This window comes from Paraburkholderia sp. BR14374 (assembly GCF_040948685.1).
In the GTDB taxonomy this organism is placed as follows: domain Bacteria; phylum Pseudomonadota; class Gammaproteobacteria; order Burkholderiales; family Burkholderiaceae; genus Paraburkholderia; species Paraburkholderia youngii.
Genome location: NZ_JBFPKF010000014.1, coordinates 57,672 through 115,342, shown reverse-complemented (window position 1 = coordinate 115,342; position 57,671 = coordinate 57,672). Strand labels below are relative to the sequence as shown.

At 62.0% G+C, this 57,671-nt stretch carries 50 protein-coding genes (2 of these 50 cut by a window edge); 24 read left to right on the top strand and 26 right to left on the bottom strand.

All coding sequences use genetic code 11. The features are described from left to right. Together AB3X86_RS27020 and AB3X86_RS27015 are read left to right on the top strand one after the other, a co-directional pair. Nucleotides 1-463, top strand: the 3' end of a protein-coding gene (locus tag AB3X86_RS27020; RefSeq protein ID WP_368598371.1) for an alpha/beta hydrolase. The gene continues 554 nt to the left of window position 1, outside the view; 463 of the gene's 1,017 nt are visible here — the last part of the coding sequence; its start codon lies beyond the left edge, outside the window; its stop codon occupies nt 461-463. Between the two features lie 69 nt (nt 464-532). Continuing rightward, nucleotides 533-1,963 carry a winged helix-turn-helix domain-containing protein gene (locus tag AB3X86_RS27015; protein WP_368598370.1) on the top strand — a complete coding sequence of 477 codons (1,431 nt, stop codon included), beginning with the start codon at nt 533-535 and terminating at the stop codon, nt 1,961-1,963. A 117-nt stretch (nt 1,964-2,080) separates the two neighbouring features. Here AB3X86_RS27015 and AB3X86_RS27010 read toward each other — a convergent pair whose 3' ends face one another. The 7 genes from AB3X86_RS27010 to AB3X86_RS26980 all read right to left on the bottom strand — a co-directional run bounded on the left by AB3X86_RS27010 (nt 2,081) and on the right by AB3X86_RS26980 (nt 8,706). After that, nucleotides 2,081-3,595, bottom strand: coding sequence for an alginate export family protein (locus AB3X86_RS27010; RefSeq protein ID WP_368598369.1), 1,515 nt, complete (start codon nt 3,593-3,595; stop codon nt 2,081-2,083). Nucleotides 3,596-3,675: 80 nt separating this feature from the next. Beyond that, nucleotides 3,676-4,371, bottom strand: coding sequence for a YoaK family protein (locus AB3X86_RS27005; RefSeq protein WP_368598368.1), 696 nt, complete (start codon nt 4,369-4,371; stop codon nt 3,676-3,678). Then, the gene (locus AB3X86_RS27000; protein ID WP_368598367.1) at nt 4,368-5,282 is read right to left on the bottom strand and encodes a glyoxalase; all 915 of its coding nucleotides are present in this window, start codon (nt 5,280-5,282) and stop codon (nt 4,368-4,370) included. Before AB3X86_RS27000 ends, AB3X86_RS27005 begins: the two co-directional genes overlap by 4 nt. 40 nt (nt 5,283-5,322) lie before the next feature. Continuing rightward, nucleotides 5,323-5,769, bottom strand: a complete 447-nt coding sequence (locus AB3X86_RS26995; protein ID WP_368598366.1) for a DoxX family protein — start codon at nt 5,767-5,769, stop codon at nt 5,323-5,325. A gap of 1 nt (nt 5,770) precedes the next feature. Further along, nucleotides 5,771-7,657, bottom strand: coding sequence for an amidohydrolase (locus AB3X86_RS26990; RefSeq protein ID WP_368598365.1), 1,887 nt, complete (start codon nt 7,655-7,657; stop codon nt 5,771-5,773). A gap of 28 nt (nt 7,658-7,685) precedes the next feature. After that, nucleotides 7,686-7,853: a DUF1427 family protein gene (locus tag AB3X86_RS26985; RefSeq protein ID WP_013092658.1), complete on the bottom strand. Its 168-nt coding sequence runs from the start codon at nt 7,851-7,853 to the stop codon at nt 7,686-7,688. 166 nt (nt 7,854-8,019) lie between these two features. Beyond that, a complete protein-coding gene (locus tag AB3X86_RS26980) occupies nt 8,020-8,706 on the bottom strand; it encodes a hydrolase (RefSeq protein WP_368598364.1) in 687 nt (228 codons plus the stop codon). A 285-nt stretch (nt 8,707-8,991) separates the two neighbouring features. Here AB3X86_RS26980 and AB3X86_RS26975 point away from each other — a divergent pair, with 285 nt between their 5' ends. Next, nucleotides 8,992-9,273: a XapX domain-containing protein gene (locus AB3X86_RS26975; protein WP_176126488.1), complete on the top strand. Its 282-nt coding sequence runs from the start codon at nt 8,992-8,994 to the stop codon at nt 9,271-9,273. 83 nt (nt 9,274-9,356) lie between these two features. On the opposite strand, the gene AB3X86_RS26970 is transcribed toward AB3X86_RS26975, so the two are convergent. Beyond that, a complete protein-coding gene (locus AB3X86_RS26970; protein WP_368598363.1) occupies nt 9,357-9,683 on the bottom strand; it encodes a hypothetical protein in 327 nt (108 codons plus the stop codon). 374 nt (nt 9,684-10,057) lie between these two features. Next, on the bottom strand, nt 10,058-11,053 hold the full coding sequence (locus AB3X86_RS26965; protein ID WP_368598362.1) for an alpha/beta fold hydrolase: 996 nt from the start codon (nt 11,051-11,053) through the stop codon (nt 10,058-10,060). Between the two features lie 500 nt (nt 11,054-11,553). Here AB3X86_RS26965 and AB3X86_RS26960 point away from each other — a divergent pair, with 500 nt between their 5' ends. After that, nucleotides 11,554-13,134: a cation:proton antiporter gene (locus AB3X86_RS26960; RefSeq protein ID WP_368598361.1), complete on the top strand. Its 1,581-nt coding sequence runs from the start codon at nt 11,554-11,556 to the stop codon at nt 13,132-13,134. 41 nt (nt 13,135-13,175) lie between these two features. Further along, nucleotides 13,176-14,060 (top strand): pirin family protein, encoded by an 885-nt coding sequence (locus tag AB3X86_RS26955; protein ID WP_368598360.1) that lies wholly within the window; start codon nt 13,176-13,178, stop codon nt 14,058-14,060. Nucleotides 14,061-14,112: 52 nt separating this feature from the next. Here AB3X86_RS26955 and AB3X86_RS26950 read toward each other — a convergent pair whose 3' ends face one another. Together AB3X86_RS26950 and AB3X86_RS26945 are read right to left on the bottom strand one after the other, a co-directional pair. After that, a complete protein-coding gene (locus AB3X86_RS26950; protein ID WP_368598359.1) occupies nt 14,113-15,819 on the bottom strand; it encodes an FAD-dependent oxidoreductase in 1,707 nt (568 codons plus the stop codon). Between the two features lie 360 nt (nt 15,820-16,179). Beyond that, a complete protein-coding gene (locus AB3X86_RS26945) occupies nt 16,180-17,082 on the bottom strand; it encodes a LysR substrate-binding domain-containing protein (protein ID WP_368598358.1) in 903 nt (300 codons plus the stop codon). A gap of 298 nt (nt 17,083-17,380) precedes the next feature. Between AB3X86_RS26945 and AB3X86_RS26940 the strand changes: the two genes are divergently transcribed. From AB3X86_RS26940 to folD, 13 genes are all read left to right on the top strand, one after another. Further along, nucleotides 17,381-19,930 (top strand): winged helix-turn-helix domain-containing protein, encoded by a 2,550-nt coding sequence (locus AB3X86_RS26940; RefSeq protein WP_368598357.1) that lies wholly within the window; start codon nt 17,381-17,383, stop codon nt 19,928-19,930. A gap of 285 nt (nt 19,931-20,215) precedes the next feature. Then, the gene (locus AB3X86_RS26935) at nt 20,216-21,370 is read left to right on the top strand and encodes an IS30 family transposase (protein ID WP_368598356.1); all 1,155 of its coding nucleotides are present in this window, start codon (nt 20,216-20,218) and stop codon (nt 21,368-21,370) included. A 183-nt stretch (nt 21,371-21,553) separates the two neighbouring features. Next, on the top strand, nt 21,554-22,198 hold the full coding sequence (locus AB3X86_RS26930) for a helix-turn-helix domain-containing protein (RefSeq protein WP_368598355.1): 645 nt from the start codon (nt 21,554-21,556) through the stop codon (nt 22,196-22,198). Between the two features lie 474 nt (nt 22,199-22,672). Further along, on the top strand, nt 22,673-23,524 hold the full coding sequence (gene purU, locus AB3X86_RS26925; RefSeq protein ID WP_368598427.1) for a formyltetrahydrofolate deformylase: 852 nt from the start codon (nt 22,673-22,675) through the stop codon (nt 23,522-23,524). A 128-nt stretch (nt 23,525-23,652) separates the two neighbouring features. Then, nucleotides 23,653-24,840, top strand: a complete 1,188-nt coding sequence (locus AB3X86_RS26920; RefSeq protein WP_255208991.1) for an FAD-dependent oxidoreductase — start codon at nt 23,653-23,655, stop codon at nt 24,838-24,840. Between the two features lie 14 nt (nt 24,841-24,854). Continuing rightward, on the top strand, nt 24,855-25,112 hold the full coding sequence (locus tag AB3X86_RS26915) for a sarcosine oxidase subunit delta (RefSeq protein ID WP_176110953.1): 258 nt from the start codon (nt 24,855-24,857) through the stop codon (nt 25,110-25,112). Further along, complete coding sequence (locus AB3X86_RS26910) at nt 25,113-28,076, top strand: glycine cleavage T C-terminal barrel domain-containing protein (RefSeq protein WP_368598354.1); 2,964 nt, start codon at nt 25,113-25,115, stop codon at nt 28,074-28,076. Then, nucleotides 28,073-28,747, top strand: a complete 675-nt coding sequence (locus AB3X86_RS26905; protein ID WP_368598353.1) for a hypothetical protein — start codon at nt 28,073-28,075, stop codon at nt 28,745-28,747. Before AB3X86_RS26910 ends, AB3X86_RS26905 begins: the two co-directional genes overlap by 4 nt. 81 nt (nt 28,748-28,828) lie before the next feature. Next, the gene (glnT, locus tag AB3X86_RS26900; protein ID WP_184226723.1) at nt 28,829-30,157 is read left to right on the top strand and encodes a type III glutamate--ammonia ligase; all 1,329 of its coding nucleotides are present in this window, start codon (nt 28,829-28,831) and stop codon (nt 30,155-30,157) included. Between the two features lie 50 nt (nt 30,158-30,207). Beyond that, nucleotides 30,208-31,116 (top strand): amidophosphoribosyltransferase, encoded by a 909-nt coding sequence (locus AB3X86_RS26895; protein WP_176368160.1) that lies wholly within the window; start codon nt 30,208-30,210, stop codon nt 31,114-31,116. Continuing rightward, nucleotides 31,104-31,802: a protein glxC gene (locus AB3X86_RS26890; protein ID WP_368598352.1), complete on the top strand. Its 699-nt coding sequence runs from the start codon at nt 31,104-31,106 to the stop codon at nt 31,800-31,802. Before AB3X86_RS26895 ends, AB3X86_RS26890 begins: the two co-directional genes overlap by 13 nt. Nucleotides 31,803-31,817: 15 nt before the next feature. Further along, a complete protein-coding gene (locus tag AB3X86_RS26885; RefSeq protein WP_176110947.1) occupies nt 31,818-33,185 on the top strand; it encodes an FMN-binding glutamate synthase family protein in 1,368 nt (455 codons plus the stop codon). Beyond that, the gene (gene folD, locus AB3X86_RS26880) at nt 33,182-34,081 is read left to right on the top strand and encodes a bifunctional methylenetetrahydrofolate dehydrogenase/methenyltetrahydrofolate cyclohydrolase FolD (protein ID WP_368598351.1); all 900 of its coding nucleotides are present in this window, start codon (nt 33,182-33,184) and stop codon (nt 34,079-34,081) included. The genes AB3X86_RS26885 and folD overlap by 4 nt, the downstream gene beginning before the upstream one ends. 86 nt (nt 34,082-34,167) lie before the next feature. Here folD and AB3X86_RS26875 read toward each other — a convergent pair whose 3' ends face one another. The 7 genes from AB3X86_RS26875 to glyA all read right to left on the bottom strand — a co-directional run bounded on the left by AB3X86_RS26875 (nt 34,168) and on the right by glyA (nt 43,915). Then, the gene (locus AB3X86_RS26875; protein ID WP_176368162.1) at nt 34,168-35,151 is read right to left on the bottom strand and encodes a CoA ester lyase; all 984 of its coding nucleotides are present in this window, start codon (nt 35,149-35,151) and stop codon (nt 34,168-34,170) included. 54 nt (nt 35,152-35,205) lie between these two features. Next, a complete protein-coding gene (locus tag AB3X86_RS26870) occupies nt 35,206-38,118 on the bottom strand; it encodes a phosphoenolpyruvate carboxylase (RefSeq protein WP_368598350.1) in 2,913 nt (970 codons plus the stop codon). Then, nucleotides 38,096-39,001, bottom strand: coding sequence for a succinate--CoA ligase subunit alpha (gene sucD / locus AB3X86_RS26865; protein ID WP_368598349.1), 906 nt, complete (start codon nt 38,999-39,001; stop codon nt 38,096-38,098). Before sucD ends, AB3X86_RS26870 begins: the two co-directional genes overlap by 23 nt. Before the next feature lie 11 nt (nt 39,002-39,012). Beyond that, nucleotides 39,013-40,200, bottom strand: coding sequence for a malate--CoA ligase subunit beta (locus AB3X86_RS26860; RefSeq protein ID WP_368598348.1), 1,188 nt, complete (start codon nt 40,198-40,200; stop codon nt 39,013-39,015). Between the two features lie 61 nt (nt 40,201-40,261). Further along, nucleotides 40,262-41,218 (bottom strand): D-2-hydroxyacid dehydrogenase, encoded by a 957-nt coding sequence (locus tag AB3X86_RS26855; RefSeq protein ID WP_368598347.1) that lies wholly within the window; start codon nt 41,216-41,218, stop codon nt 40,262-40,264. Between the two features lie 82 nt (nt 41,219-41,300). Beyond that, a complete protein-coding gene (locus AB3X86_RS26850) occupies nt 41,301-42,548 on the bottom strand; it encodes an aminotransferase class V-fold PLP-dependent enzyme (protein WP_368598346.1) in 1,248 nt (415 codons plus the stop codon). A gap of 44 nt (nt 42,549-42,592) precedes the next feature. Further along, nucleotides 42,593-43,915 (bottom strand): serine hydroxymethyltransferase, encoded by a 1,323-nt coding sequence (gene glyA, locus AB3X86_RS26845; RefSeq protein WP_368598345.1) that lies wholly within the window; start codon nt 43,913-43,915, stop codon nt 42,593-42,595. Nucleotides 43,916-44,216: 301 nt separating this feature from the next. Here glyA and AB3X86_RS26840 point away from each other — a divergent pair, with 301 nt between their 5' ends. Further along, the gene (locus AB3X86_RS26840) at nt 44,217-45,140 is read left to right on the top strand and encodes a LysR family transcriptional regulator (RefSeq protein WP_368598344.1); all 924 of its coding nucleotides are present in this window, start codon (nt 44,217-44,219) and stop codon (nt 45,138-45,140) included. 39 nt (nt 45,141-45,179) lie between these two features. Continuing rightward, nucleotides 45,180-45,593 (top strand): dihydroneopterin aldolase, encoded by a 414-nt coding sequence (locus tag AB3X86_RS26835; protein WP_176383687.1) that lies wholly within the window; start codon nt 45,180-45,182, stop codon nt 45,591-45,593. Nucleotides 45,594-45,622: 29 nt separating this feature from the next. On the opposite strand, the gene AB3X86_RS26830 is transcribed toward AB3X86_RS26835, so the two are convergent. Further along, entirely contained in the window at nt 45,623-46,594 is a 972-nt protein-coding gene (locus tag AB3X86_RS26830) for a LysR substrate-binding domain-containing protein (RefSeq protein WP_368598343.1), read from the bottom strand. Between the two features lie 133 nt (nt 46,595-46,727). On the opposite strand from AB3X86_RS26830, the gene AB3X86_RS26825 reads away from it, so the two are divergent. From AB3X86_RS26825 to AB3X86_RS26815, 3 genes are read left to right on the top strand one after another with little or no spacing between them, the layout of a single operon-like run. After that, a complete protein-coding gene (locus AB3X86_RS26825; protein WP_368598342.1) occupies nt 46,728-47,879 on the top strand; it encodes a fructose-1,6-bisphosphatase in 1,152 nt (383 codons plus the stop codon). Between the two features lie 15 nt (nt 47,880-47,894). Next, nucleotides 47,895-48,767, top strand: a complete 873-nt coding sequence (locus AB3X86_RS26820) for a phosphoribulokinase (protein ID WP_176125233.1) — start codon at nt 47,895-47,897, stop codon at nt 48,765-48,767. A gap of 44 nt (nt 48,768-48,811) precedes the next feature. After that, entirely contained in the window at nt 48,812-49,579 is a 768-nt protein-coding gene (locus AB3X86_RS26815; protein ID WP_368598341.1) for an HAD-IA family hydrolase, read from the top strand. Between the two features lie 60 nt (nt 49,580-49,639). Here the strand turns inward: AB3X86_RS26815 and narL are convergent, their stop codons facing one another. Together narL and AB3X86_RS26805 are read right to left on the bottom strand one after the other, a co-directional pair. Beyond that, entirely contained in the window at nt 49,640-50,293 is a 654-nt protein-coding gene (gene narL / locus AB3X86_RS26810) for a two-component system response regulator NarL (protein WP_176383683.1), read from the bottom strand. Between the two features lie 361 nt (nt 50,294-50,654). Further along, nucleotides 50,655-52,037: a histidine kinase gene (locus AB3X86_RS26805; protein WP_368598340.1), complete on the bottom strand. Its 1,383-nt coding sequence runs from the start codon at nt 52,035-52,037 to the stop codon at nt 50,655-50,657. A 498-nt stretch (nt 52,038-52,535) separates the two neighbouring features. Here AB3X86_RS26805 and AB3X86_RS26800 point away from each other — a divergent pair, with 498 nt between their 5' ends. Further along, nucleotides 52,536-54,416 (top strand): PAS domain-containing protein, encoded by a 1,881-nt coding sequence (locus AB3X86_RS26800; RefSeq protein ID WP_368598339.1) that lies wholly within the window; start codon nt 52,536-52,538, stop codon nt 54,414-54,416. A 28-nt stretch (nt 54,417-54,444) separates the two neighbouring features. Here the strand turns inward: AB3X86_RS26800 and AB3X86_RS26795 are convergent, their stop codons facing one another. From AB3X86_RS26795 to AB3X86_RS26775, 5 genes are all read right to left on the bottom strand, one after another. Further along, on the bottom strand, nt 54,445-54,741 hold the full coding sequence (locus tag AB3X86_RS26795; protein ID WP_176125228.1) for a hypothetical protein: 297 nt from the start codon (nt 54,739-54,741) through the stop codon (nt 54,445-54,447). After that, nucleotides 54,728-55,459, bottom strand: a complete 732-nt coding sequence (locus AB3X86_RS26790; protein WP_368598338.1) for a hypothetical protein — start codon at nt 55,457-55,459, stop codon at nt 54,728-54,730. The genes AB3X86_RS26795 and AB3X86_RS26790 overlap by 14 nt, the downstream gene beginning before the upstream one ends. Then, complete coding sequence (locus AB3X86_RS26785) at nt 55,456-56,850, bottom strand: APC family permease (protein ID WP_176125227.1); 1,395 nt, start codon at nt 56,848-56,850, stop codon at nt 55,456-55,458. The genes AB3X86_RS26790 and AB3X86_RS26785 overlap by 4 nt, the downstream gene beginning before the upstream one ends. Before the next feature lie 181 nt (nt 56,851-57,031). After that, nucleotides 57,032-57,412 carry a hypothetical protein gene (locus AB3X86_RS26780; protein ID WP_368592561.1) on the bottom strand — a complete coding sequence of 127 codons (381 nt, stop codon included), beginning with the start codon at nt 57,410-57,412 and terminating at the stop codon, nt 57,032-57,034. A 123-nt stretch (nt 57,413-57,535) separates the two neighbouring features. Further along, nucleotides 57,536-57,671 carry the end of a hypothetical protein gene (locus tag AB3X86_RS26775; protein WP_368598337.1) on the bottom strand. It continues 200 nt past the right edge of the window, so 136 of the gene's 336 nt are visible here — the last part of the coding sequence; its start codon lies beyond the right edge, outside the window; its stop codon occupies nt 57,536-57,538.

Here is a 57,671-nt window from a genome sequence, read left to right as displayed (position 1 = left end):
CATCGCTGCAGTCGTGGCGCGATGGGCGAGAGACCGGCATGGCCCGAGTCTGCGCCTGCAAGTGCTGTTTTGCCCCATCCTGTCGGCAGACGCCACCACGCAGTCATATCGTCAGTTTGCGACGGGGCCCGGTATGACGGCCAGGGCGCTGGAGCGCTTCATCGAGTCACAGTTTCCTGAGAGAGCGCGGTCACTCGCGGCGGCGATGCCGATAAAGTCGAAACCCGCCGAACTCGAAGACCTGCCCGCCGCACTCGTCATCACGGCAGAGAACGACATTACGCGAGACGACGCCGAAGAATATGCCCGCAAGCTCATGCGCGCAGGCGTCAGAGTGAACGCCGCTCGTTATATCGGCACGATTCATGACTTCATGGTTTTCGACGGGTTGGCTGACACCTGCCCGACAGACGCTGCGTTCAGACACGCCAGCAGCGTTATAAAGCGCGCACTCCGTCGGTAGCCGACAAAACTTCAACACTCACCGCTGGGGAAGACACGCGTGTCTATTTCCCTTGCTGGAGGCGACCTTATGAAAATCGGCCGGATCGAACTCGACATGAACGCGCGATGTTTGCGGCGCGATGGCCAGGACCTGCGACTGGGCTCGCGCGCCTTCGACTTGCTGGCGACGCTCGCCTCGGCAAACGGTCGAGTGGTGTCGAGGTCCGAGCTGATGCAGACGGTCTGGCCCGGCACCGTCGTCGAAGACTGTAATATCGACGTCAACATCTCTGCGCTGCGCAAGGCGCTGGGCGATGACCGGGACCTCATAGTCACGGTCGCGCGCCGTGGCTACCGGTTGGCCCCGTCTCGGGACGTACAGCCGAAACTCCGTACTGCCGCCAGTCCGCGGCCCCTCCCGCGCCGTGTCGGGAATCTCGTCGGGAGAGACGTGGCGGTGGCCAAGACAGCCGAGGCATTGGTCGACTCCCAGGTGCTTACCTTGACGGGAGCAGGTGGTGTCGGAAAATCGAGTCTTGCACTTGAACTCGCCTATCGGATAGCGCCGTCATGCCCGGCGACGGTGGCCTTTGTCGATCTTTCATCCGCAGCCACGATCGACGAGGTGCTGAGTGCGATCGCGTACGGTTGCGGTATCGACATGCCGGAGGACGTCGTCTGTTCCGAGCGTCTGGGCGCAGCGCTGTCGAATGCGCCGTGGTTGTTGATACTCGATGGTGCGGAGCACGTCATCTCAGTGGTTGCACAAATCGTGGAAGCATTGTTGGCGGCAAGCCTGAATATCCAGTTGCTGGTGACGAGCCGGGAGCCGCTGAAGATTCGCAACGAGACGGTTTTCCGGGTGAACCCGCTTGGCGTTCCTAAACTTACGGACCGTTGCGACGAGATGTTGGACAGCCCGGCTGTCCAGCTCTTTGTCCACCGTGCGCAGCAGATGCATCCGAGGTTTGTCCCTAGCATCGGCGAGATAGCGAGCATCGCAAACATTTGTCAGCGCCTGGATGGTATTCCACTCGCAATCGAGTTGGCCGCCGGCAGGGCGGAATTGTTGGGCGTCGAAGGCGTGCAGCGCCTGCTGAGCGATGGACTGTCGTTCCTATCCGGGGGATACCGCACTGCGACGGCGCGGCATCGCTGTCTACGGGCGGCCTTCGATGTCAGCTTCGACCTGTTGAGCGACTCGGCCCAGTCCCTGCTCGTTCAACTTTGCCGGTTCGTCGGACCATTTAGCTTCGATTCGCTGCGTGGAGTCGTCAACGATATGGCAGTGACGACAGGCAGCTTGATTGAAAACATCGATGAGCTTGTCTCGAAGTCGCTTGTCAATGTCTGTATCGACGGGCCAGAGGCGATGTACAGCCTGTTCGAATGCACCCGGACGTACGTCGCAGAGAAATTCCAGTGCGCGTCGAATGAGCACGCCGCCAGCAGGGCAGTTCAAAAGCCTCTCGAAGGCGATGTAAGCTTTCCCGGCGAGTTGTTAGCCTTGAGCGCCTGAACAACGAGCCCGTTCGTCCATCGGGCCAGCCGGAGTCGAAGCCCGAGCGACGTAGACACATGGCGCGGTCCCGGCAACGCTCCTGACGCCGCCGGGATCGGCGATAGGTGGCAAGTCCTACCACCCGTACTTGAGTTCGACGCCCGCGTAATCGGCATTGCGGCCGCCCGCCTTACGAATCGAGTCTCCCACCTGGAAGTGCACGGCTTCGACCGAACCTACCAGGTTCGCCGCAATCGTCCAGTCCGCGCGCAATTGCACGTACATACCTGTCCACAGGCTGCCTTTTCCCGCCGTGCCCGGCACAGGCTGATTCGGCTGCTGGTATACGGCGTCGCCGGTCGTCTCGCGCCACTGGAAGCCCAACGCGCCAAGCAGCGTGAGACTGGCCGAAGGCTTGAGCGTAATCGACGGTTTGATATGGATCAGGTTCGCGTAGCCGGTATAGCCCGCCAGCGTGAAGTAATAGCCGTTCGGAAACAGCGGATTGAAGGTCTCGAGCCGACCATCATGCGGGTGCCGGTCGCCGGACGCCGCGTCGATCTGCAGTGCGACGCGCGGCGTCCACGGCATGTCGAATTTGTAACCTGCGAGCGAGCCAACCGCCCACGCGAGAACCGTACTATTGCCGACCGTTCCCGTCTGCAGCATCGCCTCCGCATCCCAATCGACGCCGCCACGCGTGCCGAAATAGTGCAGGTCCCAGACGTCGCGGTGCTCAGAACCCTGAGCGTCGAGGTATCGCGCATTGGCGTTGTTATAGCGGGACCAGTACCCGGACATGTCACCCGGCCCGACGGATTGCCGCTCGAAACGCACGCCGCTGAAAGTGAGATTGCGGTTCGATACATCGTCGAACACGGTCGCGTTGCGGTACTGCACGGGCTGCGTTGCGTAGGCGATAAAGCGCCACTTCTGGTATTCGTAGTCTGCCCAGATGGCATCGAAGGCCTGTCGTACGTTCGGGCCATCGCGTACGGCAATGAAACGCTGCAAGTCGAATGCCATTTCCTGGCGGCCAACGCGAAACTTGAACGTACCGCCGCCGACCGCTCCAGTGTATGCCGCGAATGCCTGCTCGAGATCGAGCGGATTCTTGTCCACCGGCGTGACCACGTTTTTGCCAAATGCTCGCGCATCCTCAAGTTGGACGAAAAACTGCCAGTGCTCGGCGAGATGTGCGTCGGCATGCACTTCGATGCGCTGAAGCAGATAGGTATCCGACTGCGCAGAGCCGACACCGAACAGCGGGGCGTCATTGGTTTCGATACGCTCACGCAGGTTCGCACCAAGCGACAGATATGACGCGGGGTCGCCGCCGAGCGGAATGTACTTGAGGCTGTCGAGCGGCTTGCGCGGAACGCAGGGGTTCGAAAGCACCGACCAGTCCTCCTGCCAGCGGTTGAACATCACGGCAGGACGTTTGACGTTACACGCGTCGCTCGATGCGGCGTCGTTCACTGCCGTGCCTGCGGTCGCGCCAACCGGGTCAGCCGCGAGGCTCGCATCTGCAACCGGTTGCGCAGCCGTTCGCGCGAACCCCGCGTCGGCGCCCGCCAGCAGCAGCCCGGCGATGGCCGTCAAGCGCGCGGCCTGCGCGCATCGGCGCGCGCGCATCGTACTCGATACCATGGATTTCCTTGCCTTTGTCGGCTTATGTTTGTGTTGGCCCGTCCCACTCTGCGCAGGATGATTCACTGCACCACCTGGATTCATGAGTGCCCCGGTGCAATCGCGCGCTCATGTTCTCCCGTGGTCGCCGCGAGCCCGACGAGGGCACACGCCGGCGCAAGCAGCGCCCAGAAGCCCATGTAGACCACCCCTAGTGCCCCGGCCACCGCGCCGACTGCGAACGCGACGATGGCCGGCATCATCGAGCCGAAGCGCGTGCGCGCCGCGGTGCGCACGCTGTCGGGCGTGCCCGGCGACAGCATGTCGATCACATCCAGAACGGCTTGCGTGACATTGCCCGTCATGACGGTGTTGGGCACACCAGGGCGTTGGACCAGGCGCGGATGCGCATTCTGCACACCCATCGCGAACGCCCCCACGACGCCCGCCAGGATGACAGGCAGGCTATCTGGCTGGTTGATCGGCGTCGCCCATACGCCGGCGAGGCAAAACCCGAATATCAGCACGGCCTGCACCGCATAGAGCAGGCGTGCGCCCTGACGTGCCTGCCCCTGCGGGAGCCGACGCACGAGCAGGCTGCTGAGAACGACCCCGCCGATAAACGCGGGGAACACGATCAGCTTGAGCAGAACGCCCTGCCCGGAGCCGGCGATGCCGGCGCCTATCAATACGAAGTTGCCCGTCACGTGCGCGGTGAACAAACCGAACAGTGCAACGAAGCTCAGCGTGTCGACGAAGCCAGCGATCGCGGCAAGGATCGAGTCCTCGGACTTCATTGCGCCGCGACCGTGTGAATTTCGGCGATATAGCCGCCCGGGAACTGCACGAGCGCGGCATCACGGCCGGCCGAGGTGAACGGCGGCACCAGCACATTGACGCCAGCGGCCTTCGCCTTCTGAAGCGTATCGGCCAGATTCGATACTTCGTAGCCGGTCATTTCGCGCCCGAACGGGTAAGGCAGATGACCGTCCGTCACGAGCACGGTCATCTTGCCGAACGGCGATTCGATACGAATGCGGCGATAAGTGTCTGCAGGTCTGCCGATCTCGACACCCGGCGCCTTCAGATCATCGGACACCACCTTGCCGTGCGAGAACTTGACGAAATCGTGGACCAGCTTGTGCACGCTTTGCGGCGACACGTAGACCCGATTGTCGGGAATGGTTTGCAGGTTGTCGTAATGCGGAGCCTGGGTGTGCCAGTACAGCTGCATGTTGGCGCCACCCGGCCACGTGATGATCGCATCGCGGCCGATCGGGTCGGGGAACGTATCGACGATCACATCCGCACCGAGTGCGCGCGCCGACTTCACCGCCGCGTCCATGTCCGTCACGAGGTAGCCCGTGCGCTCCGCGCCGAACGGATACGGCATGGGCGTCTTGAAGCCGAACACGGAGATCGTGCCTGCCGGGGTAAAGACGAGCTGCGACATCGTCTGGCTCGGTGTCGGCGTGACCTGGAACACGCCCTGCTTCGACTTGCTGCCGCCAAACGTCGCCACGAAGCTGTCGGTGAAGCGGTCGAAGTCCTCTGGTGCCACGTACACGTGCGTCGTGTCGTACTGCGGACCAACGGCGACCGACGGCGATTCCATCGGCATCACCGGCGGCTTCGCTAAAGCAACGGGCGCGGCAACGAGACCGCCCGCGATCATCAGGGCAACTAAGGCAGTGCGAATGGCTTTCATAGCGGAATTTCCTTGATATTTCATCGTACTGATCAATCGGTCAGGCGCGGCTCTCGCCGGCCGGACGCTGCGTATCGTCGAGCAGGGTCGCGAGCACGAGCCCTGCGATCAGTCCCAGATGCTCGAAAAAACTGTTGAGCGCGATGAAGCGCTCGACGCCGGCATGGTTCCAGAAGTCGTTGGCAACCAGCATCGCAACGACGGTCAGCATGCCGAGGCCGCCTGCGCCGATCCACGTGAAGCGGCGCAATACCACGCACAGCGAGCCGACGATCTCGACCGCCACCGCGAGAGCGGCCCACAGGGCGGCCGGGTGCAGGCCGAAATGCGCCTGCTCTGCAATCGCGCCCTCGAAGTTCAGCGCTTTGCTGATACCGCCGATAAGGTAGGCGGACACGAGCGCAAGACGCACGAGCGGCCCAACCCAAGCCTGCGATAGCACCGCGCGAACCCATGCGGGGTTGCCGCGGCCGTTCCATATCGTCATGTCAGATCGCCCAGCAGGAACAGCCGAATGCGCCCCAGAAGCCCTTTGCATCCGAAGTCGGCAATGCACTGGCCCACGCGCTCGCGTGCGCATGGCCGTGCAAACCGCAGGCGCTCGCGCAGGCGCACATCGCGGCGGCGGCACCTGCGAGCGGAGCGCCGTCGCGCTGCGTCGCGCCCCAGCCGCCATAGCCGCCGTATTGGCGCACCGGCGACCAGTCAGGCATGGCAGGCGGGATCGGCCGATCGTGTTGCGAGAACGGGCCCGCACCCCAGACGATCTTTCCGCCGACCACCGTGAGCAACGCGGTGGTACCGGCAATGTCGTCCTCCGCGCACGAGAAGAAGTCACGGTCGGGAACCATCAGGTCGGCGAGCTGCCCGGCCACGATGCGCCCCTTCTTGCCCTCTTCGTTCGAGAACCAAGTCACGTACTCGGTCCACATGCGCAGCGCCGTATGGCGATCGAGCAGGTTACGTTGCGGATACATCCGCAGACCGCCAACCGTCTTGCCGCTCACGAGCCATGCGAGCGACACCCACGGGTTGTACGACGCGACGCGCGTCGCATCGGTGCCAGCCGAAACCTTGAGGCCCTTCTCCAGCATTCTCGCGACGGGCGGGGTGGCTTGCGCCGCTTGCGCGCCGTAGCGCTCGACGAAATACTCGCCCTGGTAGGCCATCCGATGCTGAACCGCGATGCCGCCACCGAGCGCTGCAATGCGATCCATCGAACGCTCCGAAACGGTTTCCGCGTGGTCGAAGAACCAGTTGATGCCGTCGAGCGGAATGTCCTTGTTGACCTTCTCGAACACATCGAGCGCACGGCTGATGGTTTCGTCGTAGGTCGCATGCAGGCGCCACGGCCAGCGGTTCTGTGCGAGTATCCGCACCACGCCTTCGAGTTCGCCTTCCATTCCGGGCGGCAGTTCCGGGCGCGCCACGCGGAAGTCCTCGAAGTCGGCCGCCGAAAACACCAGCATTTCACCCGCGCCGTTGTGGCGGAAGTAGTCCGAACCATCGTGATACTTGACCGAGCCGGTCCAGTTCACGAAGTCTTCCTTTTCGGCCTGCGGCTTTTGCGTGAACAGGTTGTACGCGATGCGCACCGTCATTTCGCCGGCATCATGGAGCTTGCGGATGACTTCGTAGTCGTCCGGATAGTTCTGCGAGCCGCCGCCGGCATCGATCGCGCCGGTCACGCCAAGGCGGTTGAGTTCGCGCATGAAATGGCGCGTCGAATTGTATTGATACTCCAGCGGCAGCTTCGGGCCTTTCGCGAGTGTCGCGTAGAGGATCGACGCATTGGGGTTCGCCAGCAGCAGCCCGGTGGGGTTGCCCGCGCTGTCGCGCATGATCGTGCCGCCCGGCGGCTCCGGCGTGTCCTTCGTATAGCCGACGACGCGCAATGCGGCGGCATTGAGCAGCGCCCGGTCGTACAGATGCAGGATGAACACGGGCGTATCGGGCGCGACGGCATTCAGCTCGTCGAGCGTCGGCAGCCGCTTCTCTTCGAATTGGTGCTCGGTGAAGCCGCCGACCACGCGCACCCATTGCGGCGCGGGCGTGACCGCAACCTGCTGCTTGAGCATCTCCATCGCAACGGCGAGCGAACGCACGCCGTCCCAGCGCAGCTCCATGTTGTAGTTCAGACCGCCGCGGATCAGATGCAGGTGATTGTCGATCAGGCCAGGCAGCACCGGCCGGCCACCGAGATCGATAACTTTGGTCGCGCGGCCCGCGAGCGGCATGACCTCCGCCTCGCTGCCGACCGCGACGAAGCGGCCGTCGGCAATCGCCACGGCACTGGCGACCGGGTTCGAACGATCCAGTGTCGTGAACCGTCCGTTATGCAAAATCAGATCGGGATGGGTAGCGGTTGCGCCCATTTGCGTTTCCTCGTTTCTATCAGTTCGATTAAAAGCCCAACAACTGCCTCAGGGATGGCACGGCCTGCGCGCCGATCAACATGCCAAGCAGGCCGATGAGGGCAACGAGCGGAGGCGCGGGTGAGCGGACCTTGATCACGCTGTAGATCACGCCTATCAGCATCCCTGCAGCGAGGGACAGCAGATAAGATTCCATTCGATCAGTCTCTCTGTGAGGTTGGAATGCTGATGCGAGACCTCGCGGTTCAACCCGAGTACCTCGCGGGAGATGCACTGCAGCGCAGAGATTGGTAGATCGCATGCGCTGCCGCCGCCTTCACGCGGAGCGCATCGCCCCGGTTTCGGCGATCGCGACGAGGCGATCAGCGTGCCGGTACAGCCGGCAGCACCTCGTGCGGCGTAGCCGTGCGCTGTGCTGCCTTGTGGACCATCGTGTAGGCGTAGTCGACGCCCATGCCGTACGCGCCCGAGTGTTCCTTCGCGATCGCCATCACAGCGTCGTAGGTCGCGCGGTGGGCCCAGTCGCGCTGCCATTCGAGCAGGACCTGCTGCCACGTGACGGGCACGGCGCCCGCCTGGACCATGCGCTGCATCGCGAAATCGTGCGCGTCTTTCGACGTGCCGCCCGATGCATCGGCCACCATGTAGATCTCGTAGTCGCCTTCGAGCATCGCGCACAGCGCGAATGTGGTGTTGCAGACCTCGGTCCACAGACCCGCCACGACTACCTTCTTGCGGCGATTCGCCGCGAGCGCGTCGCGCACCTTCTGGTCGTCCCACGAATTCATCGACGTACGTTCGAGCACCTTGTGCTCGGGGAACACGTCGAGCAGTTCCGGATACGTGTAACCCGAAAAGCTTTGCGACTCGACCGTAGTGATCGTGGTCGGAATGTCGAACACCTTGGCCGCCTTGGCCAGACCGACGACGTTGTTCTTCAACACCTGGCGGTCGATCGACTGCACGCCGAACGCCATTTGCGGTTGGTGATCGATGACGATCAGTTGGCTGTTCTGCGGAGTGAGTACTTCGAGCTTCGAATTGTTCATGACGGGTATTTCCTTTGAACCGGAAAGAGGAGGGAGTCGCCGTGCCGGCATGGCCGGTGGGCGTCCGATGTGCGTTGGCGCTGGGCGATTCGGCATCCAGCTGCGGTGATTTGACACGCGAAGACCGGACAGCAACAACTAAAAATGGATTAAATTTTATTTCTCAAATGATTAATCTTAAAAACGCTTAATTGGGATTTTCTTAATGCAGAGTAGCCGGTAGTCTTTTCACGAATTCGCTGGGTAAATCCTGTAATGGGACAGGTCTTTAATGAGACTCGCACTATGAAACCGTATATCTTTTCCATGTTGGCCGGCATCCTTGCCGGGGTCGTCTACGGTGTGATCGGCGTGCAGTCGCCGGCGCCGCCCACCATTGCGCTGATGGGCCTGCTAGGCATGCTTGCCGGTGAGCAGATACTTCCGCTCGCGCGCAGAGTACTGTCCGGTTCCAGGTTGGGTGCCGCATGGCGCGAGGCGAAATGCAGCCAGCATATGTTCGGCTCGCTGCCGGGTGCTCACGGCTCCAACGCAGCTGCAAAGGACCCGCAGTCATCCTCATTCTGATCGGCATCTCTCGGGCATCGGCCTCGAATGCCCGAGAGAACCCCTGGGTTACCTCGCCCGATCCCTCAAGTCACCTCGCCGCTTCACCTAAGCTGCGGCAAACTCGAGTCGATCGTCTTCACAGTGGTGTTGCCGCGGCGGAGCAGCTTGACCTGAGACTGCGCGATGTCACTCCATGTCTGCTCCGCTCGACGCACGGCGCAATCGAACGACTCGTCTTCCACCGTGCAGCGACCGTCTACAGTAATCAGCCATCCCTTGCGCGTACGCGTGCAACTCACGCGCCCGTCTTCCATGAGGTCGGCGTACCAGCGCCAGACACGCGCATCGTCCGCGTTCGCGCGAACGGCGGCAGCCAGACGCGTGATCTCGAGGCTATGCGGGTGCGAGCCTTGCAGTTTCAAACCCATTTCATTCCCTTTTCGAAGCCACTCAAAACCGGGCGCCAGGCGCAAAAGGCCTGTTTCGCGTTCGTTCAAAACGCGAAGCGACTACAGCCGGGAGCGCCCCAAGCAAACCGTTCAGGTCCGACGCAGGCACGTCACTGCGCCATGCCAAGCCGTGCGCGTGCCGGCGTATGCCGGACAGGGTCGCGCGCGGCAGTGCGCGCGTGAACCGCAGCGGGGCGAACTCACGCATGCCCCGCCGCACGGCGGAGCATGGTGGCCGCGATTGGCATCGAGCTTAGGCGGCGCGCGGCTGATGGTCCTTGTGACAGGCCGAACAGTTCCGAACGGACGCGCGTTGCCTCGCAAGCGTGTCACGCAGATCTCGTCGTGGCGCCTCAGGACTTGAGGAACTCGAGCAGGTCGGTATTGACCTGATCGACGTGCGTGCTGCACATGCCGTGCGGCGCGCCTTTGTAGACCTTGAGCGTCGCGTTCCTGACGATCTTCGCCGAGAGCTTCGCCGAATCGTCGATCGGCACGATCTGGTCGTCGTCGCCGTGCAGAATCAGAGTGGGCACACTGATCTTCTTGAGGTCGTCGGTGTAGTCGACTTCAGAGAACTGCTTGATGCACTCGTACTGGCCTTTGATCGAACCGGCCATGCCCTGGCGCCAGAAGTCCTGCACGAGGCCCTGCGAGACTTTTGCGTCGGGGCGGTTGAAGCCGTAGAACGGTGTGGTTAGGTCCAGATAGAACTGCGAGCGGTTCGCCGCCACGCCGGCGCGGATGTTGTCGAACACCGACATCGGCAGACCGTTCGGATTGTTCGCGGACTTGACCATTTGCGGCGGCACTGCGCCGATCAGCACGGCCTTCGCCACGCGCTTTTCGCCATGGCGGCCGATGTAATGCGCGACCTCGCCTCCGCCCGTGGAATGGCCCACGAGCATCGCGCCCTTCACGTCGAGCGCGTCGAGCACAGCGGCGAGATCGTCGGCGTAGGTGTTCATGTCGTTGCCCTCGGACGGCTGGCCCGAGCGGCCATGGCCGCGACGGTCGTGCGCGATCACCCGGTAGCCCTGGTTCACGAGGAAGAGCATCTGCGCGTCCCACGCGTCAGCCGAGAGCGGCCAGCCGTGCGAGAAGACGACCGGCACGCCGGTGCCCCAGTCCTTGAAGAAGATTTGCGTGCCGTCCTTCGCGCTCACGTAGTTGCCGCCGTGATGATGCGAGGTGCCGTGCGTATGCACCGAGCCGCCCGTCACGGACGCCGCTGCATTCGCGGACAGGCTCGACATGGCGGCCACGGCGCCGGCCATGCCCGCACCTGCCGAAAGCAGCTTGCGGCGCGATGCCGAAGGTCTGGTCGAATCGATTTGCTGCGTGTTCATGCTGGATCTCCGTCGTTGCATCGCCGCGCGCGGGCGTGGCGACGACCTTGCGTGTTGAGTTGGACAGCGATGCGGCGACGAGCGAGAACTCGCTGAATAGCGCCACATGCCGGCTGGCACTCTAATAACGCAAGCGGCCGAAGTCCTTGGCGCAAACTGAAAAGTCCTGAAATGAAGCCGTCATTCCTTTTGCGCCCAGAGAGACCTAAAAGCTTTGCGCTACGATTCGGCGCCGTCTTCGCGCTTACGCACGTCCCCAAGATCGATCGAACGGATATGCGGCATGTGCCAGAGATTAAATGTTCTCAATCCGACTCTTGGTGATCCAGACGAACCTATACTCTTTCCGCGAGCCTTTTCGCGTAGTTCCTGCTCCTGTCATGCCACGCTCACCAACCAAGACCCGCATCATGAGACTGTCCATCCTTTCGCTGTTCGCCGGTGTTCTCGCCGGCGTCGTCCACGGTGTGATCGATGCGCCATCCCCGGGGCTCTAGCGGATGAACAACGTCGAGTTTTTTCATTACCTGCTGCTGTTGATCTGCGGCGCGGGCGCCCTGACCTGGCTCGCCGAGCGCATCGCGATCCCGCCTGCCGTCGTTCTGCTGCTCGGCGGCTGTGTGATCGCGGTCGCCGGCAGGCGCGTACCCGACGTGGACCCGAACCTGCTGCTCGCGGCCGTGCTGCCACCGCTGCTGATGTCGAGTTCGTTCTATACGGCCTGGAAGGAATTTCAACGCGGCATCGGCACGATCGTTTCGCTCGTGCTCGGGGCCGTGACGTTCACCACCGTCGCGGTCGCTGTCGCCGTGCATGCCTTCAACCCGAACCTGCCGTGGGCGGCGTGCTTCACGCTCGGTGCGATCGTCTCGCCGCCCGACGCGGTCGCCGCCAAGGCGATCCTTCAGCGCCACCCACTGCCCGCCAGGCTCGTGGCGGTGCTGGAAGGCGAAAGCCTCGTGAACGACGCGTCGGGCCTGCTGCTCTATCAGATGGCGGTCTCGGCAGCTCTAGCCGCGACGATTACCGTCACGAGCGGAACCGTGCTGTTTTTCACGCTTACGCTGATCGGCGTCGCGGTCGGTATCGTGTGCGGCCAGGCCATGTGTTGGGTGTTGCCGCGTCTGCGCGATCCGATGCTCGGCATCGTCGTGACCTTCGTGATGGCGTGGGCCAGCTACGGTATCGCCGAGGCCGTCGGCGGATCGGGTGTGCTGTCCGTCGTGACTTGCGGTCTCGTGCTCGGCATCCGCCAGCATCGGGTATTCGACGCCGGTATGCGCATAAAAGCCAAGGCGACCTGGGAAGCGGTCGTGTTCGTGCTCGAGGCGCTGGTGTTCATCCTGATCGGCCTCACACTGCATGCGCTGCTGTCACGGGTGAATCACGAATCGGGCGTGTTGACGGCCGGGCTGCGTGTCGCGTTGCCGGCAACTGCCGCAGCCATCGTTGCGCGCCTCGCATGGGTGTTCGCTGCGATCTGGCTGCCCGACCAGTTGCGCACGAAACGCTCGGGTCGCCAGCCGTGGACCTTCAAGGAAGCGGTCGTGCTCGGCTGGGCGGGTATGCGCGGCGTCGTCAGTCTGGCGGCCGCGATCGCGCTGCCCGCTAATTTCCCTGGCCGCGACCTCATCGTTTTCAGCACATTTCTGCTGATCATCGCGACGCTTGTGGTGCAGGGCGGCAGTCTCGCGCCGCTGATCCGGCTGCTGAAACTGCGCCCGACGGCCCGTCACACCATGTCCGAGCACGAGGCTCGCGCCCGTACGTTCGGCGCCTCGCTGGCCGCGCTCGAGGAAATCGACCAGCGTTCGTCCGGCATCGAACGCGCGACCTTCGAACGGCTGCTCGCCGAATACCGGATTCGCGTCACCGCGAACGAAGGCGCATACCAGTCGGGTGCGGACCGAATCGAACACCGTGCGCATTTCCTGCGTGTCGAACTCGAACTCGTCGGCGTGTCGCGCGAGGCCTTGCTCGGCCTGCACCGCGACGGCAAGCTGGACGACGCGGTCCTGCATCGCATCGAATCCGAGCTTGATTTCGAGGAACTGCGGCTGTTGCGGCTGCTCGAACCGTAACGGCTCGCGTCCACGTCGGCCCGTAACGAAAGGTATTCATCATGCCCGCTACGATCAAGGCTCTGCTCACGCCGCGCGAAAGCGACATCGGCAACCTGATCGTGCGTCGCGTGCTTCCCGCACGTGCCGCGCGCCTCATCGGTCCATTCATTTTCTTCGACCAGATGGGCCCGGCAGTGCTGCCCGCTGGCCGCGGCGTGGACGTGCTTCCGCATCCGCATATCGGCCTCGCGACCGTCACGTACCTGTTCGAAGGCTCGTTCATGCATCACGACAGCCTCGGCTGCCGGCAGAAAATCGTACCCGGCGACGTGAACTGGATGACGGCCGGGCGCGGCATCGTCCATTCAGAACGCACGCCGCTCGAGGACCGGCCGGTTGCTCAGGCCATCCACGGCATTCAGACCTGGGTCGCGCTGCCGCTCGAACGCGAAGACGTCGCGCCCGCGTTCATTCATCACCCGGCCAATACGCTGCCGACGTTCACGCGCGACGGGACCACCGTACACGTGATCGCAGGCACGGCTTTCGGCAAGACCTCGCCGGTCGAAGTCTTTTCACCCACGCTCTACGTCCACGCCGAATTCGCGGCTGCCGGCCGCCTCGCACTCGATGCCGAGCACGAGGAGCGCGGCGCCTATCTCGTCGATGGAGATCTGAGCATCGACGGGACGCCATTGTCGCCAACCACGATGGCCGTGCTCGAGCCGCATGCAACGGCCGAACTCGCCAGCGCGCATGGCGCGCGCGTAATGCTCGTCGGCGGCGCGCATCTGCCGGGCGAACGCTTCATCGAGTGGAATTTCGTGTCCGCTTCGCGCGAGAAGATTGTGGCTGCGCGGCAAGCCTGGGCTGCGCAGACCTTCGGCAAAGTGCCTGGCGAAGAGCATGAATGGACACCCCAGCCCGAGCGTGGCGCACATTGAGCAGGGGCTGGGAAGCGACTGCGTTTTCCGCGTAACGCCACTCGTTGCGGCCTCAAGCAGCCTTGACGCGCGCCTGTTCTCGGCTGAGCCACTGATGAATCTGGCTGACAACCGCTGCGCCGTCTCCTACCGCGGCGGCCACCCGCTTCGGCGCGCCTGAACGAACGTCGCCGATGGCGAAGAGCCCCGGCACATTCGTCTCGAGCGGGAGGCGCCGAGTGCCTGCGCTCGCATCGGACGATCCCGTTTCGACAAAGCCGCGCTCGTCCAGCCCAACGCCCAACGATGTCAACCAGTCCGTTTTTGGATCCGCGCCGATGAACAGGAAAAGATGCCGCGCCTCTATGAGCTCGCTGCCCTTGTCGTGATGAAAGACGCGAATTCGCTCAAGACCGCCGTCGCTCGCTTCCAGTGATTCGAGCGTGCATTTTGCGCAAATCGACACGTTTGGCAGAGCGCCGAGCCGGTCTATCAGGTAGCGAGACATGGTCGCTTCGAGACCATGTCCACGTATCAGAACGCGGATGCTTTTGGCAAAGTTGGCGAGAAAGACGACAGCCTGCCCAGCCGAATTACCCCCACCAATCAGCACAACGTCTTTCCCGCTGACGAGACGCGCCTCGATGGGCGACGCCCAATAGTAGATCCCTCTGCCCTCGAAGCGTTCAAAGCCCGTCACCGAAGGCTTTCGATACACCGCTCCGCTCGCGACCACGACTGTCCGCGCACGAACGCACTGTCGATCGGAAAGCGCGAGCATGAAGTTGCCCGCCGCGCCCTCGACCCGATCGACCGCAGCGGGAATGGCCACGTGAACACCAAATTTCAATGCCTGCTGAAACGCGCGCGCTGCAAGGGCTTGCCCCGATATGCCAGTCGGAAAGCCAAGATAGTTCTCGATACGTGCGCTCGCACCGGCCTGACCACCTGGCGCGCGTCGATCGAAAACGACGACCGAAAGGCCTTCCGAGGCTGCGTAAACGGCCGCCGCGAGGCCCGCCGGACCCGCGCCGATGATTGCGATGTCGTAACGCTGCGACGCACTGAACGTCGGCACGAGGCCGAGCCGGGTGGCGAGTTCGACTTCGTCGGGCGCCCTTAGGACCGACCCGTCCGGGCAGAAAACAAGGGGAAAATCCTCAGCCTTCGAGGTGAGGCCGGCAAGCAGTTGCACGGCGTCCGAATCCTTGTGTGCATCGATCACCGCAGCCGGATAGGCATTGCGCCGCAAAAAGCCTTGCAGGCGGACCACCCTCGCGTCGTCACCCTTGCCGACGATAATCGGACCGAGCCCCTGCTCGATGAGCCCGAGACGCCTCAGGATCAACGCGCGCATGATGTGCTCGCCCAACTGGGCGTCCGCGATGATCAGCGCCCGCAACTGCTCCGAGTTCAGGACGAGCGTCTCGCAGTCAGTCATGGCGACTGCGTCTACTAGCGACGGTTTGCCGGTGAGTTGCGCCATTTCGGCCATGAAATGGCCGTCATGATGGTCTGTCACGACCGTGGTACGTCCTTGCGGATCGCACGAATAGATCCGGACACTCCCGTGCAGCAAGATGAATAGCCCTTCGGCAACGCGCCCCGTCCGGAAAATCGAATCGCCAGCCTTGAACGCCTTGGGGCGGCCATAGCGGCTCGCACTACGGATCTCCGCATCAGAAAGACGCGGAAACATTTGGTGCTGCCGATACTCAAGGGACGAAAATGGAGGTTCAGCGTCGACTGGGCCTGCGTCCGTATTACCTGCGTCGATCATATTTGCCTCGCCCGTCGACCAAGTTGAGTTAGAGGCAGGATGTTAGCGATAGGGAGCCTAAAAGTTCTTGTCGCGACGCTGAATAGTTCTGAAGAGAGCAGCAACCGGTTTTGTCAGCGACGCGAGCATCTGGGAAATCGCAATGGAGTCAGGAATCGGGAAGCTGGACGCAGATGTAAACGAGCTAGTCGCCCGCATTGAAGAAGCGGGCTTTCGCGACTTGCCCGTGACAGCGGGCGCACGCTGCGGCAGTTCGCGATCTGGCCGATATTCACCGCGATCCGTTTGACCGGTTACCGGTTGCGCAGGCCATTACCGAGCCATTGCGGCTGCTAACCGCCTGAAGGTCAGCGGGCCTCACTAACATTCGAATTCCGAGCCGCGCACTGACTCCACCAGATAATCGACGAACGACCCGATGCGCGACGAAATCGCAGTATTGCGGTAGTACACCGCGTTGATCGGCTGCCGGAAATCCAGCGTCTGGCGAGGCAGAATCTGCACCAGCGCCCCTTCGCGACGGTCGCGCGCCGTCATGAAGTCGGATAGACACACAATGCCGGCACCCGCAAGTGCCAACTGCCGAAGCGTCTCGCCACTGGAGGAGTGAACGGCGGGCGAGATGCGGTAAGGCTCATTGTCGGGCCCGAGAATGGGCCAGACGTTCAACCCTTCCGGTTTAGTGAATCCCAGCAGTGAAAGTTTCCTTAGATCCTCCACCCGCTTCGGCTGGCCATGCGCGTACAGGTATTCCGGGCTCGCGAGAATGCGCATACGGCTGCTGCCCACCGGTCTGCTGTGCAGGGTCGAGTCCTTCAACTGGCCGATCCGGATGGCAACATCGGTGCGATGCTCGAGCAGATCGATGATCCCTTCATTGCTGTTGAGCTCCAGTTCCACTTGCGGATAGCGAGTTCGATAACCCGGCACGTTCGGCACGATGACGTGCAGCATGAATGGCGTTGCTGCGTCGACACGCAAGCGCCCCGACGGTCGCTCGCGGCGGGTTGCCATCTGCTCCTCCGCGTTCTCCAGAAGCGAAATAATCGCCCTCGCGTCGCGGAGAAACGCCTGTCCTTCTTCCGTCAATTCCAGCCGGCGTGTCGTCCGGCGCAACAACGTCGTCCCGAGCTTGTCTTCGAGCCGCGCCAACGTTCGGCTCGTTGCCGAAATGGTTAGATTTAGCTGATTCGCGGCTGCCGTGATGGATCCCGTGTCGACCACGGAAACGAATGCCTCTAACTCATCGAACGTACTCTTCATACTTGTTTTCGGAACCAAATCGAGTCGTTTTTGAACAGGTTTAGGGTCGAGATTCTGACACGCCGACCGCCAATATTTGATCTTTTTTCAAATATCTTTCTCGCTAGCCGCAGTTTTTCGCCAGGATATAAATGGGTAGAATCGCGCCGTCGATCCAGGAGGCCGGTCCGCGACCAAAGCCACGGGGATGGAGCGAGTCTAATCACCCGCGTGTATCCGACTTTGCAGGGATTGGATTTGCCGGACAGCTTGTTTTGACCGCAACGGATAATCGTATCGTTGACCCCATGGTGCTTTGATGGTTACCCGGTATCGCCTGACTTTCGGCCCGTTCCGCATCGATTTCCCGCAGCGTGTCCTCACCAGAAATGGTGATGAAGTCCGCATCGGCAGTCGTGCGCTCGATATTCTTATCGTGCTAGCCGAGCACGGTGGCGAACTGGTGTCGACTCGTCAACTGCGCGACCAGGTCTGGAAAGAAAGCGTGGTCGACGATGGCGCGCTTCGTGTGCACGTTTCCACCCTTCGGAAAGCGCTGAGCGATGGACAATCGGAAAGCCGGTACATCGTGAACGACAATGGACGCGGCTATCGGCTGGCGGTGCCGGTCCATTCCACGAAAGCTACGCAAGTCACCGCCGCCGCGCCGACTGCGCCGACCAGTACCCCCGATAAAAGTGCGCGAGCGTTGCCCTTGACCCTCGCCCGGGTCATCGGCCGGGAGGATGTCATTGACGGCCTGACGGACCAGCTTCCCGAGCGCAGGCTATTGACCATCGCGGGTCCCGGCGGCATCGGCAAAACCACGGTCGCCGTGGCTATCGCGCATCGCTTTTCCGCGCGTACCGGTATCCGCGCACTATTCGTCAACTTCGCCCCTGTTTCCGACAAGGCGAGCGTCGCCAGTACTGTGGCGTCGACGCTCGGCGTCGCCGTATTCAGCGGCAATCCAGTCCCCGACCTGATTGCCTCACTGGGTGACACCCCAATACTCCTGGTGCTCGACAATTGTGAGCATGTCGTCGAGGCGGTTGCTCAGGTCGCGGAACAATTGCTGCAAGGCGCGTCAGGCGTGCACCTTCTGGTAACAAGTCGGGAGCCGTTGCGCGCGGAGGGCGAGTCGGTGCATCGGCTTTCGGCCCTGCCGTTTCCCGACGTCGGTGCGCGGATCGGCATCGAGGCGGCCGGAAGCTATCCAGCCATCTCGTTGTTTCACGACCGCGCAAAGGCTGCCGACGACGCCTTTCAGTTCACGGTTTCGAACATCGGCGCCGTGGCCGACATTTGCCGACGCCTGGACGGAATTCCTTTGGCGATCGAATTTGCGGCGGCGCGCGTCGCGCACATGGACGTGCGTGCGATCGCCGCGCGCCTGGACGACCGCTTTGCGCTGCTCACACAAGGGCGCCGAACCGCACTGCCGCGGCATCAGACGTTGAAAGCGACGCTTGACTGGAGCTACGAGCTGTTGGACCCGCGTGAGCAGCACGTTCTGCGCCGGCTGTCGGTGATGCGCTCTTCGTTTGGCATGCGTGAAGCCGTTGCGGTGGCACGCTGCGGGCAGATCGACGAAATGGCGGTATTCGACGCAATCAGCGGCCTTGTCGCCAAGTCGCTTGTAGCACGTGATATCGGTGACGCCGACAACCCCTATCGGCTTCTCGATACGACGCGCCAATACGCACACCTTCGATTGCTGGAAGCCGGCGAAGCGAACGCGACCAGGCGCCTCCATACCATACATTGCTGCGAGACCTTCGCGGATCTGGGCGCCGCCTGGGACGGCAAGGCGCAACCCCAATGGCTGGCCCAGCTCAGCAAGCGAATTGACGATATCCGCGCGGCGTTCGAGTGGGCCTCCCATCAGGAAGGCGATCCGGAGCTCGAAATCGACCTCGTTATCGCCACGGCGCCGCTTTGGCTCCATCTGTCGCTGCCACACGAGTTCCTCAGCATGGCCGAACACGCCATTGCAGCGGTTGAGCGCTCCGAGCAGGCCGGCAGCACGCGGCACGCCGAACTGCTGGTGGCCTACGGACACTCGCTCTGGCATACGCGTGGACCAAACATCGAAATGGCACGCGCTTTTGAACGTGCCTACGCGCTGAGCCGACGACTGGGTGACGAGGCGTTGGAGTTCCGCATTCTGTGGGGTGTATTTGCGCATCGGCTCGTCACAGGTCGATACCTGGAAGGTCTCGCACTGGCCGAGGCGATGCAGGCGTTCGCGGATCGTTCCGCAGACTTGACGCTCAATCAGATGTCGGGCCGCAATCTCGCGTATGCACACCATTACCTCGGCGATCAGGCGAAAGCGCGTACGCTGATCGAGAGGGTCATCGCCCTCGAAGCTGGCCCCACGCGGGAAAATCTTGCAAAGGCGAACGATGCGCAGATGGATGGCCGAATCGCGAGCATGACGGTGTACATGCGAATTCTCTGGCTGCAAGGTGAGACTGAGCGCGCTGTCAGGTTGGCAAGGGACTGTGCCGAACTCGTCGCTTCGATCGGGCACGACCTGTCGATCGTCTACGGCCTCGCCCTCGGTTCAATACCCATCATGATCTGGGCCGGCGAGCATGACTCCGCCCGGCAGCTCACGCGCATGCTTCGCGAGTGCACGAGCCGGCGCGGATTGGCGCATTGGGACGTCTACGGCGAAGGATTCGAGAACATCCTCGGCGGCAAGCCGGTAGCCGTTTCCCGAGCAACCGTTCCGCAACTGGAAGCGTTTGCCAGCGCCGGGTGCAAAGTCTCCATGAATGCGCTGATTCTGGCGGATCGCATTGCAGAGCCGTGCTGGGTGAGCGAGACGCTTCATGAACACGCGCGCTCAAGCGTGCAATGACCCGCACCTTGCACGGATGGGACTCGCGGCGGCGCCTGAGGCGGGCGCGCTGCCGGGTTTGCACTAACTAACTGGTCCGGACGCGTCGCTTACGACTGCGGAGGTGCGCACGTGCAGTCAAGCCGACCGACCAAAGCCATCACTTGAACGTCTGCATTATGGAGAGCTTTACATAAGGCCGACGACTTGCCGGCCGATATTCCGCGCGAATGGCCGTTCCAGTTGGCGGATTCAACCGGTCGACGCAACACAATCGAAGTTGCGTAAGCAGCGGGAGTGTTGCAGATGAAGTACAGAACCCGGACCTTTTATAGCGAAAGCCAGAAAGCGTTAATGTGGGAGCTCTGGCAGAAAGGCGAGTCGCTTCAGCATATTGCGCAACTGTTCGATCGGAATCACTCGTCGGTGCAGGGAATCCTGGCGCAGACAGGTGGAATACGGCCGGCACTACGACGTCGTTCCAGACTGGCGTTGACGTTGGCCGAGCGCGAGGAGATTTCACGCGTAGCCGGGGACTCGATCCGTTCGGTGGCCAGCAGGCTTGGACGGGCACCGTCAACCATCAGCAGGGAAATCCGGCGAAATAGCGGATCTCCAGGCTATCGGGCAAACCACGCCGATGCGCATGCCTGGGATCGTGCCCGTCGCCCGAAGGAATGCAAGCTCGTCAGGAATCGGGAGCTCGCCCGCGTCGTGGCGGATAAACTCCAGTTGCAGTGGTCGCCCGAACAGATTGCCGGCTGGCTCACGCACTCTTACGCGGTCAACAAGGACTATCAGGTGTCGCACGAGACGATCTACCGGAGCCTTTATATACAGGCCCGCGGTGCGCTAAAAAAGGAATTGCTGGAGCATTTGCGACGAACGCGAGCAATGCGTCGTTCACGTCATCACACCATGAAGACGGACGACCACGGCAGAATCTGCGACGCCGTATCGATCAGCGAACGCCCCGCGACAGCTGAAGACCGTGCGATACCGGGACATTGGGAAGGCGATTTGCTGTTTGGCAGCGCGAACAGCCAGATTGCTACTCTCGTCGAGCGCCAGACCCGCTACGTCATGCTGGTGAAGATCGCCAGTAAGGATACAGAGACCGTCGTCAACGCTCTGATAAAGCATGCGGGCAAGCTGCCTCAGGATCTGTACAAATCCCTGACCTGGGATCGGGGCAAAGAAATGGCTGGCCACAAGCGCTTCACCGTGGCGACCGACATCAAAGTCTACTTCTGCGATCCGCAGCATCCCTGGCAACGTGGCTCGAACGAAAACACGAATGGGCTTCTGAGGCAATACTTCCCGAAAGGTATCGATCTCGCTTCCTATTCACAGGCCAGGCTCAATGCCGTGGCAAGGCGGCTCAATGAGCGTCCCCGAAAAACACTAAACTTCGACACACCGGCCGAACGATTTCATCAAACCGTTGCGTCGACCGGTTGAATCCGCATTTGCAACCGGCCATAGACCTCGCGTTGGGTCTGTCCCGCGGCTGACATCGCACGTCGATAGCCAGACGGAAAGAACTCGTCCTTCCTTCGCCAGCCGCTGGTACTATGCGAGTGCGGGCCGTTACGCATGGGTTTCCGCATACGGTTGTCGATAAGTCACGTGTAGAGCCGAGCGATGAAAAGCGAAAAAGATTCCGAGTTGTTCGCCAGTGAGTCTGATGAGACTGGCGACGGGAGGTCGATCGAGGCATTCCTTGGGAAGGTCGTCAAGGAGCACCGGACGAATCAGGGACTGACGATTGCCGACCTCGCGGAGCAAAGCGGTCTGTCGCGCAGCATGGTGTCGAAGATCGAGAACGGGCAGGTGTCGACCAGCCTGGACTCTATCGTGAGCCTTGCGCGCGCACTGGGCATATCGATTTCCACGCTATTCAAGAACTTCGAGCATCGCCAGGGGAATGCGCAGCACGTGAAGTCGGGTACTGGAATGGAGGTAGTGCGGCGCGGTACCACTAAAGGGCACACGTATCATCTGCTCGCCTATGACCAGGGGCCCGTCAAGCTGTTCGAACCGTTCCTCATCACGCTGGACGACGAAGCCGAGGTATTTCCGACTTTCGAACACCCCGGCACCGAGTTCATCTATATGCTGCAGGGAAAAATGGAATATCGCCATGGTAATCGCAGTTATCTGCTGCAGCCCGGCGACGCACTGACCTTTCAAGGGTCGGTTGCGCACGGCCCCGAACGACTAATCAAATTGCCCATCCGCTTCATTACCGTCATCATGTACGGGCACTCGCCTGACGTGAGTGAATAGCATTGCTCCTGCGTTCCGGCATCACGACCTTCCACAAACTGGCGCGCTGGCGGGACAACTGCTTTTCGCGCGCTACGGCATCAACTAGCGCACGGTCGAACTGACAGCGATTGAGCGCTGCGTCGACCGAGCGCACATCGGCGCAAATCCGCACCTGATGGTCGGGGGTGCGCATTCATCCCGCTCTTCGCATTCACGCTATTCAAAAGGCATGCTTCCGACCGATAGGTGTCGCGAGCATAGATGCACCTCGGACTCCGGATGGGGATTGCAGAGCATTTTTGGGGTAAACGGGAGCGATTTTCTGGGCGCTGGGACTACATGCATCGCGATACTCCTCCATGGGTAGAAAAGTCGTACGGGTGTTTCCTGACGAGAAAAAAAGTTGATTAGCGTTGACGGTGGCGTTTTATCTGGCTACTGTTGTGCTCAACGACTCCCCACTTCGGTTCGATGCGCACCATGTCCTCCACCATGCACCGCTTCACGCTGACCCTCTCGTGTCCCGACCGCATCGGGATCGTCTCTGCTGTAAGCACGTTCCTTGCCGAACATCGCGCGTGGATCATCGAGGCCACTCATCACGCGGACGAGATCGAAAAGCGCTTTTTCATGCGTCATGAGATTGCCGCGGAGTCGCTGCCATTCGGCATCAACGCGTTTCGCGAGCGCTTTGCCAACATCGCTCGCGAGTATGCGATGGACTGGAAGATCTCCGACAACTCGGTCAAAAAGCGGGTAGTGATACTCGTATCGAAGCTCGAGCACTGTCTCTACGATCTGCTCGCGCGCTGGAAGGCGGGTGAGCTGGACATCGAGATTCCGTGCGTGATCTCGAATCACGAGACGTGGCGCAGCTTCGTCGAGTGGCACGGCATTCCGTTTCACTACGTGCCTGTCACCCCCGACAACAAGGCACAGGCGTACGACCAAGTCCAGCGCCTGTTCGACGATGCGCGCGCCGACACGATGGTGCTCGCGCGCTACATGCAGGTTCTGTCTCCGGCCCTGTGCTCGGCCTATCCGGGGCGAATCATCAACATCCATCACTCGTTCCTGCCGAGCTTTGTGGGCGCCAAGCCTTATCACCAGGCATACGGGCGCGGCGTGAAGCTCACGGGTGCCACCTGTCACTACGTGACGGAAGAACTCGACCAGGGGCCGATCATCGAGCAGGACGTGATTCGCGTGCGTCATTCGGACCGGCCAGACGATCTCGTGAGGCTTGGCCGCGATATCGAAAAGGCCGTACTGGCGCGGGGCTTACGCTATCACCTCGAGGATCGTGTGCTGATCCACGGCAACAAGACCATCGTCCTGCGCTAGTTGCGCGGTCATCTTTGGTTTGTCCAGGTCGCAGAGCCGCCCCCTCGCGGGGGCAACACAAAGGAGTGTGTGTTATGCCATGGCGTCTTGTCCGCTTCGCTCTCTCGAAGAAACACCCCGAACCGAGGATGTTCACCAGACACGACACGTTGCGTCGTTCATATGACGTGGTGATCATCGGCGCTGGAGGCCACGGTCTTGCGTCGGCGTACTACCTTGCGAAGGAGCACGGCATTACGAATGTGGCAGTGCTGGAAAAGGGGTATATCGGTGGAGGTAATACCGGGCGTAACACCACGATCATCCGCTCGAACTATCTGACGCCCGAAGGCGTGAAGTTCTACGACGAGTCCGTGAAACTTTGGCAGGACCTCTCCCAGGACTTCGACCTCAATCTGTTCTATTCCACGCGCGGCCACTACACACTTGCCCATACGGATTCTGCGATGCGCACGATGCGCTGGCGCGCGGAAGTCAACAAACACTACGGGGTGGATTCGGAAGTCGTCGGGCCGAACGAAATCAAGAAAGCCGCACCGATGATCGATATTTCATGCGGGGGTGTCGCGCCGATCATGGGAGCGCTGTATCACGCGCCAGGCGCCGTTGCACGGCATGATGCGGTGGCTTGGGGTTACGGGCGCGGCGCGGATCAACGAGGCGTCGAGATTCATCAGCAAACCGAGGTGCTCGGCATCGACGTGGTGGGGGGCAAGGTCAAAGGGGTGAAGACCTCGCGCGGCTACATCTCGACGAACAAGGTGCTGTGCGCCGTCGCGGGCTCGACCCCTCGCATGACGGACATGGTAGGCGTGCGCACGCCCATCTTCATCCACCCGCTTCAGGCGATGGTGAGCGAGCCGCTCAAGCCCTGGCTCGATCCGATCCTCGTGTCCGGCAGCCTGCATGTCTACATCAGCCAGTCGGCACGAGGAGAACTCGTGATGGGTGCGTCGCTCGATCCGTACGAGCTGCATTCGACCCGCTCCACGCTGGATTTCGTGGAAGGCCTCACTGCCCACATGCTCGAAATGTTCCCGTTCCTGTCGCAGGCGAAGGTGATGCGGCAATGGGCGGGGATGGCCGACATGACGCCTGACTTTGCGCCCATCATGGGCAAGACTCCCGTAGAGGGCTTCTACCTCGATGCGGGATGGGGCACCTGGGGCTTCAAGGCCACGCCCGTATGCGGCAAGACGATGTCGTACACGGTGGCGAACGACACCAGCCACCCGCTGATCGAGGGTTTCTCGCTTGACCGGTTCCGCCGCTTCTCGCTGACGGGCGAAAAGGGTGCGGCATCCGTTGGCCACTGACCTGGAGAATGACGATGAAGATCATGACCTGTCCGGTGAATGGTGCGCGCCCGATGTCGGAGTTTACGTACTGGGGCGAGATACGGCCGATGCCAGACCCGCTGGTCGCGGACGATGCGCAATGGGCCGACTACGTGTTCTGCCGCAACGGCGCTGCGGGCGTGAAGCAGGAGTGGTGGTGCCACACCTCGAGCAACACGTGGTTCATTGCCGAGCGCGATACTGCGAAAGATCTCGTGCTGCGTACTTACCTTGCCGGCGCGGAGGCCTGAATGCGTCTCACACCTCATCGCGGCGAATGGATCACACGCAATACGCACATCGGCTTCTCGTACGAAGGCAAGCACTATAGCGGCCTTTCAGGCGATACGATCACGAGCGCACTGTGGGCATCCGGCGTGCACGTGCTCGGCCGCAGCTTCAAATACCACCGGCCGCGCGGCGTGCTTTCGCTCGCCAATCACGATGTCAACGTGATGCTTCAGGACGGCGCGAGATTGAATGTGCGCGCAGATGTGACGGCCCTGACGCAGGGCAACTGGCATTCGGTCAACACGTTCGGCGGCGTGGACGCGGATCGAGGGCGGGTCATTGGCAAGCTCGCCGCGTTCCTCCCCGTTGGCTTCTACTACAAGGCGTTCCACAGCAAGCGCTGGTTTCCGCGCTGGGAACGCATGTTTCGCGCGATGACGGGCCTTGGTACCGTCGACTTCAACGCGCCGCATATTCGCACACCGAAACGCTATGGCTTCTGTGACGTCCTCGTGGTCGGCGCGGGTCCGTCGGGTCTTTCGGCGGCGCTCGCTGCGGCTCAACAGGGCGCCGACGTCGTCATCGTCGACGAGAACGCGCGCATCGGCGGCAGCGGCGGCTATCAACTGGGTGGCGACGAGAAGCGATTCGAGCGGACCCGTGAGTTGGAGACGGCGGTGCTTGGACACCCGCGCATCCGCGTGATGACGGAAACGCTCGCGGCGGCGTATTACGCCGACCTGTGGGTGCCTCTCGTGGAGCCGACGCGCATTACGAAGATGCGCGCGAAAGCGGTGATCGTCGCGAGCGGTGCATTCGAGCAGCCGGCAGTATTTCGCAACAACGACCTGCCTGGTGTGATGCTGGCTTCGGCGGCGCAGCGACTCGCGTATCGCTACAGCGTCGCGCCCGGGAAACGGGCCGTGGTGCTCACGGCCAACGCCGATGGCTATCGCGCGGCGCTGGACATGCTCGCTCGCGGCATCCCGGTCGCTGCGGTCGTGGACCTGCGCGCATCGCACAAATGCCAGGAGCTCGAACGCGTTCTGAGAGCGAAGGGTGTCGACGTGCTGATGTCGAGCTGTGTCGTCGAGGCCGTGCCGGACGCCAAGGGCAGCCAGTTGACGGGTGTACGCGTCGGCGCGTTCTCGGCGGAAGACGGTTTGCGCGCCTCGACAGTCGCGACGCGCCTGATCGAATGCGACACGTTGCTCATGAGCGTGGGCTGGGCGCCCGCGGCGAACCTTCTGTACCAGGCCAACACGAAGATGCGCTTCGACCATGACGTCGAGCAGTTCGTGCCGGAGCAGTTGCCGCCCGGTGTCTTCGCGTGCGGCCGTGTCAATGGCGTCTATACGTTCGAGAGCAAGCTGCTGGACGGCGCGCGCGCCGGCATTCAGGCGGCGGCGCACAGCGGCTTCTGCGATGTGAAGACGGCGAGCGCGACCCGGTCGCGCCTCGCGGAGCAGGAATCGCCTTCTCATCCCTGGCCGATCGTCGGGCATGATTCCGGCAAGAACTTCGTGGATTTCGACGAGGACCTGCAACTGAAGGACTTCGCGAATGCGGTTCAGGAGGGTTTCGACAACATCGAACTGTTGAAGCGCTTCTCGACAAACGGCATGGGGCCGAGCCAGGGCAAGCACTCGAACATGAACGGCCTGCGCATCCTTGCGCGGCTCACCGGCAAGAAGCCGCAGGAAGTCGGCACGACTACGGCGCGGCCGTTCTTCCATCCGGTACCCATGTCGCATCTCGCCGGCCGTGGTTTCAATCCCGAGCGGCGCACGCCGCTGCACGCGCAGCATCAGTCGCTCAACGCAGTCTGGATGGCGGCAGGGGTCTGGCAGCGGCCGGAGTACTACGCGGTCCCGGGCAAGGCGCGCGGGGCATGCATCGAGGAAGAGGCGCTCGCGGTGCGCAATGGCGTGGGCGTCATCGACGTGGGCACGCTCGGCAAGATCGAGGTGCGCGGGCCGCAGGCCGCGGAGTTTCTGGAACGCGTGTACGTGTCGAAGTACGCAGGCCTGAAGCCCGGCATGACGCGCTATGCGGTCATGTGCGACGAATCGGGCGTGGTGATCGACGACGGGGTGATCGCACGTCTCGCGGATGATCACTTCTACTTCACGACGACGACCTCGGGCGCGGCCGCCATCTATCGCGAGCTGTCGCGGCTCAACACCATCTGGCAACTCGATTGCGGCATCGTCAACGTTACGGGCGCGTTTGCGGCGGTCAATCTCGCCGGCCCGGCGTCGCGTGCGGTGCTTGCCAGGCTCGTCGATCTCGATCTGTCGTCCGCCGCGTTTCCGTATCTCGGTGTGCGCGTGACGGGCATCGCGCTCGATCAGCATCGCGTGCCAGCACGGCTCATGCGGGTCGGCTTCGTCGGCGAATGGGGCTACGAAATCCACATTCCCGCCGAGTACGGTGCGGCGCTCTGGCGCACGCTTCTCGAAGCCGGCAAGGAACACGGCATTCGTGCATTCGGTGTCGAAGCTCAGCGTCTGTTGCGGCTGGAGAAGGGCCACGTGATCGTCAGCCAGGACACCGATGGTCTGACGACGCCGCGCGACGCGGGCATGGAATGGGCCGTGAAGATGGACAAGCCGTTCTTCGTCGGCAAGCGCAGCCTGCAGATCATTAACAGGGCGCCGGCCAAACAGCGCCTCGTCGGCTTTGCTTTGGACGCGGGTCAACGCGAAACCGCGCTGCGCGAGTGTCATCTCGTGATCGATCGCGGCGAGATTGCGGGGCGCGTGACGAGCGTCGCATGGAGCGCAACCCTGAAAAAGACGATCGGTCTCGCGTTCGTGCGGCCGGACCAGGCCGAGCCCGGCACGCGCATCAGCTTCCGTTTGACGGATGGCCGGATGGTTCCCGCAACGGTCGTTTCCACACCGTTCTACGACCCGGAGAACGAACGTCAGAAGGACAGCGTCACGACCGAAACCGCTTCGCCGAAAAAGGAGACCGCATGAACGCGCCACTTCGAATGAGCCCGGTCAGCGATGCACGCAAGCCGGCGAGCCTGCGATGGAGCGTGCGCGACGACATGCGCGTCGTCGAGCAGATCGATGACGCAGACAGCGCACGGGCGCAGACGCTCGGGATTGCCGACGTTTCGTACCTTGCCCGCACCGGCTTCAAGGGCAATGGCGTGGCCGCCTGGCTGCAGGCACAGGGCATTCCTGTGCCGGCGCAGCCCAATAGCTGGGCGCCGCTCGCTGCCGGTGGCGTGGTGTTGCGGCTGGGCCTCGCCGAGTATCTGATGGAAGACGGGCTCATTCAAGGCAGCTCGGCGCGGATGTCGCATCTCGACACGCCCGTGCACGTGTATCCCGTGCTGCATCAGGATGTCGCGCTCGTGCTGTGCGGCGAAGCGGTGCACGAGTTGTTGCTGCAAACCTGCAATGTCAACTTCCGCGCGCTCGATCTGGCGGCCCGGCCAGTCGTGCTGACCTCGATGGCGGGAGTCGCCGTCACCGTCATGCCAGGCGCCCGGGCAGGCAGGCCTTACTACCGGATCTGGGCCGACGGAACGTACGGGCTGTATCTGTGGGAAACCTTCTCGGGCATCGCTGCCGAGCTTGGCGGCGGCCCGGTCGGGATCGCCGCGATTACGGATATCGATCAGTCGCCGCCCCGGTAGTGAGCACGTGGTCGACGCGGGCGCGAACACGGGCCAGCGTTCTCCGAAACCCCTGGACTTATTACGTTTGAGGACATTCACATGACCCCCGAATTCGCCCGCAAGTTTCTAGCAGAAAACGAGGTGAAGTACATCCTCGCCCAGTTCGTCGACATCCACGGAGTGGCGAAGACGAAGTCCGTGCCCGCCGCTCACCTGGACAGCATTCTGACGGCAGGCGCCGGTTTCGCAGGCTTCGCAGTATGGGGGCTCGGTATCGATCCGCAGGGGCCTGACTTCATGGCCGTCGGCGACATCGACACGTTGCAACTCGTGCCATGGCAGCCGGGCTACGCCCGCATCGTGTGCGATGGGCATGTCAAGCGCGAACCCTGGCCGTTCGAAAGCCGCGTGACGCTCAAGAGGCAGGTGCGGCGTCTCGAAGAACGGGGCTGGATTTTGAACACGGGCCTCGAGCCCGAGTTCTCCCTGCTGCGCAAGGGCCCCGACGGCGCGATCGTGCCGTGCGATCACACCGACGCGTTGCCCAAACCCTGCTATGACTACAAGGGGCTCTCGCGCTCGCGCGAGTTCCTCGAACGCCTGACGGATGCGCTCATCAAGGCAGGCATCGATGTCTATCAGATCGACCACGAAGACGCCAACGGCCAGTTCGAGATCAACTACACGTACACGGATTGCCTGAAGTCCTGCGATCACTACGTATTCTTCAAGATGGCGGCCGCGGAGATCGCCAACGAACTCGGCCTGATCTGTTCGTTCATGCCGAAGCCCTTCGCCAACCGGCCCGGCAACGGCATGCATATGCACATGTCGATTTCGGACGGAAAGAAAAACCTCTTCGCCGACGACCACGACGAGAACGGTCTTGGCCTTTCGAAGCTCGCGTATCACTGGACGGCGGGCATTCTCAAGCATGCCGCGGCGCTCACGGCGATCTGCGCCCCGACGGTCAATTCATACAAGCGTCTTGTCGTGGGCCGTTCCTTGACCGGCGCGACATGGGCGCCCGCCTACGTGAGCTATGGCGACAACAATCGTTCGTCGATGGTGCGTATTCCGGGCGGCCGGATCGAACTGCGCCTGCCCGACGCCGCCTGCAACGCATATCTCGCGACCGCCGCCGTGATCGCGGCCGGGCTCGATGGCGTCGAGAACCGTCTGGAGCCAGGCAAGCCGTGCAATGCCAATCTCTATGAAATGTCCCCGCAGGAACTCAATGAGCACGGCATCAGCATCCTGCCGCAGAACCTCTCGGCCGCGCTGCATGCACTGGAGCACGATGAAGTGATGCTCGAAGCGCTGGGACCGGCGGGCGGGGAATTCCTGCGTCTGAAGAACATGGAATGGATCGAGTACATGCGCCATGTGTCGGACTGGGAACAGAAGACGTACCTCGAATTTTTCTGACCAAAACCAGGACAGTTTGTCGATTTGAATGTGATCGCGAGGAGAAAACGATGTGCGGAATTGTAGGACTACTGGTTAAAAAGCCCGAGCTGCGGGGCCGGCTCGGAGAATTGATGGTGCCGATGTTGCTGGGCATGACGGAGCGGGGGCCCGATTCGGCAGGGTTGGCCGTGTTCACGGAGCCCACTGCGGACGGCGTGCGCAAGATCAGCCTCTACTCGGGCCTCACCGATGAGGGCGCCGACTTCAACTGGCAGGGGCTCGCGCATGAGTTGAACGAGCATCTCGGCGCGAAGGCATCGGTGCATGCGAAGGACAATCACGCGATCCTGAGCGTCGCCATCGATCCCGAGACGGTCAAGCACTGGATCCGCGAAACACATCCCCGGCTGCATGTGCTGTCGACCGGCCGCATGATCGACCTGTACAAGGACACGGGCACGCCCGGCATGGTCGCAGACCGCTACGCATTCAGCGGGCTGACGGGCACGCATCTGGTCGGCCATACGCGTATGGCGACGGAGTCCGCCGTGACGCCCGATCGGGCACACCCGTTCACGGCTGGCGAAGACTTTTGCCTCGTGCACAACGGCTCGCTGTCGAACCCCAACGGCGTACGGCGCATGCTCGAACCGCATGGCATTCGCTTCGACACGGACAACGACACGGAGGCAGCATGCCGTTTTCTCGAATACCGGCTGCGTGAGGGCGACGATCTCGAAACCGCCTTGCAAAAGGGCTTCGAGCAGCTCGACGGTTTCTACACGTTCCTGATGGGCACGCCGGACAAGCTCGCACTGATCCGCGATCCGTTCGCGTGCAAGCCGGCCGTCGTGGCCGAGACGGACGACTTCGTCGCCATTGCTTCGGAGTTCCGCTCGCTCGCGCACCTTCCCGACATCAAGCACGCGCGCGTTTTCGAACCGGCCCCAGAGGAGATGTACGTATGGACAGTGTGAACTTCGACCTGGCGTCCGCCTCGGTGACGGACGTGAATGGCTTCCTGCATCGCGAGGCCGCGCAAGCGGGCACGCGCAAGGTGTTCATCTCCAATCCCGATGGTGCGCACAACATCGCCGTGGGACTCGATCTGCCCATCGAGGTGGAGATCGACGGCCACGCGGGCTACTACGCCGCCGGCATGAACAAGGAAGCGAAAGTGACGATCGCGGGCAGCGCCAGTACGGGTGTGGCCGAGAACATGATGAGCGGGCGCGTGCACGTGAAGGGCTTCGCCTCCAATGCGGCGGGTGCATCCGCGCACGGCGGTCTGCTCGTCATCGAAGGCGATGCAGGCCTGCGTTGCGGCATCTCGCTCAAAGGGGCGGACATCGTCGTGAAGGGATCGGTCGGAAGCTTTTCGGCGTTCATGGCGCAGGCCGGCCGGATCGTGATCTGCGGCGATGCGGGTGATGCGCTGGGCGACTCGTTGTACGAGGCGGTGATCTACGTGCGCGGCAAGGTCAAGTCGCTGGGTGCGGATGCGCGTGAAGAGCCGATGCAAGGCGCCGACGTGGAAGCCGTTGCACAGCTGTTGCGCGCAGCTGGCCCAGCATTCGCCGAGTTCGACCCCAAGGAATTCAGACGCGTGGCATCGGCTCGCTCGCTGTACCACTGGAATGCCGACGCGAATCAGGAATATTGAACCAGGGACCCCGCCATGGAAATCAAGCCCGTACACATGAAACACATCGCCACTGAAGAGTCCTGGGGCTTCGACCGCAAGACGATCGACTATATCCAGAACGCCGCGGCACACGGACTGTATGAGATCCGTGGCCTGGGGGCGAAGCGGCGCGTGCCGCACTTCGACGACCTTCTGTTTCTCGGAGCATCGCTGTCGCGCTATCCGCTGGAGGGATACCGCGAGAAGTGCGTGACGAAGACTGTGCTCGGCACACGCTTCGCCAAAAAGCCGATCGAACTCGCGATTCCCATCACAGTTGCGGGCATGAGTTTCGGTGCGCTGTCGGCCAATGTGAAGGAGTCGCTCGGCCGTGCTGCCACGGAGATGGGCACCTCGACGACGACCGGCGACGGCGGTATGACACAAGAAGAGCGGATGTCGTCGAAAACGCTCGTCTATCAGTGCCTGCCGTCGCGCTATGGCTTCAATCCCGACGACGTGCGCAAGGCGGACGCCATCGAGGTCGTGATCGGACAAGGCGCGAAGCCGGGTGGCGGCGGCATGCTGCTCGGCCAGAAGATCTCGCCGCGTGTCGCGAAGATGCGCACGCTGCCCGAGGGTATCGACCAGCGCTCGGCATCGCGCCATCCGGACTGGACGGGCCCCGACGATCTGCAGATCAAGATCCTCGAACTGCGCGAAATGACGGACTGGGAGAAGCCCATCTACGTGAAGGTTGGCGCGACGCGCACGTTCAATGACGTCAAGCTTGCGGTGCATGCCGGCGCGGACGTGATCGTCGTCGACGGCATGCAGGGCGGTACGGCTGCCACGCAAACCTGCTTCATCGAAAACGTCGGCATTCCGACGCTTGCCGCCCTGCGCCAAGCCGTCGACGCGCTCGAAGACCTCAACATGAAGGGGCAGGTGCAGCTCATCATCTCCGGGGGCATCCGCAGCGGCGCCGACATTGCGAAGGCGCTGGCGATGGGCGCCGACGCCGTCGCGATCGGTCAGGGGGTGCTGGTGTCGCTCGGCTGCAATAGCGCTTCGTACGTCGAGGACGGCCACCATGTCAACGCGCTCGACGACTATGCGCGACTCGGCACGGCGCCTGGTTTCTGCCACCATTGCCACACGGGCAAGTGTCCCGTGGGCATCACGACGCAGGACTCCGTGTTGCAGGAGCGGCTGAAACCCGATGTCGGCGCGAAGCGCCTGAAGAACTATCTGAAGACGCTGAACATGGAGCTGACGACGATCGCGCGAGCATGCGGCAAGCAGAACGTGCACCACCTGGAGCTGGAGGACCTCGTGGCGCTCACGGTCGAAGCAGCGGCGATGGCCCGTGTGCCGCTAGCCGGGACCAACTGGATCCCCGGCGTGAACGGCGCACGATGACGGCGCAACTGATTGACGGCCGCCACCTCGCGCGACGTCTGCGCACGCGCTTTCGCGAGCGCGTGGCGGCCTTGGCCGCGCGAGGTGTCGTGCCCGGTCTCGCGGTGGTGCTGGTCGGCGACAACGCCGCGTCCGAGCTGTACGTGGCGAACAAGGTGAAGGCGTGCGCGGACTGCGGTGTCCGCTCGTTCATGCATCGCTTTCACGCGGACTGCCGCGAGGCGGAACTGCTCGACCGGATTGCCGCCCTCAACGTCGAGCGCAGCACGCACGGCATTCTTGTGCAACTGCCGTTGCCGGCGCAGATCAACGTGCGGCGCGTGCTGGAAGGCATCGTGGTCGACAAGGACGTCGACGGTTTTCATCTGTACAACGTCGGCGCGCTGGTGGTGGGCGACTCGATTTTTCCGCCTTGTACGCCGTATGGGGTGCAGCTCCTGCTCGAGACGACGGGCATCGACGTGGCGGGGAAAAACGTCGTGGTAGTCGGCGCGAGCAATATCGTCGGCAAGCCGATGGCGCTGATGTTGCTGCAGAAGGAAGCGACGGTCACCGTTTGCCACGTGAAGACGCGGGACCTCGCACAGCACACGATCCACGCCGATATTCTCGTCGTCGCGGCGGGCAAGCCCGGGCTCATCAAGGCCGAAATGGTCAAGGAGGGTGCGATCGTCATCGACGTCGGGATCAACCGGATGCAGGACGGGCGCATCGTCGGCGATGTGGACTTCGAGCCCGTGCGCGAGCGGGCGGCATGGATCACGCCGGTGCCGGGCGGCGTGGGTCCGATGACGGTCACGATGCTGATCGAGAACACGCTGCGCTCTGCCGAACGGTTTGCGGACGGCCATGCGTTTCACCCGCCGCAGCCGTTCTGGCAGGTGCCGGCAAGTTAGGCGGCAAAGTATTCTCCTTGATTCAGTGTGTTTCGGGCGCCCTGCGGACGCCCTTTTTGTTTTCCGCCACCCACGCCCGTGGATCGCTAACGGCTGCTGTCGTTGCCGATCGCGCTGGCCGTCGCGAGCAGCGCCTCGGCCATCCGGATGCTGGCGGCATCGATCAGGCGGCCATCCAGCGATACCGCGCCTTTGCCCTCCTTCGCGGCCTGCGCCATGGCGTCCATGATGCGGCGCGCCTTCGTCACTTCCGCTTCGGCGGGCGTGAACACCTGGTTCGCGTGTTCGATCTGCGACGGATGAATGGCCCATTTGCCTTCGTAGCCGAGCACGGCGGCGCGGCAGGCTGCTGCAATGTAGCCATCGGGGTCGCTGAAGTCGCCGAACGGTCCGTCGATGGGACGCAGACCGTACGCGCGGCAGGCGACCATCATCCGCGTTTGTGCGGCATGCCACTGATCGCCCCAGAAGTAGTCGCGTTCGCCGCGCTCATTCTTGTCCGCGAGCACGCCGTAATCGCGATTCACGCCGCCGATCACCGTCGTGCGTGCGCGCGTCGAGGCCGCATAGTCTGCGACGCCGAACGACATGGCTTCGAGCCGCCGGCTCGACTGAGCGATGCTCTCGACGTTCGCCATGCCGAGCGCGGTTTCGATCAGCACCTCGAAGCCGATCCGTCGTGTGCGATTGCGTGCCGTTTCGATCTGCGTGACGAGCATGTCGACGGCGTACACGTCGGCAGCCACGCCGACTTTGGGGATCAGGATCATGTCGAGGCGCGGGCATGCCTCGACGATATCGACGACATCGCGATACATGTAATGCGTGTCGAGTCCGTTGATGCGGACCATCATCGTCTTGTTTCCCCAGTCGATGTCGTGGAGTCCTTCGATGATGTTCTTGCGTGCGTGCTCCTTGTCGTCCGGCGCGACGGCATCTTCGCAGTCGAGGAAGATGATGTCCGCGGCCGAACGTGCGGCCTTTTCGAACATCGCGGTGTTCGAACCGGGGACGGCTAACTCGGAACGGTGCAACCGTGCTTTGGCCTGCTCGATGACAGTGAAACTCATAGTGAAATCTCCTGGGTTGTCCAATAGGCGCGGCGCGGACCGGCGCAAGGGCGCTCAGCCCGTCGCGCCGAAGCCTGACGCAATGCAGTTGATGGAAAGCAGCAGGGGCACCTGATAGGCCCGGCGCTGCCGTTCGGTCTCCGCCGTGCGGTAGAGGCGCAGCAGTTCGACTTGTTGCCGGCTGATGAGGTCGATGGCGGGCACGCGCCGCTGCAGGCGGGCGCTGAACTTCGGAAAGCGCGTGCCCAGGCCGGCCGAACCCGTGACGGCCTGCACCATCTTCACGGTGAGCCGGTATTCGGCTTCGACTTGCGAAAAGATCGTGTCGCGGATGTGGGCATCCTGCACGAGGCTCGCGTATTCGCGCGCGATAACCAGGTTCACCTGTGCCAGCGTTTTCTCGACTTCATCGATGACGAGCCGGAACACCCGTGACTCGTCGAACATCCGCCGCAGCAGCTCGGCGCCGCGCTCCTGCCGTACCGCGAGAAAGCCCTCTATCGCGCTGCCGACGCCGTACCAGCCAGTGAGCGCATGCCGGTTCTGCGCCCATGCGAACACCCACGGAATCGCACGCAGATCCTCGAGGCTCTTTGCGCCAAACCGGCGGGCAGGGCGCGAGCCCATGTTGAGCATCGACAGTTCTTCGAGCGGACTGGCGGCCTGGAAATACGCAAGCATGCCAGGCTGTTCGATGAACTTCACGTACGCTGCCCGCGACGCGCCGCTGAGCGCTTCCATCGCCTCGTCGAATTCGCCCTTGGGCAACAATGCGTCCTCCCGCTCGGACTTCAGCGTATGTTCAAGCACGCTCGATGCCAGCAATTCGACGTGATACTGCGCCGTGCCGCGATTCGCATATTTGAACGAGACCACTTCACCCTGTTCGGTGACGCGAAAACGTCCATTGACCGAACCGGCGGGTAGCGCGGCAATGGCGCGGCCAGCGGGAACGCCGCCGCGGCTAACCGATCCACCGCGCCCATGAAAAAACGCGATCGTGACGCCAAGCTCGTCGCCAAGCCGCTTGAGCTTCGTTTGCGCCTTCGACAGTTCCCAGTTGCTGGCGAGAAAGCCGCCATCCTTGTTTGAATCGGAGTAGCCGATCATGACTTCCTGCACGCCGCCTTGCGCGCGTATGCTGCGACGGACCATCGGCACTGCCAGCAACTCGCGCAGTATCTCGGGTGCCCGGCGCAGGTCGTCGATGGTTTCGAGCAGGGGCACGACGGGCAACGTGCAGCTCTCGGTGCCGAGCCAGTCGGAAAAGAGGCCGGCCTCCTTTGCCAGCAGATAGACGCCGAGCACATCGCTCGCTCGATGCGTCATGCTCAGAATGAACGCGCCGAACGCATGACGGTCCACCCGTTGACGCATTTCGAGCACCGTACGGAACATCTGCAGTGTCTGCGCTTCGTCGGGCGGCAGCGATTCGAAACGGCGGGTCCTTTGCGCTTCGCTCTCCGAGGGCTTTCCCAGTTCGCCGATCAGCCAGGCTTTCCATTCGGGCGAGTCGCTCGCGGGCGGTTCGCCCGCGGTCCCGCATGTCGCGCGCCACAGCGCGCGCAGCGTTTCCCCGATGACCGTTGTGTTCTGGCGCAGGTCGAGTTGCACGGTGCTGAAGCGAAACGTCTCGACTTCATGACGCAACGGCCGCACGAGCATCCGTGCGAGCTGCTGGCTTTGTGTCGCGAGTAGCGCCTGCTCGATCACGAGCAGATCGGCCGCCAGATCATCCGCGCTCGCGTATGCGCCCGGAACCGGCGAACCGTGGCTCGCCTGATTGGTGTCGGCAAGCGTCGCATCGAGGCGGCGCAGGATGCAGGTCAGGTATTGCCGGAACAACTCCCCAGGATTGCGCGATGCGATCGGCCCGGGTTCGCCGCTGCGCGTCAGCGCGCGAGCCAACGCTGCGTGGAAACTGTCCGGTACGGGCAGCGCTTCGGACGTGATGCTGAGCATCTGCGTCAACTCGACGAGACGTAGCCGGTATCGCTTGAGAGACGCAGCCCGGTGCTCGTGCAAGGTAGCGCGTGTGACGCTGTCATCGACGAAGGGATTGCCGTCGCGGTCTCCGCCTATCCACGAGCCGAACTGGAAGAAGCGCGGCATGTCGAATTGCTCGCCCGGATAACAGCGCTCGAGCGCGCTCTGCAGCTTATCGATGAGTTGCGGCACGGCTTCGAAAAGCGTTTCGCCGAAGAAGTGCAGTCCCCATGCGACTTCCTGCGCAACGGTGGGCTTTTCAAGCCGCAATTCGCCGCTCATCCACAAGAGCTCGATGTCGTTGCGGAGCGCGAGGACGAGCGTATAGCGCTCTCGCGGCGTCCAGCGCGGGGATTCGAGTTCCATTAGACGCCGGTAGATGCGCCGGTGGCTTTCGAGCACGGTGACTCGCTTCGCTTCGGTCGGGTGAGCCGTCAGCACAGGCCGCACTTTCAGATGGCTCAGCGCGTGGCGTACTGCGGCGGCGGGGACGCCGGCGCCGGCGACTTCGGCGATGACCCGTGCAAACGAGTCGGGCAGCCGGTCGTAGCCGCCTTCGATCTCGATCTCGCGGCGCCGGCGCATTGCGGTGCTCTGCTCGGCGATGCTGAGCAACTGGAACCACATGCCCTGGGCTTGCAGCATGCGTCGCAGGACGACGCGCGCGGTGCGATCGTTCATCCGTTCGTGCATCAGTTCGCTCATCGACTCGTGTGCGGACTCGCCGCGCAAAGCACGTTCCACCTCGGGCTGACGGGCGCGCGCGACGTCGCACAACAGTTGCAACAGGAGGTCGATCACTGCGTGCTCATAGTTCTCCGCGCTGAGCGTGGGCAAGGACGCCGAGGCCGTTGCGAGCTTGTGCAGCCCGTCGTCGGCGGTGTGTCCGAGCACATGGAGGGGGCGCACAGTCTCGACGCGCGGCGAGTCGGACTGTGTGTCTGTGCCATAGCCCCAGTCAGGCAACGCGGCGCGTGACATTTTGTTCGAGCACAGAAGCAACCGTGGAACCCAGGTCGGACGCGCTGGGCGCAACCGCAAGGCCGTAGGAATGCATGATTTGCGCTTTTTCGGCCGCGCTGTCGCCCGCTGCCGAGATGATGGCGCCCGCATGTCCCATGCGCCGTCCTTTGGGCGCGGTCAAGCCCGCTACATAGCCGACGACAGGCTTGGTCATATGCTCGCTGACCCACCTGGCCGCTTCAGCCTCTTGCGGGCCGCCGATTTCCCCGATCATCACGACAGCCTCGGTTTCGGGGTCCTGCTCGAACAATTTCAGGTGGTCGAGAAACGAACTGCCGTTGATCGGGTCGCCGCCGATGCCCACGCTCGTGGTGACGCCGAGGCCGAGCGCATTGAGTTGCGCAGCGGCTTCATAACCGAGCGTGCCCGAGCGCGAGACGATGCCGACATTGCCGCGGCGGTAGATATGGCCGGGCATGATGCCGAGCATCGCGCGTCCCGCGCTGATGATGCCCGCGCAGTTCGGACCGACCACCATGGTGCGGGTCTCCTTCGGATAGCGAAGGAGATAGCGCTTCACGCGCATCATGTCCTGCGCCGGAATGCCGTCCGTGATCACACAGACGAGTTTCAGGCCCGCGTCGGCGGCTTCCATGATGGCGTCGCCGCAGTAAGGGGGCGGCACGAACACGAGGCTCGCAGTTGCGCCTGTTTCGCTCACGGCGTTTTTCACGGTGTCGAACACGGGGCGCTCGAGGTGATGCTTTCCTCCCTTGCCGGGAGTCACGCCGCCGACCACGTTCGTCCCATAAGCGATCATCTCTTTCGCGTGGAATGAGGCCTTGTCACCTGTAAAGCCCTGTACGATGACGCGAGTGGTTTCGTCGATCAGGATGCTCATGTCGGTAGTCCTTATCTGTGGTTGGCCGCGCGGCGCGCACGATGCGCTTTCGAGGCCTCGACGGCCTTTTGCGCCGCTTCCAGCAGCGAATCTGCTGTGATGATGGGCAGGCCGCTGTCCTTGATGATGCGTCGCCCCGCCTCGACGTTGGTCCCCGCGAGGCGTACCACGAGAGGCACCGTCAGTCCCCGGGCCACCCGTACGACGCCTTCGGCGACCCAGTCGCAACGATTGATGCCGGCGAAGATGTTGACGAGCACGGCCGACACGTTGCCGTCCGAGAGCACGAGGCGAAACGCGGCCGCCACGCGCTCGGGCGATGCGCCGCCGCCGACGTCGAGAAAGTTGGCGGGCTCGCCCCCGGCATATTTGATCGTGTCCATGGTGGCCATCGCGAGCCCGGCGCCGTTGATGATGCAGCCGATATCGCCGTCGAGCCCAACATAGTTCAGGCCAAACTGAGCGGCCTCGGCCTCACGGGGATCCTCCTGCGTCGGGTCGCGCATCTCCGAGACGTGCGGATGCCGGAACAGGCCGTTGTCGTCGAACGATATCTTTGCGTCGAGGGCAATGACGCGATCGTCACCGGTCACGACGAGCGGATTGATTTCGACCATCGTCGCATCGAGGTCACGAAATGCCCGATATGCGCCCATGATCGCGGACACCGCGCGGCTCACCTGCTTGATGTTCAGGCCAAGTCCGAAGGCGAGTTCGCGCGCCTGGAATGGCTGCAAGCCGACGGCGGGCTCGACGACTGTCTGGAGCACGGCTTCCGGGTTCGTGTGCACGACCTCTTCGATATCCATGCCGCCGTGTGCGGAAACGATGACGCGCACGCGTTCGGCTTTGCGGTCGAGCACGATGCTCAGATAGATTTCCCTTTCGAATCTCTCCGCGACCTCGATGTAGACACGCTCGACGATCTTGCCATCCGGTCCCGTCTGCGCCGTCACGAGGCGCTTGCCGAAGAGACCGGTGGCCGCTTCATGCACGTCGTGGTAGGTCTCGCATAGCTTGATCCCCCCCGCCTTGCCGCGCGCGCCGGAGTGGACCTGAGCCTTGACGGCCCAATGCCAGCCGCCGAGTTCCGTCGCGCAGTACACGGCCTGGTCAGGTGTGTAGGCGACCGCGCCGCGCTGGATCGGCACGCCGAACCCAGCCAGCAGGTCCTTGGCCTGATATTCGTGAATGTCCATATCGGTGTCTCCGGTGGATTGCGTCGTTTGCGTTGCGAGGTTGTGCGTGGTCCCGTGGCGCTCAGACCACGAGGTTGCGGGGCTCGCCGCGCGCGAATGCCTCGATGTTCTCGATCAGCTGGTCGGCGAGGAACTGCATGGCATTGCCGGAAGCCCAGGCGACGTGCGGGGTCAGGACGAAGTTGGGCAAATCGAGCTCGAGCAGGGGATTGCCCGCGACAGGCGGCTCGTGGCTCAGCACGTCGAAGCCGGCGCCCGCGATCAGTCCTTCCTTGAGTGCAGTGGCAAGCGACGCCTCGCACACGAGCCCGCCTCGTGCCGTGTTGATCAACAGAGCGCTACGCTTCATGAGGCGCAGCTCGTCGAGTCCGATCAGGTTGCGCGTGGCGGCGGTGAGCGGCGCATGCAAGGAGATGACGTCCGACGTGCGCAGCAGCGTGTCGAGCGAGACGTATTCGAGGTCCGGCGAGCGGGGGCGCTTCGCGTCGTGAGCCGCGAAGACGACACGCATACCGAAGGCCCGGGCAATCTGTGCCGTTGCCTGGCCCAGAGCGCCGCCGCCGATAATGCCGAGCGTCGAACCGTGCAGGTCACGGATGGGATGATCGAAGAAGCAGAACTGCTTTGCCTGTTGCCAGCGCCCGCGCGACACATCGCTGCGGTAAGCGAGCAGGTTGCGCCGCAACGCGAGGATCAGCGCGAAGGTATGCTCGGGCACCGTATGGGTCGCGTAGTTGCGAATGTTCGCGACCGCGATGCCGCGCTCGCGGCAGTACTCGGTATCGACACAGTCGTAGCCCGTCGCCGCCACCGCGATCATCCTGATCGACGGATGCCTTTCGAGCACATTGGCTCGCAGCGGCACCTTGTTGGTGATGGCGATGGTCGCGCGTTCGAGCCGATGCCCGACCTCGTGCGACGATGTCGACGCGAACTGGACCCACCCATGTTCGAACGCCGGGCGACGGACATCGGCGTTCAATGTCGATCGGTCGAGAAAGACGATTTCGTGTTGCATGATGTCATTCCTGCCATAGAGTGATCGGAAGGACTGCGATCTGACGCGCCTCGGCCTGAAGATTTCATCGAGACCGCCGCAATCAGGCCGCGGCGACACGGCGCAGCGCCGGCTTGGCGACGGGGTCTGCCGCGGCTTGCGTGTGGGTGCGCCAGTACTGTCCGGCTGCACCCACGCCGCTGCCCGCGCAAACGTCGATACCGGCATCGAGCATCGCCATCTCCGCGCCCGCTATCGCGCTCATCAGCATCAGTTCGTTCAGGTCTCCGAGGTGGCCGATGCGGAATACCTTGCCGGCGACCTTCGAGAGCCCGGCGCCGAGCGCGAGGTTGTAACGGCGAAAGGCCGTGTCGATGACCTGTGCGGCGTTGAACCCTTGGGGCACGACGATTGCCGAGACCGTGTCCGAGTGCCACTTTGGCGCTTTTGCACACAACTCCAGACCCCAGCCTTCCGCGACGGCGGCGCGCACGCCAGACGCGAGGTAGTGGTGGCGTGCGAAGACCCGGTCGAGACCCTCGTCGAACAGCAGGTCGAGTGCTGCGCGCAGTCCGTAGAGGAGTGACAGCGCAGGGGTGTAAGGGAAGTAGCCGGTTGCGTTGGCGCGCACCATATCGGCGAGATCGAAGTAGCAGCGGCGCGATTTCGCCTGCGTAATCATCTTCAGCGCCTTCTGGCTCACACACAGGATGCCGAGTCCCGCAGGCAGCATCAGACCTTTTTGCGAGCCGGTCACGGCGAGATCCACGCCCCATTCGTCCATGCGGAAGTCGATGCAGCCGATCGAACTCACGCCGTCCACGAACAGCAAGGCAGGGTGGCTCGCGTCATCCATTACGCGACGCAGTGCGAGGATATCGCTCGTCACGCCCGTCGCGGTTTCGTTGTGGCAGGCGAGGATGCCTTTGATTGTGTGCTGGCGGTCCGCCTTCAGGATCTCGCCGATCCGTTCGACGGGCACGCCTTCGCCCCAATCGACATCGAGAATTTCCACGTCGAGTCCGAGACGCTGCGCCATATCGGCCCAAAGGTGGCTGAACTGGCCAAAGCGCGGAACGAGAACGCGGTCACCGGGCGAGAGCGTGTTGGTGAGAGCCGCTTCCCATGCGCCCGTGCCTGACGACGGAAAGATGAAGGGCTGGCCGTCTGCCGTCCGGTAGAGCGTTTTCAGATCGGCAAGCAGACCATGCGCGAGTTCGGGAAACTTCGTCGAGCGGTGATCTTCCATCGATACGACCATCGCGCGTTGTACGGCGTCGGGAATGTTCGTCGGACCGGGGACTGCGAGGATGTTACGTCCCGGAATACGCGTGACTGGCGTGTTCGACATGACTGTCTCCTTGGGTAGTGGTCGTGAAAAATCGTCTGGAGGTTTCAGTGCGCGGTGCGCGCAGTTGCGGCCGATGCGTCGTCGTTCGCAGACGCGCCGGGCGTCGTCGCGACGGGCCCATCGCGATAGACCGGAAACCTCGCGGTGAGGGCGAGCACGGCGTCGGCTGTGCGACGGATGACGAGATCGTTGGCGGGCGCATCCAGCACGTCGGCGATCAGATGGGCAAGCTCGCTCGTTTCGGCTTCGCGCAGGCCGCGTGTCGTGATGGCAGGCGAGCCGATGCGCACGCCGCTCGTGACGAACGGCTTTTGCGGATCGTTGGGAATGGCGTTCTTGTTGACGGTTATGAGTGCGCGGCCAAGCGCGGCTTCGGCCTCTTTGCCTGTCACATTCTTCGCGCGCAGGTCTACGAGGAACACGTGTGAGTCGGTGCGTCCCGACACGATGCGAAGGCCGCGTTGCTGAAGCGTTTGCGCCATGACTCGCGCATTCAGGAGTACCTCTTGCTGGTATTGACGGAATTCGCCGGTCATCGCTTCGCGCAGGGCGGCCGCCTTGCCCGCTATCACGTGCATCAGGGGGCCGCCCTGGATGCCGGGAAAGATCGTCGAGTCGATTGCCTTCGCCGCTTGCGCATTGGCGAGAATCAGCCCGCCACGTGGCCCGCGCAGCGTCTTGTGAGTGGTGGTGGTCACATAATCTGCAATGCCGACAGGGCTGGGATAGAGTCCGGCCGCGATGAGACCGGCATAGTGCGCCATGTCGACGAGCAGCGTTGCACCGACGCTGTCGGCGATCTCGCGAAAGCGTTGCCAGTCAATCACGAGCGAATAGGCTGACGCGCCTGCGACGATCATGCGCGGGCGATGCGTCTGCGCCAGCTTGCGCACTTCGTCGTAGTCGATGACTTCCGTATCCGGATTCAGGCCATACGACACCGCATTGAACAGCTTGCCGCTCACGTTGACGGAGGCGCCGTGCGTGAGGTGCCCGCCATGCGCGAGCGACATGCCGAGAATCGTGTCGCCCGGCTTGAGTGCGGAGAGATACACGGCCTGATTGGCCTGCGAGCCCGAGTGGGGCTGAACGTTTGCATATTCGGCGTTGAACAACTGCTTTGCGCGGTCGATCGCGAGTTGCTCGACCAGGTCGACATGTTCACATCCGCCGTAGTAACGCCTGCCCGGATAACCTTCCGCGTATTTGTTGGTCAATTGCGACCCTTGCGCTTCCAGCACGGCGGGCGACGTGTAGTTTTCGGATGCGATCAGCTCGATGTGGTCCTGCTGGCGCTGAGTCTCGCCTGCGATGGCCCGATGCAGCTCAGGGTCCGTCACCGCAATCGTGTTTTTGTAGCTGAACATGGCTGAACCTCGCTTTAGTGGAGTCGTTCACTCGGCAACCCGCGCGTTCCCTTGCCGCTTTGCTGCGGTCGGCTGGTTGGCATTCCTGTGAAACGATCGTAGCGCCATGCACGCGGAAACACTCATTCGGCTTACTTATTCGACCCATAACCCTGCATGCGAGCCTTGCAGGACGGGCTTTTCGCCTTGCGGAGTACCTCTTCATGGGCATTGCGCGCCCAGGTCCGGCTGATAGAGTTGAGGCGTGAAATCAGGCCGCTTCGAGCGTGCGGCCCGGGCATTCGGGAGGCAAGGAAAAGCGATGCTGCATCTGACTTTGCGCCAGTTACAGGTATTCGAAGCGAGCGCGCGGCATCTGGGCTTTTCGCGCGCAGCCAGGGAGCTTCACCTGACTCAGCCAGGCGTTTCGTCGCAATTGAAGCAGCTCGAAGCGATCGTCGGTATGCCGCTGTTCGAACAGGTCGGCAGACAGGTGTTTCTGACCGCGGCCGGCAAGGAGCTTTACAACCATACGCGGCTGCTTCAACAGCAACTGTCCGTCCTCGAAGAGTCGCTCGACCAGTTGCGCGACACGAAGCAAGGAAAGCTGAAAGTGTCCCTGGTTAGTGGCACGGCCAACCCGCTAGCACTGCAGTTGATCGCGAAATTTACTCGCGCGTTTCCTGGCGTGACGGTGAGCCTCTCGGTAGGAAATCGGGAGTGTGTTCTCAACGAGCTTGCTACCAACGAAACGGACGTCGCGATCATGGGGGCCCCGCCTGAAGGACAGGGTCTGGTCGCTGTGCATGTGGCGAGCAATCCGCTTGTGATGATCGCGCCACCCGATCACGCGCTCGCACGGGAGCGCCGCATCGCGTTGAGCACGATCGAACGCGAAACCTTTCTCATGCGTGAGTCGGGTTCGGGAACCCGCCGCGCGGTAGAGCGCTTCTTTGCCGAGCATCGCATCAATTTGCGGCCCGGGATGGAAGTGAGCAGCAATGAGGCCATCAAATGGGCCGTGCAGGCGGGAATGGGACTGTCTGTCGTCGCGCTCGCAACGATAATGGCCGAATTGGAAACCTTGCGACTGAAGGTGCTTGACGTCGAGAACTTTCCGATCCTCCGGTATTTGTATCTGGTGCATAGAGAATCCAAGCAGCTTTCTTCAGCCGCGTCGGCGTTCAGGGAGAGCCTGATGAGTGGGGCGCAAGAGGCGGGCGAGCGCGTAGCAATGCAAGTCTAGGCCCCGGAGTTCCCGCGACCATAGCGAAAAGGAAACCACATGAATATGATCGACAAAAACCTCGCGGCGAGGCCCTACCTCGCTTCGTCGGGGATGGACATGATCTTCATCGAAGGCTTTCAGGGCGATACCGTCATCGGGATAGATCCCGATGAACTGACTGCGCTGCAACCCGTGCGAATCGACTTGTGGGCCGGGGTACCGCATAGCCACGCATGCGATACGGACGCTATTGCCGACACGATCGACTACGGCAAGGTTCATGAGGCGCTGCAATTGCAACTCGTGCACCACAGGGTGAAATTACTGGAGGCGCTGGCAGAGTCGATTGCGCAGATGCTATTGGCCGATTTCAACGCGCATTGGGTGCGCATTTCAATTGCGAAGCCAGCGAAGTTCGCAAACGTCAAGGCTGTCGGCGTGACTATCGAGCGCACCATACGATGGCCGTAAGCGGCACATCGGCTCGCCTGGTTCTCGCGTCATATCTGCACGAAGGGGCGGGCGGCCGGGTCATGAGGGGTGAGGTCGGCGAACTGCCCTTCGAGCCACGCACCAGACTTCTCGATCAAAAAACGGCGGAACGCCACGCAGGTCGGAGACATCCGCTTCGCCTTCATGTGAACCACGTGCCACACACGGTTAATGGGCGTGCCGTTGACATGCAGGACCGACACTTCGCCCGTCAGCAGTTCGAGCCGTAACGTATGCAGCGGCAACACACTGACGCCGATGCCAGCGGCCACCGCCTGCTTGATTGTTTCGTTGCTGTCACAGGTGAGGGTGCGGGCTGGAGTGAAAAGATGATGGCGAAACATTTCGCTCGCGACGCCCTCCGTATCGGAACCTGGCTCACGCATCAGAAACGTCTCGCTGCGCATTTCGTGCAAGTCGAAGCATGCCGCGTCGATAAAAGGATGATTCGTGCTCGCGACGACGACATGCGGGTTGTACGCGAGCGGCTCGCTGTGCGCTTCGAGCTCGACGGGAGGCCGGCCCATGACGGCGAGGTCGATCTCATTGTCCTGCAACTGGCGCAGCAGTACGTCACGCTTGCCGATTGAAAAGCTGATATCGACCTTGGGTTGACGTTCCACGTAGCGCGCAATCTGGCGAGGAATGAAATAGCGGGCCGTGCTGGCGATTCCGATGGAGATATTGCCGCCATCCGCCGATGAAAGGCAACGCATCGCATCTTCGGCATCCTTGATGTCACCGAGAATCCGCTTTGCGTGGTGAGAAAGCGTCGAACCGGCTTCCGTCAGGGCAATGCGCCTGCCGATGCGCTCGAATAGAGGCACTCCAATCGCCTCCTCGAGCTGCTTGATCTGCATTGAGACGGCGGGTTGGGTCAGGTGCATGGTTTCCGCGGCGCGGGCGAAGCTCTCGTATTGAGAGGCGGCAGAGAAGATCTGCAACTGACGCAGCGTGAGATTGCGAAGGAGATTGAGCATGATCGGCACTCCTGGATGCGACAGATAAGCATCGCTTAAAACGCAAGTAAAAACATTTGAGTTTTCCCCGAGTATGCGCTGGCTTACCGTTCTAGTCAGCAGTCCTGGCGAGCAATGGACGATCGAGGTAGCGATGAATGCACGAATTGAATCAGCTGAGCATGCGCAGGCGGTGGGCGCAGGAAATCGACGCACCGCGGCGATCGTGACCCAACCGACGCTGCGGGTTTTTCTTGCGGCCCACCTCGGCACCGGCCGCGAGCAGGCGCTTGCCGTCGAGCAGGATCCGCATGCCGTCTCGCTGCGTAACGTTCTTCAGGGCATTGCGCAAGCGACGAAGATCATTGCGGCACGTATCGCACAGGGTACGATCGTCGATTCGCAGACGCTACAGGTGGCGAGCGCCTCGCCAGATAGCGGGTCGTGCCGCGATGCCGCGAAGGAAGCCTTCATCGCGTTGAGCGAGTGCAGGGCGCAGAAAGCGGGCATTGTGCTGCATTGCGAGCAGGCGCGGCATCCTGCGGTGGCAGGGCCATATGTGCTGTTTGCCAGTTCGCTCGATAGTGTGGCCAATATCGAATCGAACGTTGCGCTCGGAACCGTATTCTCGATACGGCAGACAGAGGCGCGAAGCCATGACGGTGACTGCGAGATCGTCGGCACGAAGCAGATTGCCGCTGGCTACGCTCTCTACGGTCCTTCCACGATGCTGGTGATCACCGTCGGGCGCGGCACCCATGGGTTCACGCTTTGCCGTCAACGGGACGAATTCATGTTGACGCATCACGCAATGCGCATCCCCGAACAAGGCCCTGTGGTCGCCATCAATTGCAGCAATGAGCGCTCGTGGGAGCGGCCTGTGCAGCGTTATGTGAACGAGTGCCGTGACGGAAGCGCGGGCGTGCGCCAGCGCGATTTCGACACACGCTGGAACGATTCGTTGGCGGCCGATGCGCACCGCACGCTGATGCGCGGCGGCCTGTGTCTTTTCCCGTGCGAAAGGCGCCGGGTGCCCATTGCGGCGACACGTCAACCGTTGCTATATCAGGCGCAGTCGCTCGCCTGGATCGTCAAACAGGCGGGCGGACTTGCCAGCTCGGGGCGTGCACGGATATTCGATGTCGACGCCGATGCGCATGCACTCACGCCGCTATTCGTCGGCAGCCAGCGTGAAGTCGAGCGTATCGAGCGATATCACTGGGAACACGATCGAGGCGAGGACACGCCATTCACGTCACCGCTTTTCAACGAGCGCTCCCTGTTCCGCCCGGAAGCACGCGTGTAGATAGGGGGTGGGAGCATGTCGATCAAACATCCAATCGTTGCGGTAACGGGGTCGAGCGGTGCCGGCACCACGACTGTCATGAACAGTTTTCAGCACATTTTCCGGCGCGAAAAGCTGAACGTGCAGATCGTGGAGGGCGACGCATTTCATCGCTTCGACCGCGCGGGCATGCAGTCTGCAATGAAAGCTGCAGAGGAAAGCCGTCACCAGTTCAGCCACTTCGGTCCTGAGGCGAATCTGCTGCAGGAACTCGCCGAGTTGTTTCGTGAGTATTCGGCGACGGGGCGGGGGAGGTTACGGAAATACCTCCATGACGACGCCCAGGCTGCGCCTTATGGTCTGGAACCCGGTACGTTCTCGCCGTGGACAGACATCGAGCCGCCCACCGATCTGCTTTTCTACGAGGGGCTGCATGGCGGCTTTATCGGCCGTGGCGTCGACGTCGCACAACATACGGACCTGCTGGTGGGGGTCGTCCCCATCATCAATCTCGAATGGATACAGAAGCTTCATCGGGATGAGGCGCTGCGCGGCTATTCGCGGGAGGCTGTCATGGATACGATCCTGCGGCGCATGCCGGACTACGCTCACCATATCTGCCCTCAATTCAGCAGAACGCACGTGAACTTCCAGCGCGTACCGACCGTGGACACGTCGAATCCGTTTGCAGCCCGCGACATACCAAGCGCCGACGAGAGCTTCGTTGTCATCCGCTTTGCCAATCCGAAGGGCATCGACTTTCCTTATTTACTCACCATGCTGCATGACTCGTTCATGAGCCGGCCCAATGTCATCGTCGTACCTGGCGGCAAGATGGGACTTGCGATGCAGTTGATCTTCACCCCTATGATCCTGCAGATGATCGACCGCCAGAAACGGGCATCGTGACCATCCGCGGGAACACTCGTACTCACCAGACAGGAGACACGAACATGCAAGTCATGCCGCGCAATATGCCGATCGATGCCGTGCTATTCGATCTCGATGGCACGCTGTTGCATACGTCGCCCGATATCGGCAACGCGCTCAACCGGGCACTCGCCGAGAACGGTTTTCCCCTGCTCGCGCCTGGCGTCGCGCAAACGTTGATAGGCGGCGGTTCAGAGATCCTCGTCGATCGCGCGCTGACGCTGCTCGGCATCGATGCGCGCCCCGCCACGCTGGATCTGGTCCTGCGCCGCTATGAGGCGTCCTATCATCAGATCTGCCGCGATAAGAATCAGTTGAGCGAGTTTTACCCGGGCGCTGAAGCGACTCTCGACAGCTTGCGGGAGATGGGTCTCAAGCTGGGCCTCGTCACCGACTCGGAGTCGTGCTTCGTCGATCCGCTGATATGGCGTTTCGGCTTGCATGCATGGTTCGACATGGTGGTCGATGCAAATGCCCGCTTGCCGCGTAAGCCCGATCCCGAGCCACTCCTGCAGGCGTGCGAAGCGCTGGGCGTGGACCCGACCCATACGCTATTCGTTGGCGATTGCGTGACGGATGCGCTAGCGGCACAGGCGGCCAATATGCCGATGGTGTGCGTCAGCTACGGATACAGCCACAATCACCCGGTATCGGAGTTGCCTTGCTTGCGCGTCATTCACCACATCGGCGAGCTGACGGAATTGCTCGGCGGTCTGCACAAGGGGCATAGTGCTACTCATGCTGATCAGAGAATCCCTATGCGGGCGATGCAAGCGCAGCAGCCGAATTGAGTTCAACGAGGCGCGTGGCAGCTCGATGTGCCGGCGCGGGTTTCAAGCCGCGCCGCGCCCTCATGAATATGAGTGCGCGCGCGCGCCGTGGTCCCGCTGCCAGAGCACGGCCTCGAGCCGCGAGTGAAGATCGAGCTTCCGCAGCACATGCTTAACATGAACTTTCACGGTGCCGACGCTGATATCGAGTTTGCGCGCGATGGCCTTATTGCTCAGGCCGGCAACCAGAAAGTCGAAGACCTCGAGCTCGCGCGCGGTCAGCTCGTTCTGTGTGACAGGAAGGCGCTGGCCACCCGACAATGCATGAACCAGCGCGCCCGTCACCGACTCGCTGAGAACGGCAGATCCCCTGAGCGCCTTTTCGAGCGAGAGGCACAAGTCCTCGGGGTCCATGTCCTTTAGCAAATAGCCATGCGCGCCGGCGCGCAACGCGGCCACCACGTCGCGCTCGTTATCCGAAACCGTCAGCATGATGAAACGCGCTTCGACGCCGGCTTCACGCATGCGGTCCAACGTTTCGATCCCGTTCATGCGCGGCATGTTCAGGTCGATCAGGATGACGTCCGGCTTCAGGCGCACGGCCATCTCGATGCCGTCTTCTCCGGAAATTGCTTCGCCCACCACTTCGAAGGCGGGATTCATCTGGATGAGTTGCGCGACGCCCTTTCGAAACAACGCGTGATCGTCGATCAGAAGTACTGTGTTAGTGACCATCGGCTCTTCCTGGGCTCATATGCCAGATCGACCAGCTACATCGGCCCGGCTTCGTCATCTGTGATGCGCACGGCAGTGCGATCTCGAGTACATGGAGGAGGCTTTTGTTGTTCGAACTTGATGCCTGAATCATTCTAGCAACATGACGCGATGGGAAAAAATAGATTCCTACCCGATGCTGACGCTTTGCGGGTTTTCCTTAGTCACAACAATACGGCGCCATTTAACGCGGTGGAGAAGGCACGTCGGCGATACCCTTCGTGGCTGGCGAAGAAATCGCCCTTTGATGGATCGGTGGACGTCTCTACCTCCTTGTGAGTAGGCTGAGCTACTCCCGGAGCGTTAGCTTCACGAATTTACGCTAACGGACACCGGCACCACTGATGGCGCGAGCCTTGTGCGCTGCGGGGATGAAGTTCAATACCACGCGCGAGCCGCGTTCGGCGGGCTTCAGTTCCAGACGTCCACCGAGACTGCGGGCTCGCTCGCGCATGATCGCGAGGCCGTAGTGATGTTCGTCGCCCCGTGAGCGGGTGACACCTTTGCCATCGTCCTCGATCGTCACCGTCATCGTGAGTCCGTCCGACATGAGTTGCACCTGCGCCGTCGTGGCGCGCGCATGACGGATTACATTTGTCAGCGCTTCACGCACGATCTGCACGACATGCATTTCCTCGTTGACTGAGAGACGCATGCGCGGCACACGATTGTCAATCGAGATTTGTACCTCACTGCGCGATCCGAATTCTTCGGCAAGCTCCTCGAGCGTGGACGCAAGACCGTGCGCATGCATTGGCGCGCGGAAGGTCGTGAGCAGTTCGCGCAGCTGCCGGTAGGCGCTGTCGATGCCCTCGCGAATCGCGCGCGCGATTTCGGCGACATCGCTCTGCGAGAGTTGAGGCGGCAGCACGGCTTGCAGCCGCGCGAGCTGGATCTTCATATATGAGAGCGATTGCGCGAGCGAGTCATGCAACTCGCGCGCAATGGCATTGCGTTCCTCGAAAAGCGCCATACGCCGGTCGCGCACATCGCGGCTGACATTGGAGATCGCGTGTGCAAGCACGCTGGCGATCGTTTCCAGCAGATACAGATGCCGCTGCTCGAAGCGCGTGTCCGGCTCGCCCTCCGCGATCAGAACCCCATAGGTTGCGAGCGGCACGCGTACCGGGGCGGCAAGCACCGGGGGCGACACCCCGCCGTCATTCAGCAAAGAAGACGTATAGTTGCCGGCAAGCGTCATCAGTTCGTTCGTGACCCGTGCCTTGACGATCTGCGGCACGTCGCCGTTCGGCGCTACGACGGGATCGATATCGAGCAGCTGGGCCGTCGATTCGGTGACCACCAGCGCAATACGTTGGGCGCGCAACACACCGACGAGACGCTGCAACAGCGCCTCGAGCGTGCGGCCCGATGGCTCTTGCTCGGCAAGCTGCGCGCAGATGTGGTGAAGCAGCTCGAGCGATTGGTCCGCAAATGCAATGTAGTCTTCGACGATTCGCTTGAGTTGCGCCGACTCGCTTTGCTCGGTGCGCAGTCGAACGGCAAGTTGCGCCTGAAGCTTCAAAAGCCGGTCGATTTCGTCGTCCCCTTGCGGGATTGTCTGCCCGGATTCCGCGAGCGCCTGTAGCGCCGCTGCTGGTCGCGTGACGAAGGCGCGATGCGCACCCCTTGCGAGCGCAACGATGCCAAGAACCAGAAGGCAAGCGGTTGCGCCCTGCAGCAGCCCGAGCACGGCCTTTTGCACCTGCGCCTGGTAAGCGACTTGCGAACGTAGCGCACGTAGTGCCGAAATTTTTGCATCCGGCCCGCGGGCACTATCTGATGTAGACCCTGCAGTCGCGGCCACGAGTGCGCTAGCGAGTTCTTTCGTCGGGGCGCCACGTTGCCTCCAGTCGTTCAGTAGCGTATCGTTGCTGACAAGCCAATCGGCCTGCTCAGTTAGCGCTTGAGCCTTTCCTGGCGAGCCTGGCTGTGGTTTCGCGGCGGCTGTTCGCAGGCGCGCGACTTCGTCGAGAGTAGAGAGGGTCTGCCGGAATCCTTCGTTTCCTTTGGCCTGCATATATCCACTCACATAGAGCAGCGCGATCAAGCCGACGATGCAGGCGAGCAGCGAGCAGACCTTCGCAAAGAGCGGATAGTGGTAAGAGGCCTCAGACCGGGCAGTATTCATGGGTGAATGAAGTAATAACGTGCACCGAACCCGGTCGCGAGCTGTAATCGTGTTTTTCCGAGCGAAAATGTCATGTCGGTTTATCTGTTCACCACGATACTTCTTGGTGCGGTCGCCGCGCTAGTGTTGCCCCGGCTTGGCTACGGTCCCGGTAATAGTGGTTTATTGTACGTCGCGATTGTACTGGCGGGATGCCTTGCCGCATTTCTGCTGGCGATGGCCTACAGTGCCCGCCGCACGGCGCCACGCGTTGCACGCGCAGTCAAGTTGCCTGATCTGCGCGCATTTGCTGCGAATCTTTCGATGCCCGCCGCGTTACTCGACAACGATGCGCTCGTGTTCGTCAATAGCGCTTTCCTCAAGTACGCGCGTTGGGAACCGTACGCGGATGAGATCGTCGGGATGCCGTTCAGCAACCTCGTTCATCCGCAGTCCTTATTGGATTTGACGGCGCTGCTCACGCAGTCGCGCGACGGGGGCGAGCGCACCTCTGCGTCGCTGCGGATCGCCTACGGCGACGGCAGTTTCCGTTTGCAACCCGTGACGGCACTGAGTGCGCGCGACTCGCGTATGACGCTGCTGCAATTTCCGGCGCCCTACACGAGTACGGACGCTCAGCGCAGCGAGCTGCAAATTCTTCAACATTGCCAGGATGCCGTGCTCCAGCTGCCCCAGGCGCTCTTTCGTGTGGATCGCGAGTTGCGTCTGATCTTCTCGAATCCAGCGTGGCGCAGCCTGGTCCGTGCCGTCGGGAACGACCCGGAGCCGCGACCATTTTCGGGCTTCTTTCATCCAGAGGACGCAGAAACCCTGAACGCCCGGCTCAAAGCGCTGCTCGGCGGACACATGAGCGAAATGGTCGGGGAAGCGCGACTCATTCGTGCCGACAACACGATGGCGCAGGTGGAACTGCGTTGTCATGCAGTGTCCGATCACGAAGGCGCGCTCGTCGGTGCCGTCGGACTTGCGATCGACGTCTCGAACCGCGAACGCCACGAAGAAGCTTTGCGCGCCAGCCGACGCAGCCTGCGCACCCTGTTGTCCAATTTGCGCGCGATGATTTATCGGGGGCAGAATAACCGTGACAGGTCGATGGCTTTCGTGAGTGAAGGCTGCTTCGAACTGACTGGCTATGAGGCTTTCGAGCTGATCGATGAAAGCCGCCTGACCTTCCGTTCGCTGATCCACCCCGCTGATCGCGAATTCGTCTGGAACGAGGTGCAGACGCAGATCGTGGCGCGAAAGCCTTATGAGCTGACTTACCGGATTGTCGACCGCGCTGGGCAAACCAAATGGGTTTGGGATCAGGGATGCGGTGTCTATTCCGCCCGGGACGAACTGATGGGGCTGGAGGGATTCATCGTGGAAGTGGCGCGCAGGCAGGTGATCCAAGAAGACGCCCGGCGCAGCCAGACTTTTGAGAATTCCACGGGCCTCATGAGTCTGCCGCTGTTTCTCGGCCGCCTGGAGTTTGCCCTGGCTCTGTCGTCGCGAAACCCACTGCCGTGTGCAATCTTCGCGATCAATGTCGGAGAACTGGAGCGTGTTGCGACGCGCTTTGGTCAGGATTACGCCGATCGCGTGCTGATCGCCATCGGCAGGAGGCTCGAAGCGATTCAGGGCCAACTGAACTGCGCTGCGTTGCTGGATTCTCACGTATTCGCGGTGTTGCTGGTCGACTTCAGCGCAGAAGCACTTGCCCGCTGTGGCGGTGCGCAACACTTCGCCGAACGGGGGTTGGCAGACACCGATGCGGTGCTGGAGGAGCTACGGAACAGCCTGCAGAAACTCCTTGATGATCCCATCAAGGTAGAAGGTCACGAATTCAAGGTTCCAACGCAGATTGGGTGCAGTTGGATCGAGGCGGGCGTGGCCGACACCAGAAAGATCCTCGACCGCGCACTGTCCGCTTCAGGTTGGCAAGGGGCGAGTGAGCGCAGCAACGGGGAGTGAAAGGTGGCTGGGAAGACACGGGCGCGGGTTACCCGACGGCGCGCACGCGAAACGCTTCCCACCTGTACCGTGCGATGAAGTAGGCGTCCATCACTGAAATTGCATAGACGAAAATCCCCCCGGCATTTCGCCCAATGAAAGACCGACCGGGTGCTGCAAGCTGCACCGTCACGAACCCTAGCGACAACATGAAGAACATCATGATCAACGCACGCGTGGGCATCCGGTTGATCACCTGACCGGCTCCTGGCAGAAGGGCTCCCGCTACCAGCACTAGATAAGGATGCACGGGACGCCGTGCACGGGACGATTCAGGTTTGTCCATAAACACCTCCTCTGATTACATCTGCACACACTTGCACGGCCTGGTCGAGCAGCGATTCAACGAGCGTTGTGGAAAGCCTCGCTTCGCGAAACACGGCCCGACGAAGTACGAGATACTCACTGCGGTCCGCACCTTGCGCCTGATAGACGATCCGCACGCCGTGTGGCGTGACGAGCATCTCCTTCGCACGCGGATCCGCGAAGAATTGCTTAACGTGAGGGTCCAGTACGGAAAGGGGTAACTCGGTGGCGGGTTTGTCGGCTTTGATCGTCGTCTGGCTGGGCCACTCCTCGGGGGGCACGAGGCGTAATGGCAAGCTGTCGGCAGGGGAGTAGAACTCGGTGTTCTGCGCGCGGGCGAGGAGGTCTACCGCTCCCTTTATCGGCAATTTGCGCTTCACCGTGACGAGCAGCCAAAGCGAGGGCACCTTGCGGAAAGCAGCATCGTCGACGAGCGGGGCGACATGGACCTCGTATCCATCGTAGGACCCCGCCAGCACGGGCCAGGAGACACCGTCCTGGGTCAGGCGATGCTGCTCGAACAGCGCGAGGCATGCGTCGAACAGTCTGCCTCGCTCCGCTCGTAGTACCTTGCCGTTACGCAGGTACATCAGTGCGAGCACGATCAGGAACAGTAACGCAAGGGCAATACCCGTTGAGTGCATATCGGCCGCTCCACGTGGGTTCACGTCGGCTTTTGCAAGGAGAATGTCGATCAATAGTCCTTTGGACGCGGCCAGTCCATCGTGAACTGCTCGCCGCGCTTGACGTATTTATAGCGATGCAGCGCAAACCAGATCGACGCCGTGATATAGAAGGCCATGATCGACAGCAGAGAAGTGCCGTACCCGAGATAGGTCGCGAAGTACGTCGCGGAGCAGAGTATGGCCAGCACGATCGACGGAATCGGATGGAACGGGTGAATGTAGCCGCGATTGATGATTCCGAGCGGCCATTTCCGACGGAACCTGACGATGTTGATCGACATGAATGTATAGCCGAGCAGGCCGGAAAGAATCGAGAATGTGATCACCTGGTCGAGCAGGCCCGTGAACGCGAAAGAGATGGCGATCGGCACGAGAAAAATGATCGCGCGGTATGGCGTGCGGTAACGGGGGTGAACGGCGCCGAACCACATCGGCATATAGCGGTCTCTCGACATGGAAAACCATGCACGCGAGGCATCGTTGATACAGCCATTCGCCGACGCAACGGCCGAGAATAGTGTCCCGACGAACAACAGTACCTGCAACGACTTGCTGCCGGTAAGCCGCGCGGCGTCGTAGAGGGGCGTGACCGCCTGGCCGAGATACTCCCAGGGCATGAGGCCCGTGGCGACATACCATGTCATGGCAGCTGCGACGAGCAGCGTGATCATGCCCGACATCGTCCCGAGCGGAATCGAGCGGCCTGCGGAGCGAACCTCCTCGGCAGCCTGGCAAGTGCCTTCGATGCCGAGGTAATACCACATGCCAAATTGCAGGGCTGCGACGACCCCCAGCCATCCATACGGCAACTGGGTCAGTAACTCGTGATGAAGGAGTGTTTGTCCCGGATGCCAGGGGGCGACGCCAAGGAACAGCATGACGATCGCGAGGAACGCAATGGCCGTGATGACGAAGTTGACCGTGAGCGTGACGAACACGCCCCTGTAATTGAGCAAGGCGAGACAGGCGATCGTGACGAGTGTAAATGGCCGTGAATCGAAATTCGCGTAGCCCGAATCCGTGGCGACTGCTTTGACCAGATCGCCCACCACGAGCGCGTCCGCAGCCTCGAGCATCGTGTAAGCCATCACCAGATAGAGCCCGACGTTGAACGCCATCAGCGGCCCGATGATGTGCTTGGCCTGGGTATATTGCCCGCCCGCTGCCGCGACAGTCGAAGTCACTTCAGAGTCGATCATCGCGACGCATGTGTAGAGCAGACCGATGATCCAGCATGCAATCAGCGATCCGTATGCGCCGCCTTTCGCGACCGAAAAGTTCCAACCCATGAACTCGCCGACCAGCACGATGCCGACGCCAAGCGCCCACACGTGAATTGGGCCCAACACCTTCAGCAAAGCGATGCGCTCGCCTGTCTGTGCTACTCCTGCTGCGTCACTCATGAGTGGCTCCCTGTGGTTTGTGCCAACACTGTGTGGCTATTCGTTCCCTTCCGTGGAACTCATCAGGAAATCATCGTCGTATTCACGGCTAACCCTGAATGCGTCGACGAGAATCCAAGCGAAGATGAGAACGGACAGGCCCCATGCGGCATTGCTCGACCATTGCCAAAGATTCATGACATCACCTCCCAAATTTTTCCGCGATCACCTGACGGTATTGCTTGTCGGATACGCGCAGCACGAACACGAAGTACCCGACGATGACGAGTGCCGTCGCAATCAGCGAGACGGGTTCAATCTGATAGTCGAAACGTTGGGTAATGATCGGCTTCGCTTGTTGCACGTCGAAACCCAGCTTGCGCCATTGCCCTTCCATAGTGGCGTTTTGCCCCAAATCGCGCCACGTTACCTGCTTGCTCTCAGCCTGCGTTGCAGGAGCCTGGTCGGGGGCCTTCAGCAACAGGGGCGCGAGAAGGCTGCAGTACACGAGAACGAGCAGAAAGATGCTATCGATAAGCTGTCCGAATCCTTTCTGCACGGGAGGTACGTAATCGGCTGCCATGATGATTCTCCTCTTCAGGCGGTATTGTGGATTGCGCACGCAGGCAAATACTGTTCGTCACAGTTGCCGACCAGGGCAACTGTGTGACACGGCCGTGCGCAGAAAAAAGTGAAAAAGGCAGTCCTAGTCGGCGGCAGGACTAAACGATCCATCGCCGCGTCCCGCCAACTCCGCCTTGGCAGCGCGGTTTGCGTCCAGGTGACGGATGTCGAGGCCGTAGATGTGATCTTTGTCTTCCCTGTAGTGGCGAATCATCGCG

Excerpts from the sequence above, each read along its gene's own strand:
- AB3X86_RS27015 (WP_368598370.1), top strand. The coding sequence starts at position 533 with ATGAAAATCGGCCGGATCGAACTCGACATGAACGCGCGATGTTTGCGG.
- AB3X86_RS27010 (WP_368598369.1), bottom strand. The coding sequence starts at position 3,595 with ATGGTATCGAGTACGATGCGCGCGCGCCGATGCGCGCAGGCCGCGCGC.
- AB3X86_RS27005 (WP_368598368.1), bottom strand. The coding sequence starts at position 4,371 with ATGAAGTCCGAGGACTCGATCCTTGCCGCGATCGCTGGCTTCGTCGAC.
- AB3X86_RS27000 (WP_368598367.1), bottom strand. The coding sequence starts at position 5,282 with ATGAAAGCCATTCGCACTGCCTTAGTTGCCCTGATGATCGCGGGCGGT.
- AB3X86_RS26995 (WP_368598366.1), bottom strand. The coding sequence starts at position 5,769 with ATGACGATATGGAACGGCCGCGGCAACCCCGCATGGGTTCGCGCGGTG.
- AB3X86_RS26990 (WP_368598365.1), bottom strand. The coding sequence starts at position 7,657 with ATGGGCGCAACCGCTACCCATCCCGATCTGATTTTGCATAACGGACGG.
- AB3X86_RS26985 (WP_013092658.1), bottom strand. The coding sequence starts at position 7,853 with ATGGAATCTTATCTGCTGTCCCTCGCTGCAGGGATGCTGATAGGCGTG.
- AB3X86_RS26980 (WP_368598364.1), bottom strand. The coding sequence starts at position 8,706 with ATGAACAATTCGAAGCTCGAAGTACTCACTCCGCAGAACAGCCAACTG.
- AB3X86_RS26975 (WP_176126488.1), top strand. The coding sequence starts at position 8,992 with ATGAAACCGTATATCTTTTCCATGTTGGCCGGCATCCTTGCCGGGGTC.
- AB3X86_RS26970 (WP_368598363.1), bottom strand. The coding sequence starts at position 9,683 with ATGGGTTTGAAACTGCAAGGCTCGCACCCGCATAGCCTCGAGATCACG.
- AB3X86_RS26965 (WP_368598362.1), bottom strand. The coding sequence starts at position 11,053 with ATGAACACGCAGCAAATCGATTCGACCAGACCTTCGGCATCGCGCCGC.
- AB3X86_RS26960 (WP_368598361.1), top strand. The coding sequence starts at position 11,554 with ATGAACAACGTCGAGTTTTTTCATTACCTGCTGCTGTTGATCTGCGGC.
- AB3X86_RS26955 (WP_368598360.1), top strand. The coding sequence starts at position 13,176 with ATGCCCGCTACGATCAAGGCTCTGCTCACGCCGCGCGAAAGCGACATC.
- AB3X86_RS26950 (WP_368598359.1), bottom strand. The coding sequence starts at position 15,819 with ATGATCGACGCAGGTAATACGGACGCAGGCCCAGTCGACGCTGAACCT.
- AB3X86_RS26945 (WP_368598358.1), bottom strand. The coding sequence starts at position 17,082 with ATGAAGAGTACGTTCGATGAGTTAGAGGCATTCGTTTCCGTGGTCGAC.
- AB3X86_RS26940 (WP_368598357.1), top strand. The coding sequence starts at position 17,381 with ATGGTTACCCGGTATCGCCTGACTTTCGGCCCGTTCCGCATCGATTTC.
- AB3X86_RS26935 (WP_368598356.1), top strand. The coding sequence starts at position 20,216 with ATGAAGTACAGAACCCGGACCTTTTATAGCGAAAGCCAGAAAGCGTTA.
- AB3X86_RS26930 (WP_368598355.1), top strand. The coding sequence starts at position 21,554 with ATGAAAAGCGAAAAAGATTCCGAGTTGTTCGCCAGTGAGTCTGATGAG.
- purU (WP_368598427.1), top strand. The coding sequence starts at position 22,673 with ATGCACCGCTTCACGCTGACCCTCTCGTGTCCCGACCGCATCGGGATC.
- AB3X86_RS26920 (WP_255208991.1), top strand. The coding sequence starts at position 23,653 with ATGTTCACCAGACACGACACGTTGCGTCGTTCATATGACGTGGTGATC.
- AB3X86_RS26915 (WP_176110953.1), top strand. The coding sequence starts at position 24,855 with ATGAAGATCATGACCTGTCCGGTGAATGGTGCGCGCCCGATGTCGGAG.
- AB3X86_RS26910 (WP_368598354.1), top strand. The coding sequence starts at position 25,113 with ATGCGTCTCACACCTCATCGCGGCGAATGGATCACACGCAATACGCAC.
- AB3X86_RS26905 (WP_368598353.1), top strand. The coding sequence starts at position 28,073 with ATGAACGCGCCACTTCGAATGAGCCCGGTCAGCGATGCACGCAAGCCG.
- glnT (WP_184226723.1), top strand. The coding sequence starts at position 28,829 with ATGACCCCCGAATTCGCCCGCAAGTTTCTAGCAGAAAACGAGGTGAAG.
- AB3X86_RS26895 (WP_176368160.1), top strand. The coding sequence starts at position 30,208 with ATGTGCGGAATTGTAGGACTACTGGTTAAAAAGCCCGAGCTGCGGGGC.
- AB3X86_RS26890 (WP_368598352.1), top strand. The coding sequence starts at position 31,104 with ATGGACAGTGTGAACTTCGACCTGGCGTCCGCCTCGGTGACGGACGTG.
- AB3X86_RS26885 (WP_176110947.1), top strand. The coding sequence starts at position 31,818 with ATGGAAATCAAGCCCGTACACATGAAACACATCGCCACTGAAGAGTCC.
- folD (WP_368598351.1), top strand. The coding sequence starts at position 33,182 with ATGACGGCGCAACTGATTGACGGCCGCCACCTCGCGCGACGTCTGCGC.
- AB3X86_RS26875 (WP_176368162.1), bottom strand. The coding sequence starts at position 35,151 with ATGAGTTTCACTGTCATCGAGCAGGCCAAAGCACGGTTGCACCGTTCC.
- AB3X86_RS26870 (WP_368598350.1), bottom strand. The coding sequence starts at position 38,118 with ATGTCACGCGCCGCGTTGCCTGACTGGGGCTATGGCACAGACACACAG.
- sucD (WP_368598349.1), bottom strand. The coding sequence starts at position 39,001 with ATGAGCATCCTGATCGACGAAACCACTCGCGTCATCGTACAGGGCTTT.
- AB3X86_RS26860 (WP_368598348.1), bottom strand. The coding sequence starts at position 40,200 with ATGGACATTCACGAATATCAGGCCAAGGACCTGCTGGCTGGGTTCGGC.
- AB3X86_RS26855 (WP_368598347.1), bottom strand. The coding sequence starts at position 41,218 with ATGCAACACGAAATCGTCTTTCTCGACCGATCGACATTGAACGCCGAT.
- AB3X86_RS26850 (WP_368598346.1), bottom strand. The coding sequence starts at position 42,548 with ATGTCGAACACGCCAGTCACGCGTATTCCGGGACGTAACATCCTCGCA.
- glyA (WP_368598345.1), bottom strand. The coding sequence starts at position 43,915 with ATGTTCAGCTACAAAAACACGATTGCGGTGACGGACCCTGAGCTGCAT.
- AB3X86_RS26840 (WP_368598344.1), top strand. The coding sequence starts at position 44,217 with ATGCTGCATCTGACTTTGCGCCAGTTACAGGTATTCGAAGCGAGCGCG.
- AB3X86_RS26835 (WP_176383687.1), top strand. The coding sequence starts at position 45,180 with ATGAATATGATCGACAAAAACCTCGCGGCGAGGCCCTACCTCGCTTCG.
- AB3X86_RS26830 (WP_368598343.1), bottom strand. The coding sequence starts at position 46,594 with ATGCTCAATCTCCTTCGCAATCTCACGCTGCGTCAGTTGCAGATCTTC.
- AB3X86_RS26825 (WP_368598342.1), top strand. The coding sequence starts at position 46,728 with ATGAATGCACGAATTGAATCAGCTGAGCATGCGCAGGCGGTGGGCGCA.
- AB3X86_RS26820 (WP_176125233.1), top strand. The coding sequence starts at position 47,895 with ATGTCGATCAAACATCCAATCGTTGCGGTAACGGGGTCGAGCGGTGCC.
- AB3X86_RS26815 (WP_368598341.1), top strand. The coding sequence starts at position 48,812 with ATGCAAGTCATGCCGCGCAATATGCCGATCGATGCCGTGCTATTCGAT.
- narL (WP_176383683.1), bottom strand. The coding sequence starts at position 50,293 with ATGGTCACTAACACAGTACTTCTGATCGACGATCACGCGTTGTTTCGA.
- AB3X86_RS26800 (WP_368598339.1), top strand. The coding sequence starts at position 52,536 with ATGTCGGTTTATCTGTTCACCACGATACTTCTTGGTGCGGTCGCCGCG.
- AB3X86_RS26795 (WP_176125228.1), bottom strand. The coding sequence starts at position 54,741 with ATGGACAAACCTGAATCGTCCCGTGCACGGCGTCCCGTGCATCCTTAT.
- AB3X86_RS26785 (WP_176125227.1), bottom strand. The coding sequence starts at position 56,850 with ATGAGTGACGCAGCAGGAGTAGCACAGACAGGCGAGCGCATCGCTTTG.
- AB3X86_RS26780 (WP_368592561.1), bottom strand. The coding sequence starts at position 57,412 with ATGGCAGCCGATTACGTACCTCCCGTGCAGAAAGGATTCGGACAGCTT.